Source organism: Pseudomonas moorei (assembly GCF_008801475.1).
Taxonomy (GTDB): Bacteria; Pseudomonadota; Gammaproteobacteria; order Pseudomonadales; family Pseudomonadaceae; genus Aquipseudomonas; species Aquipseudomonas moorei.
This window is the reverse complement of record NZ_VZPP01000012.1, coordinates 1-57671: the sequence shown is the minus strand read 5'-3', so window position 1 is coordinate 57671 and position 57671 is coordinate 1. Positions and strand designations below refer to the sequence as shown.

54 protein-coding genes are annotated in these 57671 nt (G+C 59.9%); 11 read left to right on the top strand and 43 right to left on the bottom strand.

Translation table 11 applies throughout. The annotated features are described in order from the left end of the window. Positions 1-56: 56 nt before the first annotated feature. Together tadA and F7R06_RS22575 are read right to left on the bottom strand one after the other, a co-directional pair. Entirely contained in the window at positions 57-554 is a 498-nt protein-coding gene (gene tadA, locus F7R06_RS22580) for a tRNA adenosine(34) deaminase TadA (protein ID WP_047538171.1), read from the bottom strand. Beyond that, positions 554-1930, bottom strand: a complete 1377-nt coding sequence (locus tag F7R06_RS22575) for a multicopper oxidase family protein (RefSeq protein WP_090316621.1) — start codon at positions 1928-1930, stop codon at positions 554-556. Before F7R06_RS22575 ends, tadA begins: the two co-directional genes overlap by 1 nt. A gap of 188 nt (positions 1931-2118) precedes the next feature. On the opposite strand from F7R06_RS22575, the gene F7R06_RS22570 reads away from it, so the two are divergent. Continuing rightward, positions 2119-5121: a membrane-targeted effector domain-containing toxin gene (locus F7R06_RS22570; RefSeq protein WP_090316618.1), complete on the top strand. Its 3003-nt coding sequence runs from the start codon at positions 2119-2121 to the stop codon at positions 5119-5121. A 121-nt stretch (positions 5122-5242) separates the two neighbouring features. Here F7R06_RS22570 and guaA read toward each other — a convergent pair whose 3' ends face one another. The 8 genes from guaA to F7R06_RS22530 all read right to left on the bottom strand — a co-directional run bounded on the left by guaA (position 5243) and on the right by F7R06_RS22530 (position 12701). Then, positions 5243-6820, bottom strand: coding sequence for a glutamine-hydrolyzing GMP synthase (gene guaA / locus F7R06_RS22565; RefSeq protein ID WP_090316616.1), 1578 nt, complete (start codon positions 6818-6820; stop codon positions 5243-5245). Positions 6821-6918: 98 nt separating this feature from the next. Further along, entirely contained in the window at positions 6919-8388 is a 1470-nt protein-coding gene (gene guaB, locus F7R06_RS22560) for an IMP dehydrogenase (protein WP_090316613.1), read from the bottom strand. A 242-nt stretch (positions 8389-8630) separates the two neighbouring features. Further along, positions 8631-9179: a sugar ABC transporter ATPase gene (locus F7R06_RS22555; RefSeq protein WP_090316610.1), complete on the bottom strand. Its 549-nt coding sequence runs from the start codon at positions 9177-9179 to the stop codon at positions 8631-8633. A gap of 179 nt (positions 9180-9358) precedes the next feature. After that, positions 9359-10540 (bottom strand): formate-dependent phosphoribosylglycinamide formyltransferase, encoded by a 1182-nt coding sequence (gene purT, locus F7R06_RS22550; RefSeq protein WP_090316608.1) that lies wholly within the window; start codon positions 10538-10540, stop codon positions 9359-9361. Between the two features lie 99 nt (positions 10541-10639). Further along, positions 10640-11107 (bottom strand): VUT family protein, encoded by a 468-nt coding sequence (locus F7R06_RS22545; protein WP_090316605.1) that lies wholly within the window; start codon positions 11105-11107, stop codon positions 10640-10642. A 202-nt stretch (positions 11108-11309) separates the two neighbouring features. After that, positions 11310-11525, bottom strand: a complete 216-nt coding sequence (locus F7R06_RS22540; RefSeq protein WP_090316602.1) for a DUF1289 domain-containing protein — start codon at positions 11523-11525, stop codon at positions 11310-11312. Beyond that, entirely contained in the window at positions 11522-12046 is a 525-nt protein-coding gene (locus F7R06_RS22535) for a gamma carbonic anhydrase family protein (RefSeq protein ID WP_047538150.1), read from the bottom strand. Before F7R06_RS22535 ends, F7R06_RS22540 begins: the two co-directional genes overlap by 4 nt. 55 nt (positions 12047-12101) lie before the next feature. Beyond that, a complete protein-coding gene (locus F7R06_RS22530; protein WP_090316600.1) occupies positions 12102-12701 on the bottom strand; it encodes a CoA pyrophosphatase in 600 nt (199 codons plus the stop codon). A gap of 147 nt (positions 12702-12848) precedes the next feature. Between F7R06_RS22530 and F7R06_RS22525 the strand changes: the two genes are divergently transcribed. Both F7R06_RS22525 and F7R06_RS22520 read left to right on the top strand, forming a co-directional pair. Then, positions 12849-13397 (top strand): NUDIX hydrolase, encoded by a 549-nt coding sequence (locus F7R06_RS22525; RefSeq protein WP_090316597.1) that lies wholly within the window; start codon positions 12849-12851, stop codon positions 13395-13397. 50 nt (positions 13398-13447) lie between these two features. Beyond that, positions 13448-13951, top strand: coding sequence for a L,D-transpeptidase family protein (locus F7R06_RS22520; RefSeq protein ID WP_090316595.1), 504 nt, complete (start codon positions 13448-13450; stop codon positions 13949-13951). Between the two features lie 116 nt (positions 13952-14067). Here the strand turns inward: F7R06_RS22520 and F7R06_RS22515 are convergent, their stop codons facing one another. Together F7R06_RS22515 and purL are read right to left on the bottom strand one after the other, a co-directional pair. Continuing rightward, positions 14068-14379: a YqfO family protein gene (locus tag F7R06_RS22515; RefSeq protein ID WP_090316590.1), complete on the bottom strand. Its 312-nt coding sequence runs from the start codon at positions 14377-14379 to the stop codon at positions 14068-14070. Between the two features lie 5 nt (positions 14380-14384). Then, positions 14385-18281, bottom strand: a complete 3897-nt coding sequence (purL, locus tag F7R06_RS22510) for a phosphoribosylformylglycinamidine synthase (RefSeq protein ID WP_090316587.1) — start codon at positions 18279-18281, stop codon at positions 14385-14387. A gap of 286 nt (positions 18282-18567) precedes the next feature. On the opposite strand from purL, the gene mltF reads away from it, so the two are divergent. Beyond that, complete coding sequence (gene mltF / locus F7R06_RS22505) at positions 18568-20028, top strand: membrane-bound lytic murein transglycosylase MltF (RefSeq protein WP_090316583.1); 1461 nt, start codon at positions 18568-18570, stop codon at positions 20026-20028. Between the two features lie 125 nt (positions 20029-20153). Here the strand turns inward: mltF and pdxJ are convergent, their stop codons facing one another. From pdxJ to lptF, 8 genes are all read right to left on the bottom strand, one after another. Continuing rightward, positions 20154-20900, bottom strand: coding sequence for a pyridoxine 5'-phosphate synthase (pdxJ, locus tag F7R06_RS22500; protein WP_090316581.1), 747 nt, complete (start codon positions 20898-20900; stop codon positions 20154-20156). A 51-nt stretch (positions 20901-20951) separates the two neighbouring features. Beyond that, positions 20952-21641: a DNA repair protein RecO gene (recO, locus tag F7R06_RS22495; protein ID WP_090316578.1), complete on the bottom strand. Its 690-nt coding sequence runs from the start codon at positions 21639-21641 to the stop codon at positions 20952-20954. Positions 21642-21772: 131 nt separating this feature from the next. Beyond that, complete coding sequence (gene era, locus F7R06_RS22490; RefSeq protein WP_090316575.1) at positions 21773-22675, bottom strand: GTPase Era; 903 nt, start codon at positions 22673-22675, stop codon at positions 21773-21775. Next, positions 22668-23357 carry a ribonuclease III gene (gene rnc, locus F7R06_RS22485; protein ID WP_008056598.1) on the bottom strand — a complete coding sequence of 230 codons (690 nt, stop codon included), beginning with the start codon at positions 23355-23357 and terminating at the stop codon, positions 22668-22670. Before rnc ends, era begins: the two co-directional genes overlap by 8 nt. A 184-nt stretch (positions 23358-23541) precedes the next feature. After that, positions 23542-24396, bottom strand: coding sequence for a signal peptidase I (gene lepB / locus F7R06_RS22480; RefSeq protein ID WP_090316568.1), 855 nt, complete (start codon positions 24394-24396; stop codon positions 23542-23544). A 5-nt stretch (positions 24397-24401) separates the two neighbouring features. Beyond that, entirely contained in the window at positions 24402-26201 is a 1800-nt protein-coding gene (gene lepA / locus F7R06_RS22475; protein ID WP_090316563.1) for a translation elongation factor 4, read from the bottom strand. A gap of 171 nt (positions 26202-26372) precedes the next feature. Further along, positions 26373-27434 (bottom strand): LPS export ABC transporter permease LptG, encoded by a 1062-nt coding sequence (lptG, locus tag F7R06_RS22470; protein ID WP_090316559.1) that lies wholly within the window; start codon positions 27432-27434, stop codon positions 26373-26375. After that, a complete protein-coding gene (gene lptF, locus F7R06_RS22465; protein ID WP_090316556.1) occupies positions 27427-28545 on the bottom strand; it encodes an LPS export ABC transporter permease LptF in 1119 nt (372 codons plus the stop codon). Before lptF ends, lptG begins: the two co-directional genes overlap by 8 nt. 397 nt (positions 28546-28942) lie before the next feature. On the opposite strand from lptF, the gene F7R06_RS22460 reads away from it, so the two are divergent. From F7R06_RS22460 to F7R06_RS22450, 3 genes are read left to right on the top strand one after another with little or no spacing between them, the layout of a single operon-like run. Further along, positions 28943-30433 carry a leucyl aminopeptidase gene (locus F7R06_RS22460; protein ID WP_090316551.1) on the top strand — a complete coding sequence of 497 codons (1491 nt, stop codon included), beginning with the start codon at positions 28943-28945 and terminating at the stop codon, positions 30431-30433. A 60-nt stretch (positions 30434-30493) separates the two neighbouring features. Then, a complete protein-coding gene (locus tag F7R06_RS22455; protein ID WP_090316547.1) occupies positions 30494-30922 on the top strand; it encodes a DNA polymerase III subunit chi in 429 nt (142 codons plus the stop codon). An 8-nt stretch (positions 30923-30930) separates the two neighbouring features. Next, on the top strand, positions 30931-31320 hold the full coding sequence (locus F7R06_RS22450; RefSeq protein ID WP_090316544.1) for a DNA polymerase III subunit chi: 390 nt from the start codon (positions 30931-30933) through the stop codon (positions 31318-31320). A gap of 31 nt (positions 31321-31351) precedes the next feature. On the opposite strand, the gene F7R06_RS22445 is transcribed toward F7R06_RS22450, so the two are convergent. Beyond that, positions 31352-32101, bottom strand: a complete 750-nt coding sequence (locus F7R06_RS22445; RefSeq protein WP_090316541.1) for a sulfite exporter TauE/SafE family protein — start codon at positions 32099-32101, stop codon at positions 31352-31354. Between the two features lie 198 nt (positions 32102-32299). Between F7R06_RS22445 and xseA the strand changes: the two genes are divergently transcribed. Both xseA and F7R06_RS22435 read left to right on the top strand, forming a co-directional pair. Continuing rightward, on the top strand, positions 32300-33679 hold the full coding sequence (gene xseA, locus F7R06_RS22440) for an exodeoxyribonuclease VII large subunit (RefSeq protein ID WP_090316538.1): 1380 nt from the start codon (positions 32300-32302) through the stop codon (positions 33677-33679). A gap of 3 nt (positions 33680-33682) precedes the next feature. Further along, entirely contained in the window at positions 33683-34504 is an 822-nt protein-coding gene (locus F7R06_RS22435) for a M23 family metallopeptidase (protein WP_090316536.1), read from the top strand. Positions 34505-34624: 120 nt separating this feature from the next. Here the strand turns inward: F7R06_RS22435 and F7R06_RS22430 are convergent, their stop codons facing one another. Further along, positions 34625-34981, bottom strand: a complete 357-nt coding sequence (locus F7R06_RS22430; RefSeq protein WP_090316533.1) for a hypothetical protein — start codon at positions 34979-34981, stop codon at positions 34625-34627. Between the two features lie 387 nt (positions 34982-35368). Between F7R06_RS22430 and leuA the strand changes: the two genes are divergently transcribed. Continuing rightward, positions 35369-37048 carry a 2-isopropylmalate synthase gene (leuA, locus tag F7R06_RS22425; RefSeq protein ID WP_047538113.1) on the top strand — a complete coding sequence of 560 codons (1680 nt, stop codon included), beginning with the start codon at positions 35369-35371 and terminating at the stop codon, positions 37046-37048. Positions 37049-37249: 201 nt separating this feature from the next. On the opposite strand, the gene F7R06_RS22420 is transcribed toward leuA, so the two are convergent. The 21 genes from F7R06_RS22420 to trmJ all read right to left on the bottom strand — a co-directional run bounded on the left by F7R06_RS22420 (position 37250) and on the right by trmJ (position 56352). Continuing rightward, a complete protein-coding gene (locus F7R06_RS22420) occupies positions 37250-38041 on the bottom strand; it encodes an amidohydrolase (RefSeq protein WP_090318327.1) in 792 nt (263 codons plus the stop codon). Next, on the bottom strand, positions 38029-39177 hold the full coding sequence (locus F7R06_RS22415) for a pyridoxal phosphate-dependent aminotransferase (protein WP_090316530.1): 1149 nt from the start codon (positions 39175-39177) through the stop codon (positions 38029-38031). The genes F7R06_RS22420 and F7R06_RS22415 overlap by 13 nt, the downstream gene beginning before the upstream one ends. Before the next feature lie 305 nt (positions 39178-39482). Next, on the bottom strand, positions 39483-40952 hold the full coding sequence (gene der / locus F7R06_RS22410) for a ribosome biogenesis GTPase Der (RefSeq protein ID WP_090316528.1): 1470 nt from the start codon (positions 40950-40952) through the stop codon (positions 39483-39485). A gap of 217 nt (positions 40953-41169) precedes the next feature. Next, a complete protein-coding gene (gene bamB, locus F7R06_RS22405) occupies positions 41170-42321 on the bottom strand; it encodes an outer membrane protein assembly factor BamB (RefSeq protein WP_090316526.1) in 1152 nt (383 codons plus the stop codon). Beyond that, positions 42314-42955 (bottom strand): YfgM family protein, encoded by a 642-nt coding sequence (locus tag F7R06_RS22400; protein WP_090316524.1) that lies wholly within the window; start codon positions 42953-42955, stop codon positions 42314-42316. Before F7R06_RS22400 ends, bamB begins: the two co-directional genes overlap by 8 nt. Positions 42956-42996: 41 nt before the next feature. Beyond that, on the bottom strand, positions 42997-44286 hold the full coding sequence (gene hisS, locus F7R06_RS22395) for a histidine--tRNA ligase (protein WP_090316521.1): 1290 nt from the start codon (positions 44284-44286) through the stop codon (positions 42997-42999). 38 nt (positions 44287-44324) lie between these two features. Beyond that, positions 44325-45434: a flavodoxin-dependent (E)-4-hydroxy-3-methylbut-2-enyl-diphosphate synthase gene (ispG, locus tag F7R06_RS22390; RefSeq protein WP_020795607.1), complete on the bottom strand. Its 1110-nt coding sequence runs from the start codon at positions 45432-45434 to the stop codon at positions 44325-44327. Positions 45435-45437: 3 nt separating this feature from the next. Continuing rightward, complete coding sequence (locus F7R06_RS22385; protein ID WP_090316518.1) at positions 45438-46460, bottom strand: RodZ domain-containing protein; 1023 nt, start codon at positions 46458-46460, stop codon at positions 45438-45440. Further along, entirely contained in the window at positions 46460-47218 is a 759-nt protein-coding gene (pilW, locus tag F7R06_RS22380) for a type IV pilus biogenesis/stability protein PilW (RefSeq protein WP_090316515.1), read from the bottom strand. The genes F7R06_RS22385 and pilW overlap by 1 nt, the downstream gene beginning before the upstream one ends. A gap of 12 nt (positions 47219-47230) precedes the next feature. Next, the gene (gene rlmN, locus F7R06_RS22375) at positions 47231-48379 is read right to left on the bottom strand and encodes a dual-specificity RNA methyltransferase RlmN (protein ID WP_047538092.1); all 1149 of its coding nucleotides are present in this window, start codon (positions 48377-48379) and stop codon (positions 47231-47233) included. A gap of 28 nt (positions 48380-48407) precedes the next feature. Further along, a complete protein-coding gene (ndk, locus tag F7R06_RS22370; protein ID WP_047538089.1) occupies positions 48408-48833 on the bottom strand; it encodes a nucleoside-diphosphate kinase in 426 nt (141 codons plus the stop codon). A 92-nt stretch (positions 48834-48925) separates the two neighbouring features. Then, the gene (gene iscX / locus F7R06_RS22365; RefSeq protein ID WP_017340315.1) at positions 48926-49126 is read right to left on the bottom strand and encodes a Fe-S cluster assembly protein IscX; all 201 of its coding nucleotides are present in this window, start codon (positions 49124-49126) and stop codon (positions 48926-48928) included. Positions 49127-49140: 14 nt separating this feature from the next. After that, on the bottom strand, positions 49141-49482 hold the full coding sequence (fdx, locus tag F7R06_RS22360) for an ISC system 2Fe-2S type ferredoxin (protein WP_090316512.1): 342 nt from the start codon (positions 49480-49482) through the stop codon (positions 49141-49143). Positions 49483-49484: 2 nt separating this feature from the next. Beyond that, on the bottom strand, positions 49485-51347 hold the full coding sequence (gene hscA, locus F7R06_RS22355; RefSeq protein ID WP_090316509.1) for a Fe-S protein assembly chaperone HscA: 1863 nt from the start codon (positions 51345-51347) through the stop codon (positions 49485-49487). 51 nt (positions 51348-51398) lie between these two features. Continuing rightward, positions 51399-51920, bottom strand: coding sequence for a co-chaperone HscB (hscB, locus tag F7R06_RS22350; protein WP_090316506.1), 522 nt, complete (start codon positions 51918-51920; stop codon positions 51399-51401). Positions 51921-51928: 8 nt separating this feature from the next. Beyond that, positions 51929-52252, bottom strand: a complete 324-nt coding sequence (gene iscA / locus F7R06_RS22345; RefSeq protein ID WP_003227904.1) for an iron-sulfur cluster assembly protein IscA — start codon at positions 52250-52252, stop codon at positions 51929-51931. 34 nt (positions 52253-52286) lie between these two features. Next, the gene (gene iscU / locus F7R06_RS22340) at positions 52287-52673 is read right to left on the bottom strand and encodes a Fe-S cluster assembly scaffold IscU (protein ID WP_028620148.1); all 387 of its coding nucleotides are present in this window, start codon (positions 52671-52673) and stop codon (positions 52287-52289) included. Positions 52674-52861: 188 nt separating this feature from the next. Then, positions 52862-54076: an IscS subfamily cysteine desulfurase gene (locus F7R06_RS22335; RefSeq protein ID WP_090316503.1), complete on the bottom strand. Its 1215-nt coding sequence runs from the start codon at positions 54074-54076 to the stop codon at positions 52862-52864. A gap of 50 nt (positions 54077-54126) precedes the next feature. Further along, positions 54127-54618 (bottom strand): Fe-S cluster assembly transcriptional regulator IscR, encoded by a 492-nt coding sequence (gene iscR / locus F7R06_RS22330; RefSeq protein WP_003227911.1) that lies wholly within the window; start codon positions 54616-54618, stop codon positions 54127-54129. Positions 54619-54802: 184 nt separating this feature from the next. Continuing rightward, positions 54803-55579, bottom strand: a complete 777-nt coding sequence (gene cysE / locus F7R06_RS22325) for a serine O-acetyltransferase (RefSeq protein ID WP_090316500.1) — start codon at positions 55577-55579, stop codon at positions 54803-54805. A gap of 2 nt (positions 55580-55581) precedes the next feature. Beyond that, complete coding sequence (gene trmJ, locus F7R06_RS22320) at positions 55582-56352, bottom strand: tRNA (cytosine(32)/uridine(32)-2'-O)-methyltransferase TrmJ (protein WP_090316497.1); 771 nt, start codon at positions 56350-56352, stop codon at positions 55582-55584. Positions 56353-56498: 146 nt separating this feature from the next. Here trmJ and suhB point away from each other — a divergent pair, with 146 nt between their 5' ends. Next, positions 56499-57317, top strand: a complete 819-nt coding sequence (gene suhB, locus F7R06_RS22315; RefSeq protein ID WP_007941397.1) for a type III secretion system regulator SuhB — start codon at positions 56499-56501, stop codon at positions 57315-57317. Positions 57318-57671: the final 354 nt, after the last annotated feature.

Here is a 57671-nt window from a genome sequence, read left to right as displayed (position 1 = left end):
CCGCGTTATCGTTGCCCACCATCGCGAGCAGGCTCGCTCCTACAGGGGGTCGGTGTTCAGTCTGAAGGTTTGGCGCGCCGCGCCTTGAAAAACTCGCTCAACACCGCACCACACTCCTCCGCCAGCACCCCACCCTCATACAACACCCGGTGATTCAAGAAGCCCTGGGTGAAGAACTGTCCCTGGCTCTGCACGATTCCGGCTTTGGGCTCCAGCGCGCCATACACCACCCGCGCAATCCGCGAGTGCACGATCAGCCCGGCGCACATGCTGCACGGCTCCAGGGTCACGTACAGCGTGCTGCCCGGCAGGCGATAGTTGCTCACGGCCTGGGCGGCGGCGCGGATGGCGACCATCTCGGCGTGGGCGCTCGGGTCGTTGCCACTGATCGGGCAGTTGAAGCCGCGCCCGATGATTTCGCCGTCCTGCACCAGCACCGCGCCCACGGGCACTTCGCCCAATGCGGCGCCCTGGGCGGCCAGGGCCAGGGCTTCACGCATGAAATCGCGGTCACGGCTACGGTCGATGATGGCGGCGGGACGTATCTGACGCATCAGGCCACCTCGATCGCGGCCATCAGGCCGGTTTCCATGTGGTCGATCACATGGCAATGGAACATCCACACGCCCGGGTTATCCGCCACCAGTGCCACTTGCGCGCGCTCGTTCTTGCCCAACAGGTAGGTGTCGGTGAAGTACGGAACGACCTTGTGCCGGTTCGAGGCGATGACTTTGAAGCTCATGCCGTGCAGGTGGATCGGGTGCTGGTATTGAGTCATGTTTTTCAATTCGAAGATGTAACTCTTGCCCTTCTCGAGCCTGGCGATCGGCCGGTCGGCGCAGGTCTTGTCGGTGATGTCCCAGGCCTTGCCGTTGATCTGCCACAGGCTCGGGGGCTTGCCATTATCGACGTTTACCGACACCGAACCCACCCACTCGAAATTGAAGTTGAGTTTCTCGGCATTGGCCAGGTCCGGTTCGGCCACCGGGTTGGCGGGCAGCGCGGGTGGCCATTCGGTCGGCGCATCGGTATTGGCCACGGAGCGCAAGGTCGCCAACCGTACAGGGCCGTTGCGCAGCGACAACTCTTCGCCGACCGGTGGCGCCTTGATCGCCAGGCAAATGCGCATGCCGGGGCCGAGCCAGTATTCCTTGCCGAGCGGGCGCGGCTCGACCGGGTTGCCATCCAGCGCATAGATCTGCGCTTCGACACCGGGGATGTTCAGACGATAGGTCAGGGTGTTGTCGAGGTTGAGCAGGCGCACGCGGGTGATCTGGCCGGCGGGCAAATCGATCACCGCTTGCGGGACACCGTTGATGGTCGAAAGACGCCCCGCCGTGCCGCCACGGGCCGCCTCGCGAGGAACGCTGAACGCGACGAAAGCACCCTCTTCATCGACGTGCCAGCTCTTGAGGCTCAAGGTTTTTTCATACTTGAAACCGGTCGGCTCGCGCTCTTCGATGATCAGCGGGCCAACCAGGCCACGGCCGAGTTCTTCGCTGCTGTTCACATGGGGGTGATACCAGTAGCTGCCGGCGTCCGGCACACGGAATTTGTAGTCGAAGTATTCGCCCGGCAGCACCGGTAGTTGCGAAACGTAGGGCACGCCGTCCATTTCCAGCGGCAGGCGGATGCCATGCCAGTGAATGGTGGTGGCGACCGGCAGGTGGTTGATGAAGCGCACCCGCAGCCATTCGCCCTGACGTACCCGCAGCTCGGTGCCCGGCGCCGACGGGCCGAACGCCCAGGCTTGGGTTGTGTGTCCCGGCACCAGCTCGACGTCCAGCGGTGCGGCGATCAGCTCGTAGTCGTGACCCGCCTCGGCGCCGACCCTCTTGCCCAGCCAGTAACGCGACGCGCCACCCGCCCCCACGCCAACCACTACAAGACCGGCCAGACCACCGAGTATTTGTCGACGGGTAAAGGACATGTACTCAACTACCTCACGTATCAGCTTCGGGCCCTGGGCCCGCAAAAGGCGAATACGATACACCTGCAATTGCGAAACAGTAAGGGTGACGTGTGGCCGCACATCCTCCGAGGGCATAACTATGTAGTGCACATGCCTTGGGTGAACGGGGCATCCTGCGCTCCCTTCTTCTCAAGGAAAGAGAGTGCATGAACCTCAACGAAACACGCCCGCTGCCCAATGCCGCCGATAAAGCGGCGCTCAAGGCCATTGCTACCCGGATAATCCGGACCTGCCCCGGCCTGCAGGACACGGCCCACGAGGTGGCCAGTGACCTGCTGAAAAAGTCCGGCATCACCGGTCTCGATCCGGATCAGGTCTACTTCCACCGTTTCGACGCCTCCCAAAGCAGTTCGAAGGCCTTTACCGGCTGGGAGCACGTCCACGCCACGCCGACGTCCTCCATGACCCTGACGCAGTTGGTCATCCACCGCTTTCGCACCAGCGACCAGGACAACGCCGACCTGCTGGACGTCTATGCGGGCTTCTATACCGCCGGCGCTAACGCCGGGACCTACAATGAAACCAACGAAGTGCGCCTGCATGGCAACGAGGTGCTCAAGGCATTCTGGAGCCTCGATTTCAGTTCGATGTACCGCCAGCGCCTGATCACCTTCTGGAACACTTGCGCCGAAGACTTCCGCACCCTGGCCAAATGCAATTTCCTGATCCAGGCCGTGAAGTCCAGGGACGCGCGCCAGCTGAGCGACGAAGACTTTCAATTCGTCACCCATGCCGTAATGGGGCCGATCACCTGGCCGGTGGATCTGACGCTGCTGCAGGCACGGCATCCTTGTGCCGACAATGTCAGGACCCTGGACGTCGACGGTCACGTCGCCACCAACATCCTTCGTTTTGTCGCGCCCAGCGGCCGCCAGATTGTCTACCTGCCCGGTGAAGCCGTCGCCTTCAAGATGCTGGAAACCGCGACGGACATGCATTACTGGATACTGCAGGAAATGAACGAGGAAGCCGCGCGCCAGACGTTCATGACCCACTTTCCCCTGGCCGATCGCCAGACCATCGCCGAGCACATCACCGATATCATGAACAGGCTGGTCAGCACCTGGGGCCAATACGACCATCATCTGATCAACAAACAAAACCGGATCATCAGCGGCGATGCCTTCAGTTGGCTGTGCCATTCGAGCAAGAACGCCATGTTCGCCGAAGCCGAACTCTCCCTGACATCCAATGGCGATCTGCGCAAGAAACTGTGGATCGGTTACCTCAGCGCCGGCTTGAAAGTATTCGGCCCCATGGCGGTGGTCGGTTGGCCGGTTGCCCTGCCGCTGGTCGGCGCCAGTATCGCCAGCATGGGGTTGAACATCGACCAGGCGGTTAACGGAAAAACCGCCGTGGAGCGCAAGGCCGGCATTCTTGGCGCCGTGCTGGGCAGCATCGATTTGCTGTTCAACCTCCTGCTCCTCAAAGGGCCGGGATCACTGGAGGAAATCGCTCCGGGCAACCTCGATGAGCTCAAAGAGGCACTGGTTACCGAGGACTTGAAGCCCGTGGGCTTGCCCACCGAACCGCCCGTTGAACTGGACTCTTCCTTGTCTGAAACGTCGCAGCCCATGGAAATTCCCAAGCACTGGCAAGCCAATGAACTGCTCGAAGGTCGAACACCGATGAGTGAGTCCGGGCAATACCAGGGCATTTATCAACTCGATTCCAACCCTTCCACCGCCATCATGCTGGATGACACCGCCTACTACGTGCGCTATGAAGCCGACCCCAACGGCAGCGGGACCTGGGCCATCATTGATCCGGAAAACCCGCACGCGTTTTCAGGATCGCTGCCTGTGCGTCTCAATGCCCAGGGCGAGTGGGAGCTGGCACCTCGATCCGGACTCAAGGGCGGCGGCAACCGGCATCCGGGATCGTCGCAATCGCCTGCGCCTGCGCCGGGGCCTGCTTCTGTCCAAGAGCCGGCACAGCCCATCCTGCGCAGCCCCTCCACGCAATACGATAACGTTAACCGGTACCGTTTCAGGCAACTGGCGCTGGGTGAACCTGAAACCCATATCAAAGTCGTCCGTCAGCCAGATGGAAGTTTTCGCGGACTGAGCACCTACGAGGAGTACATCGCAGCCCCTCGCGCCAAGCTTTCACAGGACGCGCGTCTGTTCTTCGCTCACGACGGTTTCGCCGCTTCGCTACCGCCGCGCCCTGAGCTGCCTGCCGTGACGCCAGCCACCACTGCCGAACAATTGATCACGAAGGTATTTGAAGCGGCCCCCGGCCTGGTCATCGGCGAAAGCCAGGACCGCATCGCCAGCATGCGGTTTCTGATTGAGAACATGCCGGTCCTGGCCCGACAGGACGTCAAGACGATCTATTTCCATCGCCTGCTCAACGATTTCAACCAAGCGGAACTCGATCAATTCTTCAAGACCGGGTCAATGCCAAGCGATCTGGAAGCGTATTTGCAAAAGCTGCAAAGCGATCCCTCCGGACGCTTCACCCCACTCGAAGTGGTCAAGGCGGCTCAACAAAACGGTATTCGAATTCAGGCAACCGACTGTCTGGCCAGTTACCGCTACCCCGGCGCACCGCTTCCCGACATGCATGAGCAAGCCATCAAGACCTACCTCACCCACACCGTGATGCAGACCGACAAAGCGCTCAATGGAGCGAGCAAATGGGTGGTGCTGACGGATCAGGAAAACATCAATACCTTTCGCGGTATGCCTGGCATCAGCGAAATGCAGGGCGGTATCGGATTGCGCATCGAAGAGGTGTTGCCGGAAGAAAGCCTGCTGATTGAACAGGATCGAGGCATCGAGGTGGGTCGTGGCTTTGCCACTCAACCCGAATCCACCGAGGGAAACTTTGACACCCTGCACGCCGACTTGAGCCTGCAGATGCCACTGCCGTTGCTCGAAAGGACGTCAGAGGAACTGAGTCGGATGCTATTCAGGCAAGGCATGTTCACGTTTGAGAAGTCGAACGGTAACTGGACACTGATTCATCGCAGCAGAGACCGCCAGGTGGTCCGAACGCTGGTCGAGCGCACGGTTGATGGCAACTACCTGATCAATCGCCCCGCATGGACCGAAGTGCATCAGGTGCCCTACGCCAACATCACAGAACTGTCCTGGGGCCTCAGCCGCATGGGCATGCACCTTGAAGGCCGGTTGCCGTTGTAACTCCTCGGCTGCTTCGCTGGAGGACTCTGCCACTGAAATGCAAGAAGCCCTCGATCTCGCGATCGGGGGCTTCCCTTTTGTCACTCTCGTTTTGAGCCTGGGTTTACCGGCTCAATCTCGATCATTCCCACTCAATGGTCGCTGGCGGCTTGCTCGACACGTCGTAGGTGACGCGGGAGATGCCTTCGATCTCATTGATGATGCGGCCGCTGACGGTTTCCAGCAGTTCGTAAGGCAGGTGTGCCCAACGCGCGGTCATGAAGTCGATGGTTTCCACGGCACGCAGGGCCACGACCCAGGCGTAACGACGGCCATCACCCACCACGCCAACCGATTTCACAGGCTGGAACACCACGAATGCCTGGCTGACCTTGTGGTACCAGTCGGCCTTGCGCAGTTCTTCGATGAAGATGTGGTCGGCGCGACGCAGCAGGTCGGCGTATTCCTTCTTCACTTCACCGAGGATCCGCACGCCCAGGCCCGGGCCCGGGAACGGGTGACGGTAGACCATGTCGTACGGCAGGCCCAGCTCCAGGCCCAGACGACGGACTTCGTCCTTGAACAGCTCGCGCAGGGGTTCAACCAGCTTGAGGTTCATTTCTTCCGGCAGGCCACCCACGTTGTGGTGCGACTTGATCACGTGAGCCTTGCCGCTCTTGGCGCCAGCCGATTCGATCACGTCCGGGTAGATGGTGCCCTGGGCCAGGTACTTGATGTTGTCCAGCTTGCAGGATTCGGCATCGAACACGTCGATGAAGGTGCGGCCGATGATCTTGCGCTTCTTCTCCGGGTCGGACTCGCCGGCCAGGTTGTTGAGGAACTGCTCCTCGGCGTTGGCGCGGATCACCTTGACGCCCATGTTCTCGGCGAACATGGCCATCACTTGCTCGCCTTCGTGCAGACGCAGCAGACCATTGTCGACGAACACGCAGGTCAGCTGGTCGCCAATGGCCTTGTGCAGCAGCGCGGCAACCACCGACGAATCCACACCGCCGGACAGGCCGAGCAGCACGTTGTCGGTGCCGACCTGGGCACGCACCTGGGCGATGGCGTCTTCAGCGATTTTCGACGGGGTCCACAGGGCTTCGCAGCCGCAGATGTCGAGGATGAAGCGCGACAGGATGCGACCGCCCTGCTTGGTGTGGGTCACTTCCGGGTGGAACTGCACGCCGTAGTAGGCACGCTCGTCGTTGAACATGCCGGCAATCGGGCAGCTCGGGGTGCTGGCCAGGATGTGGAAGTCTTCCGGCATCCTGGTGACCTTGTCACCGTGGCTCATCCACACGTCGAGGCCGAACAGGCCGTCGGCGTCGATGTGGTCTTCGATGCCGTCGAGCAGGCGGCTCTTGCCGACCACGTCTACGCGGGCATAACCGAACTCACGCAGCTCGGAACCTTCTACCTTGCCGCCCAGTTGCTCGGCCATGGTCTGCATGCCGTAGCAGATGCCGAAAACCGGCACGCCCAGATCAAACACAGCTTGCGGGCAGCGAGGGCTGTTGGCTTCGTGCACGGACTCGGGGCCACCGGCGAGGATGACGCCTTTCGGAGCGAATTCGCGAATCGCTTCCTCGTCCATGTCGAACGGATGCAGTTCGCAGTACACACCGATTTCGCGAACGCGACGGGCGATCAGCTGGGTGTACTGGGAACCGAAGTCGAGGATCAGGATGCGGTGAGCGTGAATATCGAGGGCCATGATTCAGTCTCGTCTAAGTCATTCAGAAACAGTCGTGATTCAGAAACAACTCGGGGCTGAATAAAACAGCCCCGGTCGTTAACTTTTTGCTAGAAGGCTCAACCTACGCGGTAGTTTGGCGCTTCTTTGGTGATCTGCACGTCGTGAACGTGGGACTCGGCCATGCCAGCGCCGGTGATCCGCACGAACTCAGGCCGGGTGCGCATTTCTTCGATATTGGCGCTACCGGTGTAGCCCATGGAAGAACGCAGGCCGCCCATCAGTTGATGGATGATGGCGCTCAGGGTGCCCTTGTACGGAACACGCCCTTCGATGCCTTCCGGAACCAGCTTCTCGGCGCCTGCCGAGGAGTCCTGGAAGTAACGGTCGGAGGAGCCTTGAGCCTGGGACATGGCGCCCAGCGAACCCATGCCGCGATAAGCCTTGTACGAACGACCCTGGAACAGTTCGATCTCGCCCGGCGCTTCTTCAGTACCGGCGAACATCGAACCCATCATCACGCAGGAGGCACCGGCCACGATGGCCTTGGACAGGTCACCGGAGAAACGGATGCCGCCGTCGGCGATCAACGGAACGCCAGTGCCCTCAAGGGCAGCGGCAACGTTGGCGATGGCACTGATTTGCGGGACGCCGACACCGGCGACGATACGGGTGGTGCAGATCGAGCCAGGACCGATACCGACCTTGACCGCGTCAGCGCCGGCCTCGGCCAGGGCCTTGGCAGCAGCGCCGGTGGCGATGTTGCCGCCGATGACCTGCACTTCAGGGAAGTTCTGCTTGACCCAGCGAACGCGGTCGATCACGCCTTTGGAGTGACCGTGGGCAGTGTCGACCACCACCACGTCAACACCGGCGCTGACCAGGGCCGCGACGCGATCACCGGTGTCTTTACCGGTGCCGACGGCGGCGCCAACGCGCAGACGACCTTGATCGTCCTTGCTGGCCAGTGGGTAAGCCTTGGCTTTTTCGATGTCGTTGACGGTCATCATGCCCTTGAGGGCGAATTTGTCGTCGACGATCAGAACGCGTTCGATGCGGTGCTTGTGCAGCAGCTCGCGGACGTCGTTCTTGTCGGCGCCTTCCTTGACCGTGACCAGACGCTCTTTAGGCGTCATCACATCACGGACGGTGGCTTCCAGACGGTTCTCGAAACGTACGTCACGGGAGGTGACAATGCCGACCAGGTCGCCATTGTGCAGCACCGGAACGCCGGAGATGTTGTTCATGCGGGTCAATTCGAACAGCTCGCGCACGGTAGCGTCGGCGTCGATGGTGATCGGGTCCTTGACCACACCGGCTTCGTAACGCTTGACCTTGCGCACTTCGGCAGCTTGCTGCTCGATGGTCATGTTCTTGTGGATGATGCCGATACCACCTTCCTGAGCCATGGCAATTGCCAGACGGGCTTCAGTGACGGTGTCCATGGCAGCGGAAACCAGTGGGATATTCAGCTCGATGCCACGGGTAAGGCGGGTCTTGAGACTGACTTCGTTAGGAAGCACCTCGGAATAACCAGGCACTAGGAGAATGTCGTCGAATGTCAGAGCTTCTTGGCTGATACGCAGCATCGCGGGGGCTCCCGAGCGGGAAAATGGAAGCGCGCCATTATAGTCAGACACCCCCTCGGGTTCAATGTAAAACTCTGTCTATTATTGGCATTACTGATATACGGGGATCACAGCGGTACGGATTGCTGTTTTTTTGTGGGAGCGAGCCTGCTCGCGATGGTCGTGAACGATGACGCATGCTTCTTTCTGCAAACCAACGTCGCCTTCAGGTTTTTCGCGAGCAAGCTCGCTCCTACCGTTATTCAGAGTTCGACTTTGACCCAACTGACCGGCTGATCGAGCCAATCGGCAAACTCGTCCAGAAAGCTCTGCTTGAATCCGGCCTCGGCCCAGTTGTTGAAGATGAAGCCCAGGTTGGAAAAGCCGCATTCCTGCAGGAACAGAAAGCCGTTGATGTCGTCTTCATGTCCGCATTCCGGACATGTGAAGTTGTCGGTACGCCCCGGCATCCAGTCCTCCAGGCTCTCGAACAAGGCTTCACCAATTTCCCTGCGACACTCGGCACAACCGGCCTCGCCAAGAAATCCCTTGGCCGGTGTATAGATGCAGCGCTTGGTGACGATCTCCAGACCGTTGATCTGTTCGCCAAACGGCAGGGCTTCGGGGTGCAGGACCACATCACGGGCGCCCTCGGCGATGGCGTGGGCCATGCGATTGCCGGTGCGACCGCAGGTGGTCAGTTCTTCCTTGACGATGTTCTTGCGCACCAGCCAACGCACGATCGCCCGGGCCCGGGGTTCGTGTACCGGCAAGGTGGAAATTTTCGGGACGATGATGCTTTGGGAATTCATGGGGTACAGGCCTGGAGCATTGATAAATGACCTGTAGGAGCGAGCCTGCTCGCGATGGACGTTAACGATAACGCGCGGAGTCTGGTTCCCTGCGGCGTTCTTGAGTCCATCGCGAGCGGGCTCGCTCCTACAGGTATTGTGGCGAGCCCATAGAAGGTATAGGCCCGCCAGCGAGGTTTTTACAGCTCGACGACCACCGCCTGCGACGCACGGGTCGCCTTGGCGCGAGCGGCTTCGATCGATTCATCGCGAGCCAATGCCACACCCATGCGGCGCTGGCCGTTGACTTCAGGCTTGCCGAACAGACGCAACGCAGTATCCGGCTCGCTCAATGCGGCGCCCAGGTTGGCGAAAGAGGTCTGGGTCGACTGCCCTTCCACCAGAATCACCGCCGAAGCCGAAGGCCCGAACTGACGGATCAATGGAATCGGCAGGCCCAGGATCGCCCGGGCGTGCAGGGCGAATTGCGACAGGTCCTGGGAAATCAGCGTGACCAGACCGGTGTCGTGCGGGCGCGGCGACACTTCGCTGAACCACACCTGATCGCCCTTGATGAACAGCTCCACGCCAAACAGACCACGGCCACCCAGGGCTTCGGTCACAGCCTTGGCCACGCGCTCCGATTCTGCCAGGGCAATCGGGCTCATGGCTTGAGGCTGCCAGGATTCCTGGTAGTCGCCCTTCTCCTGACGATGGCCGACCGGCGCACAGAACGTGGTGCCGCCGACATGACGCACGGTTAGCAGGGTGATTTCGTAGTCGAAATCGATGAAGCCTTCGATGATCACCCGGCCTTTACCGGCGCGGCCGCCTTCCTGGGCGTAATCCCAGGCCTTCTTAACGTCATCGACACTGCGCAGCAGGCTCTGGCCTTTGCCCGACGAACTCATGACCGGCTTCACCACGCACGGAAAACCGAGGTCCTCGACCGCCTTGCTGTAGTCCTCGAAGGTGTCGGCGAAGTGGTACGGCGAGGTCGGCAGGTCCAGCTCTTCGGCGGCCAGGCGACGGATACCTTCACGGTTCATGGTCAACTGGGCGGCGCGCGCGGTCGGGATCACGGTGAAGCCTTCGGACTCCAGCTCCACCAGGGTCGCGGTGGCAATGGCTTCGATTTCCGGCACGATGAAGTGCGGCTTCTCGGCTTCGATCACCGCACGCAGGGCGGCGCCATCGAGCATGTTGATCACGTGGCTGCGGTGGGCAACCTGCATGGCCGGTGCATTGGCATAACGATCCACGGCAATCACTTCAACGCCCAGGCGTTGCAGCTCGATCACCACTTCCTTGCCCAACTCGCCACAGCCACACATCAATACGCGGGTCGCAGTCGGCGACAATGGAGTTCCGATACGGGTCATCTCAGGTCCTCAAAGGAGCGGATCATCGAGGATACGGCGAAATACGCACGATCCATGGGGAGAAAGCGCGGCATTTTACATGAACCACAGGGTTTGGCTTCAGCTGACGACGGCCTGTTTGCGCAAGCGCCAGGCCATGATCAGCCACACCGCAGTCACACCGGCGAACTTCGAGCCCAGCGCGGTGAGGATCACGCCGGGGGTCAGTGCGTCGATCATGCCGAAGAAAATGAAGGTATCGAGGGGAATACTCAGGGCCGAACTTATCCACAGACGATCGTGCAGCGGACGCTTGGTGAGGCTGAACACCAGCCAGTCAATGCATTCGGAGACCGCGAACGCCGTGGCGCTGGCCAGGGCAATGGACGGATCGGAGGTGATATAGGACAGCACCAGCGCCGCCAGCATGGCTGCGATGGCCCCATGACCGAAGCGGGTTTGCACCATGTCGCGCAGGATGAACACCAGACCACCCCAGGCTGACCAGATGATGTCCAGGTGCGGCGCGGTGGAAAAGGCATAGTTGATCAGCACGACGCTGCTGATGTAGGCGATGAGGAAGAGCATGAGGGTACCTGTCAATTTGCGCACAGGGTACTTCATCTTCAATACACAGATAACCTGTGGCGAGGGAGCTTGCTCCCGCTGGAGCGCGCAGCGCTCCCAAACCAGAAGACGCAGTGTGTCAGATGAATGACATCGAACAGATCGGGTCTGCTGCGCAGCCCAGCGGGAGCAAGCTCCCTCGCCACAAAAAGTCCACTCTAATTCAGCGACCAGATTTGGTCGGCAACATCCAGATCAACCCACTGGCCTTGGCCCGCTCATGGCACAACCCCAGCACCGTGCGGCGTTCGTCGTTGGTCATACGGCTCCAGCGGGTAATTTCTTCGACCGTGCGCTGGCAGCCCGTGCAGATGTCATCGTCGTCCAGTGCGCAAATATTCACACAGGGCGATGATACGGGGCGTTCGGTGGTCGTCATTCTTCTTGCTCAACCAGATCGCGGGCGTAACGCTGAGCGTTATGCACGTAGTGAGCGGCGCTGGCTTCGAGCATTTTCTTCTGCGGTTCGGTCAGTTCGCGCACCACTTTGCCGGGCGAGCCCATCACCAGTGAACCGTCCGGAATTTCCTTGCCTTCGCCAATCAGCGAGTTGGCGCCGATGATGCAGTTCTTGCCGATTTTCGCGCCGTTGAGAATGACCGCATTGATGCCGATCAGGCTGTAGTCCCCTACGGTGCAGCCATGCAGCATGGCGTTATGGCCAATGGTCACGCCGGTGCCGATGGTCAGCGGGTAGCCCATGTCGGTGTGCATCACGGTGCCATCCTGGACGTTGCTGTTCTTGCCGATCAGGATCAACTCGTTGTCGCCCCGCAGCACGGCGTTGAACCAGACGTTGGCACCCTCTTCCAGCTTGACCTTGCCCACCAGCACGGCATTGGGAGCGACCCAGCTCTGTGGGTGGGTCTCGACACGGGCGTCGCCCAGGCGGTATTTCATCGTGTTGTCCTCAAGGCGCAGGCAGCGGCGTGTTCAGGCCATTGGAGTGATGGCTTCAGGTATTGATAAAGCTTTTGGGCGGTTGGTGCAGGCTGATTTTGGCGTCATAGAGCAGGTTGATCAACTCGACGATCATGATTGCCGTAAGGCCCCAGATCTTGTATTCGCCATAGCGATAACTCGGCACGTACCAGCTGCGGCCCTGATAATCGATGCGGTGGGTGTGTTCGCGCGGGTCCTTGCGGAAGAACTCCAGGGGCACGCTGAACACCGCGGCAATCTCGGCATCGTTGGCCTGGTATTCGACGAAATCGGGAATCACCCCGACATAAGGGGTGACCTTGATCCCGTGCAGGGAAATCAGCGGGCTGAGCGGGCCGATCACTTCAACCAATCCTGGCGGCAAACCAATCTCTTCTTCGGCTTCGCGCAGGGCGGTGAAAATCAGGTCGGGGTCTTCGGGGTCGCGGCGGCCGCCGGGAAAGGCGACTTCGCCACCGTGGGTCGAGAGGCCACTGGCACGCAGGGTCAGCAGCAGCTCCGGTTCGTCACTGCGGGTGATGGGCACCAGGACGGCGGCCTCGGGGAAACGTCGGTCGGTCTCCAACGTGCGCGGAGTGTGGTTACTTACCCGATGCAGTAGCTCGTCCAGCATGAGTGTTCTCGATCTGTGCCTTACCCTGCATCATGCACCAATCGCTTCGGCCGCCCAACCCCTCGTACAGCAGCGTGTCGCGAAACGACAACTTGCCGACGGACACCGCCGCACGCCAAGATAGGCGCAGCATTCAGGAACCCAAGCATGAAATTTTGCAGTCAATGCGGCAACCCGGTGACCCAGCGCATTCCCGAAGGCGATTCGCGCCTTCGTTTCGTCTGCGACCGCTGTCAGACCATTCATTACCAGAACCCCAATATCGTCGCCGGTTGCGTGGCGACCTGGGGCACCAAGGTGTTGCTGTGCCGACGCGCCATCGAGCCACGCCTGGGTTATTGGACCCTGCCCGCCGGCTTCATGGAGAACGGCGAGACCATCGAACAGGCGGCGATTCGCGAAACCGCCGAGGAAGCCTGTGCCCGGGTGCGCAACCTGAGCATCTATACCCTGATCGACGTGCCGCACATCAGCCAGGTGCATGTATTTTTCCGCGCCGAACTAGCGGACCTGAACTTCGCCGCCGGCCCCGAAAGCCTGGAAGTGCAATTATTCGACGAAGTCGACATTCCCTGGGATGAGCTGGCTTTCCGCACGGTGGGCCGTACCTTAGAATGCTTCTTCGCTGACCGGCGGACCGAGGTCTACCCCGTGCGGTCCGAATCGATCCCGCCGCTTGCTCAGCCTGCCAACTAAAAAACATCTATAAATGAATAATCGAGACACCTTTTTGGGGAATCGTTTCAATGCGCTGGTTGCTTGCCCTGTTTTGCTTGTCGTTCATCACGGTGTCCCAGGCTTCTGCCGTGGAAACGCTGAACGGCAAGGTCATCGAGAAAGTCCTGGTTCTCAAGTCCGCACATCAATTGCAATTGATCAATGACGGCAAGCCGGTCAAGACCTATCGCATTTCCCTGGGCAAAAACCCGAGGGGGCCGAAACTGATGGAGGGCGACAAACGTACGCCGGAGGGTTTCTACTGGATCGACTGGCGCAAGACCAGCAACAACTTCAATCTGGCGATGCACATTTCTTACCCGAACATCACTGACTCCGCCCGCGCGCGCCGCGAAGGTGTCGAGCCCGGCGGCATGATCATGATCCACGGCACCCCGGACACCGAAGACACCCCGGAAGACCTGTTCCACACCCTGGACTGGACCGATGGCTGCGTCGCCATGCGCAACATGGACATGCGTGAAGTCTGGAATCTGGTGCCGGATGGCACGATGATCGAGATTCGTCCGTAATCACCTAAGAGCCTGATAAAGCGCCATCGCTGGCTAGCCAGCGATGAGGCCCTTCCAGGCAATAAAAAACCCGCTGAAATCGCTTTCAGCGGGTTTTTCATTTCAGCGGCGAAGAATCAGAAATCCTCCAGCCGCCACACTTCATAAGCCGGTGTCTCGTAGGGGTGGCTGCCTTTCAAGGCAGCCACCACATCGCGGATCAACTCATCGGCCACGACCAGCTCGACTTTCCACTCCTCGACCCGTTCGACCTGCCCTGCCTCGCCAATGAACGGCTGACTGCCATCCAATGGACGAAACTGGCCTTGGCCCAACACCTGCCATGCGCAGTGATCGTAAGCACCGATCCGTCCGCCACCGGCGGCGAATACGGCACTTTTGACCACGTCGACATGGCTGTCGGGAACAAAAAAGCTGAGCTTGTACACGGCTCTTAGTTCACCCACACACGAGCGTTACGGAACATGCGCATCCAAGGGGCGTCTTCGTTCCAGTCATCCGAACGCCACGAGTTCTGCACGGCGCGGAACACACGCTCCGGGTGCGGCATCATGATGGTTACGCGACCGTCGCGGCTGGTCAAACCGGTGATCCCGCGCGGCGAGCCGTTCGGGTTGGCCGGGTAGTTTTCGGTGACCTTGCCGTGGTTGTCGACGAAACGCATCGCCACGCAACCGGACAGATCGGCTTCCAGCAACGCTTCTTCGCTGGCGAATTCGGCATGACCTTCGCCGTGAGCAATGGCGATCGGCATACGCGAACCGGCCATGCCTTGCAGGAAGATCGAGTTCGACTCCTGGATCTGCACCATCGCCACACGGGCTTCGAACTGCTCGGAACGGTTACGCACGAAGTGCGGCCAGAACTCGCTACCCGGAATCAGTTCGTGCAGGTTGGACATCATCTGGCAACCGTTGCACACACCGAGGGTGAAGCTGTCGTTACGCTCGAAGAAGCCCTGGAATGCATCGCGGGCACGGCTGTTGAACAGCGCCGACTTGGCCCAGCCTTCACCGGCACCCAGTACGTCGCCGTACGAGAAGCCACCGCAAGCGACCATGCCCTTGAACTCGTTCAGGTCGACACGGCCGGCCAGAATGTCGCTCATGTGCACGTCGATCGCGTTGAAACCGGCGCGGTCGAACGCCGCCGCCATTTCCACCTGGCCGTTGACGCCCTGCTCACGCAGCACGGCGACCTGTGGGCGGATGCCTTTCTTGATGTAAGGCGCGGCGATGTCCTGATTGACGTCGTAGCTGAGCTTGACGCTCAGGCCCGGATTGTCTTCTTCCAGCAGTACGTCGAACTCTTGATCGGCGCAGTCGGCGTTGTCACGCAGACGCTGGATTTGGTAGCTGGTCTCGGCCCACTGGCGTTGCAACAGACGACGCTGGCCTTCGAATACGGTGTCGCCGTTGAAGGTAATGCTGATCTCGCCGTTGTTGATCGGCTGGCCGATCACCGACACGCATTCGCCCAGGCCGGCAGCGCTGAACTGCGCGAGGATGTCCGGGGTGGCGTCCTGGCGAACCTGGATCACCGCACCCAACTCTTCGTTGAACAGGATGGCGGCGATATCGGCGGAAGTTTCCGCCAGACCGTCGAGATTCAGGCTCAGACCGCAGTGACCGGCGAAGGCCATTTCCACGGCGCTGGTCAGCAGACCACCGTCGGAACGGTCATGGTAGGCCAGCAGGTGACCGTCGGCGTTGAGGCCCTGGATCACGGCGAAGAACGCTTTCAGGTCTTCGGCGTCGTCGACGTCCGGAGCCTGCTTGCCGAGCTTGCCGTGAACCTGGGCGAGGATCGAGGCGCCCATGCGGTTCTGGCCGCGGCCCAGGTCGATCAGGATCAGGTCGGTGGTGCCCTTGTCCATGCGCAGTTGCGGGGTCAGGGTCTGACGGATGTCAGTCACTGGCGCGAAACCGGTCACGATCAGGGACATTGGCGAAGTGACCGCCTTGTCCACACCTTCATCGTTCCAGCGCGTGGCCATGGACATCGAGTCCTTGCCCACCGGAATGGTGATGCCCAGCTCAGGGCACAGTTCCATGCCGACCGCTTTGACGGTGTCGTACAGACGCGCGTCTTCGCCCGGGTGACCGGCAGCCGACATCCAGTTCGCCGACAGCTTGATGTCGGAGATCTTGGCGATGCGCGAGGCTGCGATGTTGGTCAGGGTTTCGCCGATGGCCATGCGGCCCGACGCCGGAGCGTCCAGCAGCGCCAGCGGAGTACGCTCGCCCATGGCCATGGCTTCACCGGTGTAGACGTCGAAGCTGGTGGCGGTGACGGCAACGTCGGCCACCGGAACCTGCCAGGGGCCAACCATCTGGTCACGGGCCACGAGGCCGGTGATGGTGCGGTCGCCGATGGTGATCAGGAAGCTTTTGCTCGCCACGGCCGGGTGATGCAGGACGCGCTCGACGCATTCGCCGATGTTCAGGGTCGACGGATCGAAATCGTCGCCCAGCTCGTTTTCACGCACCACCGAACGGTGCATGCGCGGGGCTTTGCCCAGCAATACTTCCAGCGGCATGTCCACCGGGCTGTTGCCGAAGTGGCTGTCGGTCACGGTCAGCTGCGGCTCGGCAGTGGCTTCGCCGACCACGGCGAACGGGCAACGCTCGCGTTCGCAGATCGCCTTGAAGCGCTCGAAGTCAGCCGGGCCGACGGCCAGTACGTAACGTTCCTGGGATTCGTTGGACCAGATTTCGTGCGGGGCCATGCCCGGCTCGTCGTTTGGAATGTTGCGCAGTTCGAAACGGCCACCACGGTCGCCGTCGTTGACCAGTTCCGGGAAGGCGTTGGACAGACCGCCCGCACCCACGTCGTGGATGAAGCTGATCGGGTTCTTGTCACCCAGTTGCCAGCAACGGTCGATGACTTCCTGGCAGCGACGCTCCATCTCAGGGTTTTCACGCTGTACGGAAGCGAAGTCCAGGTCGGCCGAGCTGGTGCCGGTGGCCATGGAGGAAGCCGCGCCGCCGCCCAGACCGATCAGCATCGCCGGGCCGCCGAGCACGATCAGCTTGGAGCCAACGACGATTTCGCCTTTCTTGACGTGTTCTTCACGGATGTTGCCCATGCCGCCAGCCAGCATGATCGGCTTGTGGTAGCCGCGAACTTCATCACCGTGCGGGGTGGTGATGGATTGTTCGAAGGTACGGAAGTAACCAGTCAGTGCAGGACGGCCGAATTCGTTGTTGAACGCCGCGCCGCCCAATGGGCCTTCGATCATGATGTCGAGCGCGGTAACGATGCGCTCAGGCTTGCCATATGGCACTTCCCATGGCTGTTCGAAGCCCGGGATCTGCAGGTTGGACACGGTGAATCCGGTCAGGCCAGCCTTCGGCTTGGCACCACGACCGGTTGCACCTTCGTCGCGGATCTCGCCACCGGAACCGGTGGACGCGCCCGGGAACGGGGCAATCGCGGTCGGGTGGTTGTGGGTCTCGACCTTCATCAGGATGTGCACCGGCTCCTGCACCGCGCCGTACTGGCGGGTTTCAGGGTCCGGGAAGAAACGCCCGGCCACGGAGCCGACGATCACCGAAGCGTTGTCCTTGTAAGCCGACAGAACGCCTTCGCTGTGCATCACGTAGGTGTTCTTGATCATGCCGAACAGGCTTTTTTCCTGGCTTTCACCGTCGATGTCCCAACTGGCGTTGAAGATCTTGTGACGGCAGTGCTCGGAGTTCGCCTGGGCAAACATCATCAGCTCGATGTCGTGCGGGTTGCGCTTCAAGCCGACGAAAGCGTTGACCAGGTAGTCGATTTCGTCTTCAGCCAGGGCCAGGCCCAGCTCGGTGTTGGCTTTTTCCAGCGCGGCGCGGCCGCCACCCAACACGTCGATCGCGGTCAGGGGCTTGGGTTCGGCGTGGCTGAACAGGCCGGCGGCCTGCTCGAGGTTGCCCAGGACGATCTGGGTCATGCGGTCGTGCAGCGCATCAGCAATGAGTTGCGCTTCAGCATCGCTGAACTGGCCGGCAACGTAGAACGCGATGCCGCGCTCCAGGCGCTGGATCTTGGTCAGGCCGCAATTGCGAGCGATGTCGCTGGCCTTGCTCGACCATGGCGAAATGGTGCCAAAACGCGGCAACACCAGAAACAGACGACCGGTCGGCTCCTGGACCGGAACGCTTGGACCGTACTTCAGAAGGCGCGCAAGCACCTGCTGTTCGTCGTCGGTCAGGACGCCGGTAACTTCGGCGAAGTGAGCGAATTCAGCATACAGGCCACTGACAGCCGGGACCTTCTGGCTCAGTTGCTCAAGGAGCTTGCTGTGGCGAAAGGCAGAAAGGGCAGGAGCGCCGCGCAGGATCAACATCTTCGGGACAGCCTCGGGAAGGGGTGTGCTTTGAGGCCGTGCATTCTAGCCTAAACAGCCCGCGACATCACCCGAAACGCTACGCACGGTTGCACCCGGGCGTCCGGGCGGGCGTCCGAGCGAAAAACCAGGGCCGACCGGAGCACTTTTCACCCGTTATTTTCACTGTCATAAAAAGTGCTTAAAGCCCATTCCTGCGGGCTCCAAGTGGGATTTTCGCTCTCTAGCAGACAAGCCCTTTGCTGTCGAGATATGGCGCTCGTTGTCCTTTGCGTATACTGCGCAAATGTTTTCCCCAATGGCTTTGCGTCCGCGGTTCGCCAAATGGCTGATCGCAACCGGACTCTTCCTGATGCTCAGTGGCTGTGTTGATAAACCCAACACACTGGAGCGCGTAAAGGAGGATGGTGTGCTGCGGGTGATCACCCGAAACAGCCCCGCCACTTACTTTCAGGATCGCAACGGTGAAACCGGCTTCGAATACGAGCTGGTGAAGCGCTTCGCCGACGATCTGGGGGTCGAGCTCAAGATCGAGACCGCCGACAACCTCGACGACCTGTTCAACGAGGTGGGCAAACCCAAAGGCCCGGTACTCGCGGCCGCAGGGCTGGTCAGCAGCGAAGCGCGCAAAAAGCAGGTACGGTTTTCCCACTCCTATCTGGAAGTGACCCCACAGATCATCTATCGCAATGGCCAGTCGCGCCCTACCGAAGCGAAAGATCTGGTGGGCAAGAAGATCATGGTGCTCAAGGGCAGCACCCACGCCGAACAACTGGCGCAGCTGAAAAAGCAATTTCCCGGCATTGAATACGAAGAGTCCGACGCCGTCGAAGTCGTCGATCTGTTGCGCATGGTCGATGAGGGGCAGATCGATCTGACCCTGGTGGACTCCAACGAAGTCGCGATGAACCAGGTGTACTTCACCAATATCCGGGTCGCCTTTGACCTGGGTGACGCCAGCAACCAGAGCTGGGCAGTGGCGGCTGGCGATGACAACAGCCTGCTCAACGAGATCAACGCCTACCTGGACAAGGTCAAGAAGAACGGCACCCTGCAACGCCTCAAAGACCGCTATTACGGGCATGTCGATGTGCTTGGCTATATGGGTGCCACCACCTTCGCCCAACACTTGCAGCAACGTCTGCCCAAGTACGAACAGCACTTCAAGGCCTATGCCAAGAAAGAGAAAGTCGACTGGCGCCTGCTGGCAGCCATCGGCTATCAGGAATCGCTGTGGCAACCGGCCGTCACCTCCAAAACCGGCGTGCGAGGCCTGATGATGCTGACCCAGAACACTGCGCAGGCCATGGGCGTGTCCAACCGCCTCGATCCCAAGCAGAGCATCATGGGCGGCGCCAAATACCTGGCTTACATGAAGGATCAGCTCGACGAGTCGATTCAGGAACCGGACCGCACCTGGTTTGCCCTGGCGGCCTATAACGTCGGCACTGGTCACCTGGATGACGCGCGCAAAATGGCGACCAAGGAAGGCCTGAACCCGGACAAGTGGCTGGACGTGAAGAAAATGCTGCCGCGCCTGTCCGAGAAGAAGTGGTACAGCAAAACCCGATACGGCTATGCCCGTGGCGGCGAGCCGGTGCATTTTGTGGCCAACATCCGTCGCTATTACGACATCCTGACCTGGGTCACGCAGCCGCAGCTTGAAGGCGATCAAGTGGCCGAGGGCAACTTGCACGTGCCGGGGATCGACAAGACCAAACCGGCTCCGGAACCGGCACCGCTTTAACAACCTTCACCAAACAATTGTGGGAGCGAGCCTGCTCGCGATGAGGCCCTTTCAGTCACTTCAATTGTGCCTGTCAGGCCACCATCGCGAGCAGGCTCGCTCCCACATTGGTATTGCGCTCGGTTTTAAGCCTTGGCAGCCGCCGCCAGAATCAGCGTTTTCATCTCCGAAACAGCCGACTTGAAGCCCACGAACAAGGCATGGGCCACCAGCGCGTGGCCGATGTTCAATTCGTTGATGCCCTTGATTGCAGCCACGGCTTCGACGTTGTGGTAATGCAGGCCATGGCCGGCGTTGACGATCAGGCCCTGGGCCAGACCAAACGCCACGCCGTCGGCTACACGCTTGAGTTCTTCAGCGACCTCGGTCGGTGTCTCGGCATCGGCGTAACGCCCGGTGTGCAGCTCGATGGCCGGCGCGCCCACACGACGAGAAGCCTCGATCTGGCGTTCGTCGGCATCGATGAACAGCGACACTTCAGAGCCGATCTTCGACAGACGCTCCACGGCTGCCCTGATCCGCGCTTCCTGCCCGGCCACGTCCAGCCCACCCTCGGTCGTCAGCTCTTGACGGGTTTCCGGTACCAGGCAAATGTGCGCCGGGCGAATACGCTCGGCGAAAGCCATCATTTCTTCGGTCACACCCATTTCGAAGTTCATGCGGGTTTGCAGCACGTCCTTGAGCAATAACACATCGCGCTCCTGGATGTGGCGACGGTCTTCACGCAGGTGCACGGTGATGCCGTCAGCCCCCGCCTCTTCCGCATCCAGCGCAGCCTTGACCGGGTCCGGATAGCGAGTCCCCCGGGCCTGACGCAGGGTGGCAACGTGGTCGATGTTTACGCCAAGAAGAATGCGGGTGCTGGTGGTCACAGAAGCGCTCCAGAAGAAGAGAAAGTTCGGTGCACAGCATACATGGGGAATTTACGGTTTTCGAAACAACTCGCGGGAAACCAGCGGTCGGCCACCCAGATGCACGGCCAGTGCCTGGCGCATCAGGCGTTTGGCTGCCGATAGGGCCCCCGGTGCTGACCAGTCGGCTTCGGCCATCGCCAGCAGCTCGGCGCCATTGAACAGCCCCGGTTGTAACAGGTAGACCCGCTCCAGCCCCGCATCCACTTGCAAACGGTAGAGTCCATCCGCCGCGATGACATTGCCGTGGATGTCAGTGGTCAAGGCGAAGCCGTAGCCCAGGTCGTCAAGCAGCCGCCATTCGAATGAGCGCAACAATGGCTCAAGCGGCCGGCCTTCGGCCAGGGCCAGCAATGTGGCGGCGTAATGATCGAACACGGCGGGATGCGGATCTTCGGCGGGCAGCAGGCGAATCAGTAACTCATTGAGATAAAGGCCGCTGAACAATGCCTCGCCATTGAGCCAGGTGGAAACGCCAGCGCTTTCCATGCGCCCCACGTTCTTGAGCTCGCCCCGCCCTCGAAATTCGACTTCCAGTGGCACGAATGGCCGCGCCAGGGTCCCGGCCTTGCCTCGTGCACTGCGCAAAACCGCCCGCAGCCGACCTTGCGGCGTGAGGAAGTCCACCAGCGCGCTGCTTTCGCGGTAGGCGCGGGAGTGGAGGACGTAGGCGGGTTGGCAGAGGGGTGGAGCTTGCGACATAAGCTTTTCGCCAGGTTGTAGGAGCGAGCTTGCTCGCGATGGTGGATAACGATAACGCTGGCTATCTGAATGAACGCGGCGCTTTCAGATCCATCGCGAGCAGGCTCGCTCCTACAGGGGGCTGCGCTGTATTACAGGTCGCCGTAACCCAGCGAGCGCAGGGCACGCTCGTCGTCGGACCAGCCGCCTTTCACCTTGACCCAAAGGTTAAGCATGATCTTGGAGTCGAACAGCAGTTCCATGTCCTTGCGCGCCTCAGTGCCGATACGCTTGATGCGTTCGCCCTTGTCGCCAATGATGATTTTCTTCTGGCCGTCACGCTCGACGAGGATCAACGCGTGAATGTGCAGGGTTTTGCCCTGCTGCTTGAACTCTTCGATTTCGACGGTGATCTGGTACGGCAGCTCAGCACCCATCTGGCGCATGATTTTTTCACGCACCAACTCAGCGGCAAGGAAGCGGCTGCTGCGGTCGGTGATCTGGTCTTCCGGGAAGAAGTGATCGTTTTCCGGCAGATGATCGGCAATCACCCGCTCCAGCGCATCGAGGTTGTGCCCGTGCTGGGCCGAGATCGGGATGATCTGTGCATTCGGCAACTGTTCCTGCAACCAGGACAGGTGCGGCATCAGCTCAGCCTTGTCTTCGATGCGGTCGGTCTTGTTCAACGCGACGATCAGCGGGCCGGTCACGTATTGCACGCGCTCGAGGACCATCTGGTCTTCTTCGGTCCACTTGGTGCGGTCAACCACGAAGATCACCACGTCGACGTCTTTCAACGCCGCCGACGCGGTCTTGTTCATGTAACGGTTCAGGGCTTTCTCGCCACCCTTGTGCATGCCAGGGGTGTCGACGTAGATCGCCTGCACATCACCCTCGGTCTTGATACCGAGCATATTGTGGCGGGTGGTTTGCGGCTTGCGCGAGGTAATCGCCAGCTTCTGACCGAGGATGTGGTTCAGCAACGTGGACTTGCCCACGTTCGGACGGCCGACGATGGCAACATAGCCACAGCGCGTTGCGGTTGTATCAGTCATTGCCATTCTCCACACCCAGGGCAATCAGTGCTGCGGCGGCCGCTACCTGTTCGGCAATACGACGACTCACACCCTGACCTCGGCTTTTTTCATTCAGTAAGGTGATTTCGCATTCGACGAAGAACGTCCGGCAATGCGGCTCACCCTGGATATCCACCACTTCGTAACGCGGCAGCTCGCAACCACGGGACTGCAGAAATTCCTGCAGGCGGGTTTTTGGATCTTTGTTAGTGTCGACCAGCGTCAGGCCTTCGAACTCACCGGCCAGCCAGGCCAGCACGCGCTCGCGCGCCACTTCCATGCCAGCGTCGAGGTAGATCGCACCAATCAGCGCTTCCAGGGCATCGGCCAGGATCGACTCGCGACGGAAACCGCCGCTCTTCAACTCGCCGGAGCCCAGGCGCAGGTATTCGCCCAGATCGAAACCACGGGCCAGTACGGCCAGGGTCTCACCTTTCACCAGACGGGCACGCAAACGCGACAACTGGCCTTCGCGGGCCAGCGGGAAGCGATCGAACAGCGCCTCGCCAGCCACGAAGTTGAGAATGGCATCGCCGAGGAACTCCAGGCGTTCGTTGTTGCGCCCGGCAAAGCTTCGGTGAGTCAGGGCCAGGACCATCAGTTCCTGATCCTTGAAGGTGTAGCCGAGCTGACGCTCGAGACGGCTTAAGGAGACGCTCACGGTTTACCCACGCTGAGTTCGTGGTTGGATTCCACCGCCATCGCCGGGGTTCGACGCAGGCTTGGGACAATTAACGCTGTGTTCAAAAATAACGTCCTGAATATCGTTGTTTTCATGCAGCCAGTGTCGATTGTGTCGACTCCAGAAATGCATTCGGCGCTGTGTTCAACAGCGCCGTGTTTGATTACTTGATCAGGCCAACCCGCGAGAAATTCGGCAGGTGACTGAGTTTCGGTTCCGGCCAGCTCATCCAGACTGCAAAGGCCTTGCCGACGATATTCTTGTCGGGAACCATGCCCAGCAGATCCTTGGGAATGTTCGGATCATCCCAGTAGCGACTGTCGTTCGAATTGTCGCGGTTGTCGCCCATCATGAAGTAGTGCCCGGCAGGCACGGTCCATGTACGGTCCGGCGTTGCGCGGTAACGACTCATTTCCTTGCGGATCAGGTGCTCGGCGGCGCCGAGTTTTTCCTTGTAGAGCTCGGCGCTGCCCAGGGTGCCCGGCTCGGAGCCGACCAGTTGCTCGGCAATCGACTGACCGTTGACGAACAGATGCTTGTCGGCGGTGTAACGAACCTGATCACCCGGCAGACCGACGACACGCTTGATGTAGTTGACGTTCGGATCGCTTGGATAGCGGAACACCATCACATCACCGCGCTGTGGCTCGCCGACTTCGATGACTTTCTTGTCGATGACCGGCAAGCGGATCCCGTAGGAAAACTTGCTCACCAGGATGAAGTCGCCGACGTCCAGGGTCGGTTTCATCGAGCCGGAAGGAATCTGGAACGGTTCCACCAGGAACGAACGCAGCACCAGCACGATGAACAACACCGGGAAGAACGACTTGCCGTATTCGACCAGCAGCGGCTCTTTGTTCAGTTTCTCGACCACCATCACATCAGGCTGGCTTACGCTGCCCTGATAGGAGGCAATGGCGGCACGCCGACGCGGCGCCAGGAACAGCAGATCGAGCAACGCCAACAAGCCGCAAACGAATACGGCGATGACCAGCAACAGCGGGAAATTTAGTGACATAGGACCTAACTATCCAACCTGAGCACTGCAAGGAAGGCTTCTTGTGGAATTTCCACGTTACCGACCTGCTTCATGCGTTTTTTACCGGCCTTTTGCTTTTCCAGCAGTTTTTTCTTACGGCTAACGTCACCGCCGTAGCATTTGGCCAATACGTTCTTCCTGAGTGCCTTGACGGTTGTCCGCGCCACAATCTGACCGCCAATGGCGGCCTGGATTGCCACGTCGAACATCTGCCGCGGAATCAGGTCTTTCATCTTCTCGGTCAACTGGCGACCTTTGTAGTGCGCATTGTCCTTGTGCACGATCAGCGCCAGGGCATCGACCTTGTCGCCGTTGATCAGCACATCCAGTTTCACCAGATTAGCCGATTGGTAACGATCGAAATGGTAATCCAGCGAAGCATAGCCGCGGCTGGTGGACTTCAGACGATCGAAGAAGTCCAGGACCACCTCGTTCATCGGCAAATCATAGGTCACCTGGACCTGGCTACCGAGGAACAGCATGTCGTGCTGAATGCCGCGTTTCTCGATGCACAGGGTAATGACGTTGCCCAGGTGCTCTTGCGGCACAAGAATATTGGCCCGCACGATCGGTTCACGCATGTCTTCGATCGACGACAGGTCCGGAAGTTTCGACGGGTTATCGACGTAGATCGTTTCACCGGTCTTGAGCAGCAGCTCGAAAATTACCGTTGGCGCCGTGGTGATCAGGTCCAGGTCGTACTCGCGCTCCAGGCGCTCCTGGATGATTTCCATGTGCAGCATGCCGAGGAAACCGCAACGGAAGCCGAAGCCCAGAGCATCGGAGCTTTCCGGCGTGTATTGCAACGACGAGTCGTTCAGGGTGAGCTTTTGCAGCGCCTCACGGAAGTCTTCGAAGTCGTCGGAGCTGACCGGGAACAGACCGGCGTACACCTGTGGCTGAATACGTTTGAAGCCTGGCAGCACGTCGACATCCGGCGTCGAGCTCAGGGTCAGGGTGTCGCCCACTGGCGCACCGTGAATGTCCTTGATGCCAGCAATGATGAAGCCCACTTCACCGGCTTTCAGGTCAACGGTCGCGGTGTGTTTAGGATTGAATACACCGACACTGTCCACCAGATGGATCTTGCCGGTGGACTTGACCAGAATCTTGTCGCCCTTCTTCACGCGGCCATGGCGAACGCGCACCAGGGACACAACGCCCAGGTAGTTGTCGAACCAGGAGTCGATGATCAACGCTTGCAGCGGATCTTCGATGTTGCCGGTTGGCGCCGGAATAGTGGTCACCAGGCGCTCAAGCACTTCATCGACGCCCAGACCGGTCTTGGCGCTGCACGTGACCGCGTCGGTGGCATCGATGCCGATGATTTTTTCGATTTCTTCTTTGACGCGGTCCGGATCGGCCTGTGGCAGGTCGATCTTGTTCAACACCGGCATCACTTCCAGGCCTTGCTCGATCGCCGTGTAGCAGTTGGCAACCGACTGTGCCTCAACACCCTGACCGGCATCGACCACCAGCAGCGCGCCTTCACAGGCCGCCAGCGAGCGGCTGACTTCGTAGGTGAAGTCAACGTGGCCGGGGGTGTCAATGAAGTTCAACTGATAGGTGATGCCATCACGGGCTTTGTAATACAGGGTAACGCTATGCGCCTTGATGGTGATGCCGCGTTCACGCTCAAGGTCCATGGAGTCGAGGACCTGGGCTTCCATTTCGCGCTCGGCCAGGCCGCCACACATCTGGATGAAACGGTCGGCCAGCGTCGACTTGCCATGGTCAATGTGGGCGATGATGGAGAAATTGCGGATATGACTCAAATCACTCACGGATCAACACTCAAAAAGGCTGCAGGCATAGCCCGCCGAAAAATAGCCGGGAATTGTACCTGATCCACGGCGCAAGCGTCACGTTTGCAGGTAAGACAGCCTGTACAAAAACGCCCCGGTCTTGCGACAGGGGCGTTTTTTATGACCAGTGAAGCCGGGAATGTCCCGCCCTCAACCGGCGCGACGCAACAACAACAGCCCGGCCAGGGCGCAGATACTGGCCGGTACCAGCACTGCAAACAACGGTGAGAAACCGAACACCAGGCTCGAAGGGCCCAGCAGGTCCTGAGCAATGCGGAAGGTGAAGCCCACCAGAACCCCGGTAAATACCCGCTGACCGAGGGTCACCGAGCGCAACGGGCCGAAAATGAAGGAAATCGCCATCAGCACCAGTGCGGCCGTGACCAGCGGCTGCAACACCTTGACCCAAAATGCCAGCCAGTAACGACCATTGTTCAAGCCCTGTTCCGCCAGGTAGTGGATATACCCCCACAGACCGCTGATCGACAGCGACTCGGGTGTCATCACCACGGTATTGAGCAATTGAGGACTCAATGCCACGTCCCAGCGCTCCTGGGGAGCATTCACCACTTCAGAACTCTTCTCGTGGAACAGCGTGGTGGTGACATCGGTCAGCTGCCAGTGCTCCTTGTCGAAGTCGGCGCGCTTGGCGAAGCTAGCGGACAGCATGTGCCTCTCGGCGTCAAAGCGATAACGGGTCACACCGTACAAAATGCCATTGGGCTGAACGGAGTTGATGTGGATGAACTCATCGCCCTGACGGTGCCACATGCCGTGCTTGGCGCTTTGCGCATCGCCGCTGCCCTGGGCCAGGGAGCGATTGGCCTGGGCGATGTTTTCGCAGGCGGGGGCGACGTACTCGCCGATCAGCACGCCGGCAATCATCAGCACCAGCATGGGCTTCATGACCGCCCAGACGATTCGCCCGATCGACACGCCGGCGGCGCGCATAATGGTCAATTCGCTGTTGCTGGCCAGGCTGCCGAGGCCGATCAGGCAACCGATCAGCGCCGCCATCGGCATCATGTCGTAGAGGCGGCGCGGTGCGGTCAGCAGCACATAACTCGCGACATCGGACAGGGTGTAGGTATCGCTGATCTCGCTCATTTCGTCGATGAACGCGAACAACGTCGCCAGCCCCAGGATGATCCCCAGTACCGCCAGGATCGCAATGAGCACGCTGCTACCAATGTAGCGATCGAGCTTAACCACGGGCCACCTCCAGCGCGCTGCGGCGACTCGCCATCTTCAAGCGCAGGGGTTCCCAGTAAAGCAGGCCCAGGCCGATGATCAGGAAGATGGCATGTACCCACCACAGGCCCAACGCCACCGGGATCTTGCCCTTGTCCAGGGCGCCGCGCGCGGCAATCAGCAGGGTCAGGTAAGCCATATAAAGAAGAATCGCCGGCAACAGTTTGAGGAAGCGACCCTGGCGCGGGTTGACTCGCGACAGCGGCACCGCCATCAGGGTCACGATAAAGACCAGCAATGGCAGGGACAGCCGCCATTCGAGTTCGGCGCGCAGGCGCAGGTCATCGCTGTTCATCAGGGCTCTGGTGCTCAGCGCATCACGGTCGGTGACTTCGTCGCTGACATCCGGTTTAGGCAGCAATACCCCGTACTCGTCGTACTTGATCGCCCGGTAGTCAGCCTGCCCCGGATTACCGTCGTAACGATAGCCATTGTCGAGGATCAGGTAGCGATTGCCATCAGGGTTGATTTCCTGGCGGCCCTTTTCGGCCACCAGGACCGAAATCCCGCGATCTTTCCCGTCGGATGAGGCGTTCTTTTGCGAGATGAATACGCCGCTCAGGTTGATACGATCATCGGACAATTGCTCGGTGTAAGTCACCCGGGTACCGTCGCGCAACGCCTGGAAGCGACCCGGCTCCAGGGTATCGAACTCGGTCAGGGCATCCTGTTTGTTGAGCAACAACTGAAACTGATTGGCCCCTTGCGGTGCCAGGCTCAGGCTCAGCCAGGCCACGACCACTGCCACCAGCGTGGCCGGGAAAAGGGTCATGACCAGCAAGCGCTGCTGGCTCATGCCGGTAGCCGAAAGCACGGTCATCTCACTTTCCAAATACAGCCGGCCATACGCCAGCAGAATCCCCAGGAACAGCCCCAATGGCAGGATCAGTTGCAGGAATCCCGGTAGACGAAAGCCCATGATCAGGAACAGTGAACCCGGATCCAGAAGGCCCGAAGCCGCCTGGGCGAGGTACTTGATGAAACGTCCGCTCATGATGATGACCAGCAGCACGGCGCTGACGGCGCTCAAGGTCAACAGGACTTCGCGGGATAGGTAACGGAAGACGATCAAACCAGACACTCCAGGATTGTCAGGCGAAGGCGGCCAAACAAGCAGACATATCAGGCAGCCCACAAGGCAGAGCCGCCGAAAAAGATGGCGCATTATCCTGTGATTGAGTGCACCTGTCACTGCGCAATGCGTGGGGCACCCGCAGGAGCGAGGTGCTCGCGAAGGGCGACCTCTATATCGCGCGAAGCCTGAAAGCCCGCGGCGGCCTCAAGTTCTTCGCGAGCAGGCACGCGCCTACAATCGTATGGCCGAGGGTTGTCAGGCGCCGGTAGCGAGGTTCAAACTGCGGCCTTCGTCGCCGGTCGGTACTGGCGCCTTTCTATTTAGATGCAGGCAAGCGACGCACACCTATTGTGGAGCGCGCTTGCAAGCTGACCATCAATTCAGGGACCCGGACATGGAACTGGTTGTAAAGAGCGTTAACCCGGAAACGTTGAAAACCGCCACGCTGGTGGTCGCCGTCGGTGAAGACCGTAAACTCGGTGCCGCCGCCAGGCAACTCGACGAACTCAGCGGTGGTGCGATCAGTGCCGTTCTCAAGCGTGGCGACCTGGCCGGCAAGGTGGGCCAAAGCCTCTTGCTGCACAGCCTGCCAAACCTGAAGGCCGAGCGCGTGCTGTTGGTCGGCGTGGGCAAAGATGAAGAACTGGGCGACCGCCCGTTCCGCAAGATCATCGCCGGCGTACTCAATACCCTCAAGGGCCTGGGCGGCAGCGATGCGGTCCTGGCCCTGGACGAAATCGTGGTCAAGGGCCGCGACAGCTACGGCAAGACCCGCCTGCTGGCCGAAACCCTCGTGGACGGCGAATATCAGTTCGATCAGTTCAAGAGCCAGAAAGCCGAACCGCGCGCCCTGAAGAAAGTCACCCTGCTGACCATAAAGGCCGCCCAGGCTGAAGTGCAACGCGCCGTGACCCACGCCACCGCCATTGCCAACGGCATGGCCTTCACTCGCGACTTGGGCAACTTGCCGCCAAACATCTGCCACCCGACGTTCCTTGGCGAGCAAGCGAAAAACCTCGGCAAAGAGTTCAAGGACCTGAAAGTCGAAGTCTTCGACGAGAAGAAGATCAAGGCACTGGGCATGGGCTCGTTCTATGCCGTTGGCCAGGGCAGCGCCCAGCCGCCGCGCCTGATCGTCATGCAGTACAACGGCGGCAAGAAGTCCGAGAAGCCCTACGCCCTGGTCGGCAAAGGCATCACCTTCGACACCGGCGGTATCAGCCTCAAGCCAGGCGCCGGCATGGACGAAATGAAATATGACATGGGCGGCTCTGCCAGCGTATTCGGCACCCTGCGAGCGGTGCTTGAGCTGAAATTGCCGATCAACCTGGTGTGCATCCTGGCCTGCGCCGAGAACATGCCGAGCGGCAACGCTTCGCGCCCGGGCGACATCGTCACCACCATGAGCGGCCAGACCGTGGAAATCCTCAACACTGACGCCGAAGGCCGTCTGGTGCTGTGCGACGCCCTGACCTACTCTGAGCGTTTCAAGCCACAAGCCGTCATCGATATCGCCACCCTGACCGGTGCCTGCGTGGTTGCCCTGGGCTCCCACACCTCGGGCCTGCTGGGCAACAACGATGAACTGATCGACCAACTGCTCAGCGCCGGCAAGGCAGCCGACGACCGCGCCTGGCAACTGCCGCTGTTCGATGAGTACCAGGAGCAACTCGATAGCCCGTTCGCCGACATCGCCAACATCGGCGGCCCGAAAGCCGGCACCATCACCGCAGCCTGCTTCCTGTCGCGCTTCACCAAAAACCTGAACTGGGCTCACCTGGACATCGCCGGCACCGCCTGGACCAGCGGCGGCAAGGACAAAGGCGCCACTGGCCGTCCGGTTCCCCTGCTGACCCAATACCTGCTGGACCGCGCCAAAGCCTGAAACCGATGAACCTGAGCGGCGTCGCTTTCGGGCGGCGCCGCTCTAGGCTCAGGAACCGCAATGACCAAAGTAGACTTCTACATCCTGCCCAGCGCCGATCCTTCGGCACGCCTGGATTTTGCCTGCAAGCTCACCGAAAAAGCCTGGCGCATGGGGCACCGCATTTACCTGCATTGCAGCGACGCCTCCCAGCGCGAGGATCTCGATGCACGCTTATGGGCATTCAAGGGCGAAAGTTTTGTGCCCCACGGCCCTGCCGAAAGCGAACCCGACAGCCTGATTGTCCTGGGTCTTGGCGACGACTGCGGCCAGCACCAGGATTTACTGGTCAATCTTGACCTGAAAGTGCCGGCCTTTGCCCAGCGCTTCGCCCGCGTGGCAGAAGTGGTGGTGGAAGACCCGGTGATTCGCCAGGCCGCACGCGAGAGTTTCCGTTTCTACCGCGAACAGGGCTATCCTCTGCAAGATCACCGTTTACAGCGACTCTGAGCATTCCGATGGACACTCCAAAACCGCTGCAAAAGTCCGTGCACCTGCTGGATGACCTTGAGTCGATCCGCCAACTGCTCGGCGATGACAACCTGCAACCACCACTGCTGACCGACACGGTCGATGAAGGTGAACAGGAACAGATTCCAATGCTGTTCGATACCGTCAGCGCCCCCGCGCCGATCATCGAACCGAAAGCCCCGGCGCCAGCCGCCGAACCGGCGCCGACCACCCGCAAGGGCGCCGACGCCCTGCTCTACCTCGACAACGAACTGCGCGCTGCCGCGCAATTGATCATGCAGGACGTGATCGACGACTTCGCGCCGCACATCGAAACCGAAATCAAGCGCCGCTTGAATGCGCGGATGGAGCGGTTGCTGAGCCAGTACAACGATTGATCCTGGTGAGTAGACAACCTGGTGGCTGGGGTCAGGTGCTGAGGTAGCGCCCGATCAGCGCGACCCCGCTCGCCAGCACCAACCAAGTCACCAGCCGCACGAAGGCCTCGCGAGACAGGCGCATCGTCAGCCGTCGACCGATCCATAGCCCCAGCGCCATCGCCGGCAACAAGCACAGCGCCAGTACCAACAAGGGCAGCTCGGCGTACACGCCCGCCACAATGAAGAGGCTCAACCGCACCACGGTGCTGCAACTGATCAGCGCGCTCTGCGTCGCCCGCGCCTCGTCCTTGGGCAGTCGACTGTTCAAATAAATCGCGTACAAAAAACCGCCACTGCCGAACAACGCACCGAACATCCCGCCCACCGTTCCCATCGGCAGCGCCCCCACGGCAGACAATTGCGTCGGACGGGCTTTGACCCAGAGGCTGTAGATGGCATAGGCGCTGATAAACAGCCCCATCAACAGCAGTAACAGATCGGATTTCAGGTTCAGCAAAAAAATCACGCCCAACGTGCAACCGACCGCCATGCACGGCAGCAAACGCAATAACTCCGGTTTCGCCACATCACGCCGCGAGGGCAACAGATTGCCGAATGCCGCGACAAAATCCAGCAGCACCAGCAAGGGCATGAACACAATCAGAATCGGCCCGGCCACCAGCGCGGTGCCGAACCCGGCGATGCCGAATACGATATAGGCCAGGGCGATCCCGCCCCCGATCACCAGCCATTCCATGACTCCGAACGGCCATTGGTTCAACAACTCAAGCACATTCATTCCCCCGGTCTTCCTTGATTGCCGCTGACGACTTTAACCTTGCGGGAGCGAGCTTGCTCGCGATGGCGTCTTAAAATTCACCGACGATGTCGCCTGCCGAACCGTTATCGCGAGCCAGCTCCCGCCCACAAAGGCATCAACAAGGGAATTGTGCGCACGCATGGAGATTGATCACCGAATGCCTTTAAACTGCGCCCCATGATTAAAGATCCCTTTGCAAGACTCGGCCTGGACCGTGAAGTCCTGACCGTCAGCCAGCTCAACGGCCGCGCGCGGGTGCTGCTCGAAGACGTGTTCAGCAACATCTGGGTCGAAGGCGAAATCTCCAACCTCGCCCGTCCGGCGTCCGGCCACGTGTATTTCACGCTCAAGGACAGCGGCGCCCAGGTGCGCTGCGCGCTGTTCCGGCAGAACGCTGCGCGGGTACGACAAGCGTTGAAGGACGGCCTGGCGGTGAAGGTACGCGGCAAGGTTTCGCTGTTTGAGGGGCGTGGTGATTACCAACTGATCCTCGACACCGTGGAACCGGCCGGCGACGGCGCCTTGCGGCTGGCCTTCGACGCGCTGAAGGAAAAGCTCAGCGCCGAAGGCCTGTTCAGTGCCGAACGCAAGGTACCGCTACCGGCCCATCCACAGCGGATCGGCATCATCAGTTCGCCCACCGGTGCGGTGATCCGCGACATCATCAGCGTGTTCCGCCGTCGCGCACCGCAGGTACAACTGACACTGATCCCCACAGCCGTTCAGGGCCGCGAAGCCACTGCGCAGATTGTGCGCGCGCTGAAACTGGCCGATGCCCGCGGCTTCGACGCCTTGATCCTGGCCCGTGGCGGCGGCTCGCTGGAAGACCTCTGGTGCTTCAACGAAGAAGCCGTGGCCCGCGCGGTGGATGCCTGCATAACGCCGATCGTCAGTGCCGTCGGCCATGAAACCGACGTGTCCATCAGTGACTTCGTCGCCGACGTGCGCGCCCCGACGCCATCTGCCGCCGCTGAATTGCTCGCGCCGGACTCCAGCGATCTGGTCCGTCGGGTCGAAAGCCTGCACCGACGGCTGGTGATGCGCATGCGCGACCGTTTGATGCGCGACCGTCTGCGCCTCGAAGGTATCTCCCGGCGCTTGCGTCACCCCGGCGAACGCCTGCGCCAGCAAGCGCAACGCCTGGATGATCTGGACATGCGCATGCGCCGCGCGTTCGAACGCAGTCTCAACACCCGTCGTGAACGGCTGATTCGTCTGGAAACCCGCCTGGCCGCGCAACATCCAGGCCGGCAACTGGCGATGTTGCGCCAGCGCCTCGACAGCCTCGCCGAGCGCCTGCCTCGTGCCATGCGCGAGGGCCTGAAAAACCGTCGCCTGCAGTTGCAAAGCCAAATGCAGACCCTGCATGTGGTCAGTCCCCTGGCGACGCTCGGTCGCGGCTACAGCATTTTGCTCGATGAGCGCGGCAACGCGATTCGCAACGCCGCTCAAACCCAAAACGGACAGCGTCTGAAAGCCAAATTGGGCGAAGGCGAACTGCAAGTACGGGTCGAAGACAATCACCTGACGCCTGTCACCCTTTCATTACTGGATTGACCCATGCCGCGCCTTTTAGCTTCGCTGCTGTTGCTGTGCCTGACCCTCAACGCCCATGCCGACAGCTACATCACCCGCCTGTTGAACAAACCGGTGCCAGGTGGCGTCGCGGTGGTGGATCTGGGCACTTCCGCGCAAGCACCGAAAGCCAGCTATCAGGGCAAACCGGTGCTGGTGGTCAAGGAACAGAACAATTGGCTGGCCATCGTCGGCGTGCCACTGACGACCAAGCCGGGCGCTCAGTCCATCAGCAGCGCTGGTCGTACGCTGAGCTTCACGGTGGGCCAGAAAAAATACCCTGAACAACGCATCACCTTGAAGAACACGCAGCAGGTCAATCCGGACCCGGAGAATCTCAAGCGCATCGAACGCGAGCTGGCTGAGCAGATCACCGCCTACCGCACGTTCAGCCCGAATACGCCCAGCAACCTGCTATTGGACAAGCCTGTCAACGGGCCGCTGTCGAGCAAGTTCGGGGTGCGCCGGTTCTTCAATGGTGAAGAACGCAATCCCCACGCTGGCCTGGACTTCGCGGTGCCGGCCGGTACCCCGATCAAAACCCCGGCCGATGGCAAAGTGATTCTGATCGGCAATTATTTCTTCAACGGCAACACGGTGTTTGTCGACCATGGCCAAGGCTTCATCAGCATGTTCTGCCACATGTCGAAAATCGATGTGAAGGTCGGTCAACCATTGGCTCGCGGTGACGTGGTCGGCAAGGTCGGTTCGACCGGGCGGGCGACCGGGCCACATATGCACTGGAACATCAGCCTGAACGATGCGCGCGTGGACCCGGCGATTTTCATCGGGGCGTTTCAGCCCTGAATTCGCAGTGAGGCGAGCGGCCTCTTCGCGGGCAAGCCCACTCCCACCCGATCCATTGCAGAAGCGGGCTTGTCCGCAAAGGCAGCATCACAGGCTCAACCCTGATCACTGAAAAACAACTTACTCCGCGTCCAGATCCTCAATCCCATGCACCTCCCGATCCGCCAGGCAGTGTTTGACCCACTCCTGCGTCTCCTGCGAAAAGCCGCTTAACTCTTGAGCCGTAATCAACTCCCGGGCACACAGCCCGAGCAAGTGCGAGCGGGCTTCATGACGTGAAAAACTGAAAACCCCAAAGGCCCAATACAGCTCTTTTTGACCAGCCTTGAGCAGCTCCTCGCTGGCCTCCATCCGCTCGTAAGGTGAAAGGCTTTTATCCAGCACGGTCTTTTCGACATCCGCCATGATCCGCACGCACATCCGCTCGCGGGCCATCGGACGCAGCACACAATAAAGCTTCCAATCGGACTCGTTCATCGCCGACTCCTGCTTGCCAGTCGAGGCTTAAAGCATAGCTGCGCCACCGGCCGCCCATGCTGAAAGCTTCGATTGCGCACCACTCAAACCCTGCGCAAGCAACTGAACATTCGAAGCCAATCAAAGCAATAAAATCTCGATAAATACATTGTCACGAGTATTCCTCTCAATTTTTTTCGACTGCTTGCCATCCTTTCCCCCCGCGGTTAGGGTTGAAGACATGAAAACCTCTCACACCCTCATTCAGCGTCGCCAGCACCGCAGCCTGTGCCTTGTCAGCGCACGACTGCCGGGCTGATCGCGATGCCTCGTCTCACGCGTTACCCCCAGAACATTTGATCCACCGGCAGGCCGCCTTTTTTCGGCCCACACAATAAGGATTTCCCGATGAGCATGCTCAAAGACCCGTCTTCGAAATACCGCGCGTTCCCGACCATCGACATCCCGGACCGCACCTGGCCGTCGAAAACCATCACGGCCGCGCCGATCTGGTGCAGTTCCGACCTGCGTGACGGCAACCAGTCGCTGATCGAACCGATGGACGCCGTCAAGAAGCTGCGCTTCTGGAAAACCCTGGTGCAGGTAGGCGTGAAAGAAATCGAAGCCTCGTTCCCGGCCGCTTCGCAAACCGACTTCGACTTCGTGCGCACCCTGATCGAAGGCAATCACATCCCAGACGACACCACCATCCAGGTGCTGACCCAGGGCCGTGAAGACCTGATCGAACGTACCTTCGAATCCCTGCGCGGGGCAAAGAAAGCCATCGTTCACCTGTACAACGCGACCTCCCCTTCCTTCCGCCGGATTGTCTTCAATCAGGACAAGGACGGAGTCAAGGCCATCGCCGTGAACGCCGCCAAACTGTTCGTCAAATACGCAGCCATGCAGCCGGACACCGAGTGGACCTTCGAGTACTCGCCAGAGACTTTCAGTGCCACCGAACTGGAGTTCGCCAAGGAAGTCTGCGACGCGGTGATCGAGGTATGGAACCCGACGCCCGAGCACAAGATGATTCTCAACCTGCCGGCCACCGTCGAATGCGCAACCCCGAACATCTATGCCGACCAGATCGAATGGTTCGGCCGTCACATCAACCGTCGTGACAGCGTGATCATCAGCCTGCACACCCACAACGACCGTGGCACTGGCGTTGCGGCCACTGAACTGGGCCTGATGGCCGGCGCCGACCGCGTCGAAGGCTGCCTGTTCGGCAACGGCGAGCGTACCGGTAACGTTGACCTGGTGACCGTCGCGCTGAACATGTACACCCAGGGCCTCGACCCTCAACTGGACTTCTCCGACATCGACGGCGTGCGCAAAGTCGTCGAAGAGTGCAACCAGATCCAGGTTCACCCACGTCACCCGTACGTCGGCGACCTGGTGCACACCGCGTTCTCCGGCTCCCACCAGGATGCCATCCGCAAGGGCTTCGCCCAGCAGAAACCGGACGCGCTGTGGGAAGTACCGTACTTGCCGATCGACCCTGCCGACATCGGCCGCAGCTACGAAGCGGTCATCCGCGTCAACAGCCAGTCGGGCAAGGGCGGTATCGCCTACTTGCTGGAACAGGAATACGGCATCAGCCTGCCGCGTCGCATGCAGATCGAGTTCAGCCAGGTCGTGCAGCGTGAGACCGATCGCCTGGGCCTGGAAATGACTGCCCAGCAAATCCACGCCCTGCTGCACAGCGAGTACTTGCAGGCCAACACCCCGTACGCGCTGGTCAGCCATCGCCTGCAGGAAGAAAACGGCCACAGCGCCGTCGAAGTGGAAGTCGCCAGCCAAGGTCAGGGCGAAACCAACCTGCATTGGCGCGGCAAGGGCAATGGCGCTCTGGAAGCGCTGGTGGCCGGTTTGCCAGTGCCGGTGGAAATCATGGACTACAACGAGCACGCCATCGGCGCAGGCACCAACGCCAAGGCTGCCGCCTACATTGAACTGCGAGTCAATGGTGAGCGCGCGGTGCATGGCGTCGGCATCGACGAAAACATCACCACCGCCAGCTTCAAGGCTCTGTTCAGCGCGCTGAACCGCTCCCTGAGCCAGCCTGAAGCGAAAGCCGCGTAAGCCTTCGCTGTCATGCAAAAAGGCCCCGGAGTGCGAACCTCGGGGCCTTTTTTTGCCTGCTGGTTTTGTGCTGTCTGAACCGGCCCTTTCGCGGGCAAGCCCGCTCACAGTTGACCGTTGTGAACTCAAATTTTGTTTACACCCACATACCCTGTGGGAGCGGGCTTGCCCGCGAAGAGGTCAGGTCAGGCGACGACGAACTCAGGTGAATTCGAAAGTATCCGCATCCAGATTCGCCGGAAACCGCGCGCGATACGCCGCCAGTTCCGCCGCATTGAGCAGCACCTTGAATACTCCGTCCGCCTCACCGGCACTGAGCAACGTCTCGCCCTGGAAATCCAGCACCTGACTGTCACCGGTATACGCAAAGCCTTTGCCGTCCGTCCCGATGCGGTTCACCGCCGCCACGTAACACAGGTTTTCGATCGCCCGCGCCGGCAACAAGCGGTTCCAGTGCTGGCGTCGAGCGCCCGGCCAGTTGGCGGTATACAGCAACAGGTCGGTGTCCTGGGCATCGCGACTCCAAACCGGGAAGCGCAGGTCGTAGCAGATCAACGGCCTCACGCGCCAGCCCTTGAGTTCGAACTGCACCTGACGCTCGCCCGGGGTGTAGTGATGATGCTCGCCGGCCATGCGGAACAGGTGGCGCTTGTCGTAGTGCCACAGCTCGCCGTCCGGCCGTGCCCATAACAGGCGATTGCGATGACTGCCATCGGCCGCCTGAATGATGACGCTACCAGTAATCACTGCCTCGAATTTCGCCGCCTGAACCCGCAGCCATTGGCTGGTGGGGCCGTTTTCCGGTTCCGCGAGGGTTTCGGACTCCATGGAGAAACCGGTGGTGAACATCTCCGGCAGAATGATCAGGTCTGCGCCGCGCGCCTGTTCCAGCAGCGACTCGAAATGCTCCAGGTTTGCCCGGCGGTCATGCCAGGCCAGGGACGTCTGGATCAGCGCGATGTTCAGATTCGGTAGCGCACTCAGATCACGCATAGTTTTTCCGCTGCTTCACGCAGGGTCTCCTCACGCTTGGCAAAGCACAGTCGCACCAGGCGCTGGCCTTCGGGTGGTGTCTGGTAGAACACCGAGATCGGAATACTTGCCACGCCATGTTCGCGAGTCATCCACAGGGCCATTTCGACGTCATTGAGGTCCGGACGGATTTGCGAGTAATCGACCAACTGGAAATAAGTGCCGGTCACCCGTTTGAAACTGAAACGCGATGGCGCGAGCAAATCGCAGAACAGATCACGCTTGGCCTGATAGAAATCCGGCAGTTCTTCGACGTGTTCCGGATGCTCGGCCATGTAATCGGCCAAGGCATATTGCAGTGGCGTAACACCGCAGAAACTGACGTATTGATGCACTTTGCGCAGCTCTGCCGTCAGGGCCGGCGGCGCGACGACGTAACCGGTTTTCCAGCCGGTGACGTGATAAGTCTTGCCGAAAGAGCTGACCACGAAGGCTCGCTGATACAGTTCTTCATGGGCCAGCACGCTGACGTGTGGTACGCCGTCGTACACCAGGTGTTCGTAGACCTCGTCGCTGACGATGTAGATGTCACGGTCGCGAATCAGCGCCGCCAACTGATCCAGCTCGGCGCGACTGATCAAGGCACCGCTGGGGTTGTGCGGGGAATTGAGGATGATCATTCGCGTGCGCGGACTCAACGCAGTGGCGAGCTTGTCGAAGTCGATGCTGAAATCGTCCAGGCCCAACGGTACGTGCACGCAACGACCACCCGCCAACTCAACCGAAGGCTCGTAACTGTCATACGCCGGATCGAACACGATGACTTCGTCACCATTGTGGATAACGGCCTGGATGGCGCTGAAAATCGCCTGGGTCGCGCCCGGGGTGACGGTCACTTCGTTGTCGGCATCGACGTTGACGCCATAGCTACGGGCGATCTTCGCCGCAATCTGCTGACGCAGAGCGGGCAGGCCGGTCATCGGCGAATACTGGTTGTGGCCATTGGCAATATGCCGGCCAACCGCGTCGCACAGGGCTTGCGGGGCATCGAAATCGGGAAATCCCTGAGACAGGTTTAGCGCGCCGGTCTGCGCGGCGAGCTGAGACATCTGGGTGAAGATAGTGATGCCGACATTCGGCAGCTTACTGGTGATCATCGGTGATTCCCTGCTCTACACCCGGCTCTAACGGCGGCGCGGGAGAGCCCGAGGATAGCCCAAACGGCAGGCACGAAAAAGGGCGCCATACAGGGCGCCCTTCGTCAATTGATCACCGCTGTACCTGTGGCGAGGGAGTTTGTCGGACCGCCGCACCGCCCCGTTCGGCTGCGAAGCAGTCGTAAAACCTGCACCGGGGTCTGACAGACCCCGGTGGATGGTTTCGGGCTGGCTGCGCCACCCAACGGGGGCAAGCCGCCTCACCACAACAAGCCCCCGACAAAAGAGAGTGCGAGGGCTTGGAATCAGCGTTTGTCGCGACGCTTCTTGTCGGCCTTCTTGTGGTGCGACATCAAGCGACGCTTCTTGTTGACCTGACGGTCGGTGAGCGAGTTCTTGTTGCCTTCGTACGGGTTCTCGCCGCCCTTGAACTCGATGCGGATCGGCGTACCGACCAACTTCAGCACACGACGGTAAGTGTTTTCCAGGTAACGGACGTAGGACTTCGGCACCTTTTCGATCTGGTTACCGTGAATCACGATGATCGGCGGGTTCGCGCCACCCAGGTGGGCATAACGCAGCTTGATCCGACGGTTATTGACCATTGGCGGCGCGTGCTCACCGACCGCGTCTTCCAGGATCTGGGTCAGGCGGTTGGTTGGCCAGCGGGTGACCGCAGACTTGAACGAGTTTTGTACCGACGCATAGAGATTACCTACGCCAGTGCCATGCAGCGCCGAGATGAAGTGAATGTCGGCGTAGTCAACGAAGAACAGGCGACGCTGCAACTCGACCTTCACGAAGTCGCGTTCGCTCGGGGTCATGCCGTCCCACTTGTTGATGGCGATGACCAGCGCACGACCCGACTCAATGGCGAAGCCCAGCAGGTTGAGGTCGTGATCGACCACGCCTTCGCGGGCGTCCATCACGAAGATCACCACGTTGGCGTCTTTGATCGCTTGCAGGGTTTTGACCACGGAGAACTTTTCGACTTCTTCGTGGATCTTGCCGCGCTTGCGCACACCGGCGGTGTCAATCAGCGTGTACTTCTCGTCGTTACGCTCGAACGGGATGTAGATACTGTCGCGAGTGGTGCCGGGTTGGTCATAGACGATAACCCGGTCTTCACCGAGCATGCGGTTGACCAGGGTCGACTTGCCGACGTTCGGACGGCCGATGATCGCGATCTTGATCCCGTCTTTTTCGCTCGGGCCAGGAATGCGCTTGGCTTCTTCGCCCTCGGCAACTTCCTCTTCCTCGCCTTCTTCCGGCTCTTCTTCGTCTTTCGGGAATTCGCTCAGGGCGATTTCCAGCATCTGGGTGATGCCACGGCCATGAGCACCGGCGATTGGAATCGCGTGCCCCATGCCCAACGGAGCGAATTCGGCGCGGGCCATATCAGGGTCGATGTTGTCGACCTTGTTGGCGACCACGTAGGAACGCTTGTTACGTTTGCGCAAATGCTCGGCGATCATCTGGTCGGCGGCGGTGAAACCGGCCTTGGCATCTACCAGGAACAGCACAACATCCGCTTCTTCAATGGCCAGCAGCGACTGCTCGGCCATTTTTTCGTCCATACCATGCTCGTCACCGGAGATACCGCCGGTGTCGACCAGAATGTAGGAACGCCCTTGCCACTTGGCCTCACCGTATTGGCGATCACGGGTCAGACCGGACAGGTCGCCGACAATGGCGTCGCGAGTCCTGGTCAGGCGGTTGAACAAGGTGGACTTGCCGACGTTCGGTCGGCCCACCAGGGCGATTACGGGAACCATGCGGCTCTCCACTTCGTTATTTCAGAAAATACAAAAGCCGCTGCGAGGCAGCGGCTGGTGCTCGGGGCTATCACTGTAGGAGCGAGCTTGATCGCGAAAAACGCAAAAACACTGCGTTTATTCAGACCGCAAACGTAATCGTTGGCGCCCTTCGCGAGCGAGCTCGCTCCTGCAAGTGAAGCAGCCTGGGGGGTTAACCCCAAGCATAGTCAAACCTTTACTTGATGGTCAGGGCTTCCAGTTTGCCGCTGTTGCCATACACATAAATCGTGTCACCCACCACCAGCGGACGGGCACGCAGGCCGTCGCTGTCGATACGCTCGCGGCCGACGAATCGACCATCAACCTGACTCAGCAGGTGCAGATAACCTTCCAAGTCACCCACTGCAACGTAGCTGGAAAACACTTCAGGAGCCGACAGCTGACGACGAGCCAGCGAATCGTTGCTCCACAAAGCCGTGGTGGAACGCTCGTCGACGCCTTCGACAGTGCCCGAAGACAGACTCACGTAGAGACTCCCGAAGCCCTGCGCGACACCCGCATAGCTGGAAGCATCACGCTGCCACAGCTGGCGACCGCTTTGCAGGTCAAGCGCGGCAACGCGCCCCTGGTAGCTCGCGACGTAAATCGTCTCGCCGGACAACAGCAGGCCGCCGTCGATATCGACCACACGCTCCAGCTCCGAACGACCTTGCGGGATCGCTACACGCTGTTCCCACACCGGCACGCCGTTGGAAATGTCGAGAGCGACCACTTTACCGGTCGACAGGCCAGCCACCGCGAGGTGGTTGGTCACGATCGGCGCACTGGTACCGCGCAGTGTCAGAACCGCTGGCGTGCTGTCATACAACCAGCGCTGAGTGCCGGTAGCGGCATCCAGACCGATCAGACGGTCGTCCTGGGTCTGAACCACCACCACATCGCCGTTGTTGGCCGGTGGTGCCAGAACTTCGCTGGACACGCGAGCACGCCACTTCACTTCACCGTTGCTGGTGTCCAGGGCAACGATTTCACCCTTGAGCGTACCCAACGTCAGCAGACCGTAACCCACGCCAACGGCGCCGGAAACAGGCAGTTCGAGTTTTTTCTTCCACTTGACGTCGCCGTTGCTGCGATCCAGTGCCATCACCACACCAGTCACGTCGGCAGCATAAATGGTATCGCCGTCGATCGCTGGAACCAGCATGTTGTAGGTTTCGCCCTGACCGTCACCGATCGAACGACTCCACTGCTTTTTCAGAACCACTTCTTCCTTGAAGTCGGTCAACTCGGCCGGTGGCAATTCTTTTTTGCTGTTGCTGCTGCAACCCGCGGCCAACAGGGCCAGAGCCAGCAATGCTGCATGTTTCCAACGAATCACGTCACGCATCCCCTTTGGCCAGGTCGTCCAGCTTCATTTGTAGGCCACCCACCGCCGCTTCATCCGACAGTGCAGCCTTGGCCTTTTGATAGGCCTTATACGCTTCATCGGTACGACCCAACTGCACCAGCAGGTCGCCCTTGAGCTCTTCACGAGTGGCCAGGAATGCCTTGTCGGCATCGCCTTCAAGCAGTTTCAAGGCTTCATCGGCCTTGTTCTGCGCGGCCAGCACCTGAGCCAGGCGCTGACGGGCGATTTCGCCCAGTGCCGGATTGGCCGGCTTGGCTACAATGCCTTTCAGCTCGCTGGCTGCGTCATCCAGCTTGCCACTGTCGACGGCGACTTTCGCCACGAACAGGTTGCCGTATTGCGCATAGGCGCTACCGCCGAACTCACTATTGAGTTTGGCAGCCAGGTCCGAAACACGGCCCGCATCAGGCTTGCCGTCAGGCGTCAGCGTGGTTTCCAGCAATTGCTGATAGAGCATCGAGGCGCCTTGCGACTGGTTGCTCTGATACTTGTGAAAGGCTTGCCAGCCGAACACGATGACCAGCGCCAACAGGCCGCCAGTCACCAGGGGCTTGCCGTTACGTGACCACCAGTCCTTCAAATCCGCCAGCTGTTCGTCTTCGGTACTCGACACCCCAATACTCCTTAATCGCTAAATCGGCTGTTTAGACAGCTTCAACCCTGCACGACGCAGGTGGCCAGGTGTGCAGCAAGCGCATCCCAGGCAATGCTTTGTTGTTCGCCCTGGCCACGCAGGGGTTTGAAACCTACCACTTGCTGGGCCATCTCGTCGTCACCGAGGATCAGTGCATACAGCGCACCGCTCTTGTCGGCTTTCTTGAACTGGCTTTTGAAGCTGCCGGCGCCGGCATTCACTTGCAGGCGCAGGTTGGGTAGCTGATCTCGAACGCGTTCGCTCAACGCCAGAGCGGCCAGCTCGGCGGCTTCACCGAAGGCGCAGAGGTAGACGTCGACCTGACGGGAGATCTCTTCCGGGATCTGCTCCAGGGTTTCCAGCAACAGCACCAGGCGTTCGATGCCCATCGCAAAGCCAACGCCCGCCGTCGGCTTGCCGCCCATCTGCTCGACCAGGCCGTCGTAACGACCACCCGCACACACAGTGCCCTGGGCGCCGAGTTTGTCGGTGACCCATTCGAAAACGGTCTTGCTGTAGTAATCCAGCCCGCGAACCAGCTTCGGGTTGATCACGTAAGGAATGCCAGCGGCGTCCAGGCGAGCCTTCAGGCCCTCGAAGTGCACGCGGGACTCTTCGTCGAGGTAGTCGGCCATTTTCGGCGCGTTGACCAGGATCGCTTGAGTGTCGGCGTTCTTGGTATCCAGAACCCGCAGCGGGTTGGTCTTGAGGCGGCGCTGGCTGTCTTCGTCCAGCTTGTCCAGGTGAGCGGACAGGAACTCGACCAGTGCCTCGCGATAACGACCACGGGATTCGCTGGTGCCCAGGCTGTTGAGTTCGAGCTTGACCGCATCGCGGATCCCCAGCTCGCCCCACAGGCGCCAGGTCAGCACGATCAGCTCGGCATCGATGTCCGGACCATCAAGGTTGAACACCTCGACGCCGATCTGGTGGAACTGACGATAACGGCCCTTCTGTGGACGCTCGTGGCGGAACATCGGACCGATGTACCAGAGTTTCTGTACCTGGCCACCGCCGGTGATGCCGTGCTCGAGCACGGCACGCACACAGGCTGCCGTGCCTTCCGGACGCAGCGTCAGGGAGTCGCCGTTACGGTCGTCGAAGGTGTACATCTCTTTTTCGACGATGTCGGTCACTTCACCGATGGAGCGCTTGAACAGCTCGGTGAACTCAACGATCGGCATGCGGATCTGCTTGTAGCCGTAGTTATCCAGCAGACGCGAAACGGTGCCCTCGAAATGACGCCACAGAGGGGTCTGTTCGGGCAGGATGTCGTTCATGCCACGAATGGCTTGCAGAGACTTGCTCACATTAAATCCTTAAATTCCGTTCGGCTCTTTGGTCGGGCTCAGCCGCGCGCGATGACGGCAGCGTCAGCTTCGACCTTTTCGGCCGCTTTCTCGCGGATCAAGCGTTCGAGCTCATCCACGAGATTGTCATTCGTCAGTTTCTGCGACGGCTTGCCGTCGATGTAAATCAGGTTTGGCGTGCCGCCGGTCAAGCCGATATGGGCTTCCTTGGCTTCACCGGGTCCGTTGACCACGCAACCGATGACCGCGACATCCAGCGGCACCAGCAGGTCTTCAAGGCGCCCTTCCAGTTCGTTCATGGTTTTGACCACATCGAAGTTCTGCCGCGAGCAGCTCGGGCAGGCGATGAAGTTGATGCCACGGGAACGCAAATGCAGGGATTTGAGAATGTCGTAGCCGACTTTCACTTCCTCGACCGGATCAGCCGCCAACGAGATGCGAATAGTATCGCCAATCCCCTCGGCGAGCAGCATACCGAGGCCCACAGCAGATTTCACCGTGCCGGAACGCAAACCACCCGCTTCGGTGATCCCCAGGTGCAACGGCTGGACGATTTCCTTGGCCAGCAGGCGGTAGGCTTCGACGGCCATGAACACGTCGGAGGCTTTGACGCTGACCTTGAAGTCCTGGAAATTCAGGCGCTCGAGGTGTTCGACGTGGCGCAAGGCCGACTCAACCAGTGCGGCAGGTGTCGGCTCGCCGTATTTTTTCTGCAGGTCTTTTTCCAGGGAGCCAGCGTTTACGCCGATGCGAATCGGAATGCCGCGATCACGGGCGGCATCGACCACGGCACGAACGCGATCTTCGCGCCCGATATTGCCCGGGTTGATCCGCAGGCAGTCAACGCCAAGCTCGGCGACGCGCAATGCGATGCGGTAGTCGAAATGGATATCGGCAACCAACGGCACCTTGACCAGTTGCTTGATTTTGCCGAAGGCCTCGGCGGCGTCCATGTCCGGCACCGACACCCGCACGATATCGACACCGGCTGCTTCCAGACGATTGATCTGTGCAACGGTGGCCGCGACGTCATTGGTGTCGCTATTGGTCATGCTCTGCACAGCGATTGGCGCATCACCGCCAACCGGTACGTTACCGACCCAGATCTTGCGTGATTCGCGACGTTTGATTGGAGATTCGCCGTGCATGACTTATTGACCCAACTTCAGGCGAGCAGTCTCGCCACTGGTGAAAGGAGCCACATCAACTGGCTGGCCGTTGTAGCTCACCTGAGCGCCACGGGCGTAGCCCAGGCGCACGGCGAACGGCGGCTTGCCGCTGACGGAAACGCTATCGCCTTTACGCTTGAGGCCGCTCAACAGCACCTTGCCGGTGCCATCGGTCACTTGCGTCCAGCAATCGGCCGTGAATTGCAGTTGAACCTGGCCCTGGCCGGCGACTGGAGCCGTCGTTGCTGGTGCAGGGGCGCTTGGGGCAACCGGCGCGGTCACGACCGGAGCAGGAGCGGCCGGTGCCGGCGTCGCAGGAGCAGCAACAACCGGAGCAGCGCTGTGCGCCGGGGCTGTTGGCGCAGGTGCGGCTGGTGCAGGTGCAGGTGCAGGTGCAGCCGCTTGAGCTTCGGCCGGCGCTGGCGCCGATGCATCGGCTGGCGGCAATGCAAGAGTGGTTGCGCCTTCAGTCTGGCCTTGTGCGACCGCCTGGTCTTCCGGCTCGTCCAGCGGATGAATCTGGGTGGTACCGTCAGCGCCTTCGACTTCTACGTGTTCAGGGCTCAAGCTGGTCAAGTCCTTGGTACGTAGCGAGGTCTGATCCTGCCACCAGACAAAACCGCCACCAATCACTGCGATCAGCAACAGCAGACTGACAATTCGCAAGATGGTGTGGGAAACACGGACCGGCTCTTCGATGCGCCCCAGGCTGTGAACGTTACTGCCCTTGGAGTCAGTGCCGGTGGATTGGTCGAACTGCTGGACCAGAACGGCCTGATCCATGCCCAGCAATTTGGCATAGGCGCGAATATAACCGCGGGCAAAGGTATGCCCTGGCAGCTTGTCGAAAGCGCCGGCTTCCAGATTACTCAGGGAATTGACGGTGAGGTTGAGCTTGAGGGCCACTTCGGCCAGCGACCAGCCATTGCTTTCGCGGGCCTGGCGCAGGGTCTCACCGGGGTTAACGCGATTCGCTGCTACAACTTCGGGATGCGCCGCTTTCATCATTGCTCCGACAGGTATTGCTGATATTCCGGTGTACCGGGATAGAGTCGTTTTAATTGCAGGCCCGCACTGGCGGCCTTGTCGCGATCTTCAAACACTTTTGCCAGTCGAACGCCGAGCAATAGACTACGTGCATTTTGTTCGGCGAGCAGGCTAAAACGATCGTAATAGTCACGCGCGGGCACATAATGCCTGTCTTCGTAAGACAACTCAGCCATTTCCAGCAATGCGCGAGGCTGCTGGTGGTTCAAGCGCAGGGCTTTCTCCAGTTGTTGCTGGGCCAAATCACGCTGGCCGAGCATCGAAGCCGTCATCCCAAGGTTCTCGAACACTCGCGAACGCTCAGGATACAGGGTATCGGCCGCGGCTTGCTCGAAGCGCTCGTAGGCTTGCTTGTAACGCTTCTGCTCGAATAGAAAACTGCCGTAGTTATTGAGGATTCGCGCATCGGCGGGACGGGAGGACAGCGCCTTGCGAAAATGCTGGTCGGCCAGTTCCGGTTCCATTTCAGCCTGAAATACCAGACCCAGCGCCGCGTTGGCATCGGGGTCCGCCTCATCCAGCTCCAGTGCTTTCTTCAACGGCACTTTCGCACGTTCAGTCATGCCCTGCTGCAGATACCCGATCCCGAGCTGCACGTAAGCCTCACGCGCCTCGTCGCGGCCCTTGCTGGTCTTCATCGGGTTGTAATCGCCGGAAAGAACACAGCCAGCACACAGGCTGGCCAACAGCAAAAGCAGCGCAAAGCGCAGGGACATAGAGATCCTCTCTTAGTTGTTGTTCGCGGCGTTCTGCGCCATATCGTTGTCGGCGCTCAACTCGCGCACGGCGATATAACGTTCGCTGCGACGGGTGCGATCCAGCACCTGCCCTACCAATTGACCACAGGCCGCGTCGATGTCCTCACCACGAGTGGTGCGCACAGTGACGTTGAAACCGGCGTGATGAAGCTGATCCTGGAACCGACGAATGGCGTTGTTACTCGGCCGCTCGTACCCGGAATGCGGGAACGGGTTGAACGGGATCAGGTTGATCTTGCACGGAATGTTTTTCAGCAACTCGATCATCTCGACCGCGTGCTCAACCTTGTCGTTAACGTCCTTGAGCAAGGTGTACTCGATGGTCAGCACGCGTTTTTCGCCCAGGGACGACATGTAGCGCTGGCACGACTCGAGCAGCATCTTAAGCGGATACTTCTTGTTGATCGGCACCAATTGGTTACGCAATGCGTCATTCGGTGCGTGCAGGGACAACGCCAGGGAGACGTCGATGTGCTTGGACAGCTCATCGATCATCGGCACCACGCCCGAAGTGGACAGGGTCACGCGGCGCTTGGAAATGCCATAGCCCAGGTCATCCATCATCAGATGCATGGCGGCAATGACGTTGTCGAAGTTCAGCAGCGGCTCACCCATGCCCATCATCACCACGTTGGTGATGGCACGGTCGACGGTCGCCGGGACGCTGCCAAAGGATTTGTTGGCAATCCACACCTGACCGATCACTTCGGCGGCGGTGAGGTTGCTGTTGAAGCCTTGCTTGCCGGTGGAGCAGAAACTGCAATCCAGGGCACAGCCTGCCTGGGACGAAACGCACAATGTGCCGCGCTTGCCCTGGGGAATGTACACGGTCTCGACGCAGCTGCCGGACGCCACGCGTACGACCCACTTACGGGTACCGTCGCTGGAGATGTCCTCGCTGACCACTTCCGGACCGCGAACTTCAGCAACAGCCTTGAGCTTCTCGCGCAAGGCCTTGCTGACATTCGTCATGGCGTCGAAATCATCGACGCCAAAGTGGTGAATCCATTTCATTACCTGACCGGCACGGAAACGCTTCTCCCCGATTGAGTCGAAGAATTTTTCCATTTCCTGTTGAGTCAGACCCAGCAGGTTGGTTTTAACAGTCGATGTAGTCATGGATTCACCTTCACTCTTAAGCCAATGCTTAGCGAGTGGTTACTTCAGTAGCTGCGAAGAAGTATGCGATTTCGCGAGCAGCAGCGGCTTCGGAGTCCGAACCGTGTACGGCGTTGGCGTCGATGGATTCAGCGAAGTCAGCACGGATGGTGCCGGCAGCGGCTTCTTTAGGGTTGGTAGCGCCCATCAGCTCACGGTTGCGAGCGATAGCGTTTTCACCTTCCAGAACCTGAACAACAACTGGACCGGAGGTCATGAAAGCAACCAGGTCACCGAAGAAACCGCGCTCGCTGTGCTCAGCGTAGAAGCCTTCAGCTTCGGCTTTCGACAGTTGCTTCATTTTCGAAGCTACAACGCGCAGGCCGGCTTCTTCAAAACGGGAAACGATCTTGCCGATCACGTTTTTAGCAACGGCGTCAGGCTTGATGATGGAGAAAGTACGTTGAACAGCCATGGTGTAACTCCAGAAACGGTAATTTGCGAAAAATTAAACCCGCGAATTATACGCGGGTTCTTGGGTATTGCCTAACTGCGTACGGCGCAGACTCAATCTGCTTCTTCGATCCAGGCGGCCTGAATGGCTTCAAGCACCTTCTCGCCACCGCGGGTCGGATCATCACTGAACTCCGGCAATGCCAGCACCCATTTGTGCAGATCGACGAAGTTCACGTAACGCGGATCCACTTCCGGCTTGGATTCAGCCAGCTGGATCGCGATTTCCAGCACATCAACCCATTTCAGACTCATTTCATTTCCTTGAATCAGTGCGGCGCTTCGGCCGCATGGTTGAGCGAGTATTTCGGAATTTCGATGGTCAGGTCTTCAGTCCCGACTCGGGCCTGACAGGCCAGACGCGATTGAGCTTCCAGCCCCCAGGCCTTGTCAAGGTAGTCCTCTTCCAGCTCATCGGCCTCTTCCAGAGAGTCGAAGCCTTCACGAATCAGGCAATGACAAGTGGTGCAGGCGCAGACGCCACCGCAGGCGCTTTCCATCTCGATATGGTGTTCGTGAGCCAGTTCAAGGATGGAAATACCCGGCTCAGCCTCCACAACCATGCCTTCCGGACAAAACTTTTCGTGTGGCAGAAAAATGACCTGCGGCATCGTTATTCCTCAATCTCATTCAGGTTGCGCCCCGCCAGCGCGGCTTTCACCGTCGAGTCCAGGCGGCGGGCAGCAAAGGCATCGGTCACTTGCGACAGACGCTTGGTCTGCTGCTCGATGGCATAGCCATCGGTACCTTTCATCAGTTCGGTCAATTCCTGCACCTGCGCATCGATGACCACGCGCTCTTCGGCATCGAGCAGACGGTCGCCATCAGCCTCCAGAGCCGCCTGCACCGCTTCGATCAGACGCTGCGCGTCGACCTGCTGCTCGCGCAGGACGCGGGCGACCTTGTCGTCGTTGGCGTGCTGGAACGAATCCTTGAGCATCTTGGCGATTTCGCCGTCGGTCAGCCCGTAGGAAGGCTTGACCTGGATGCTGGCCTCAACGCCCGAACCGAGCTCGCGGGCGGAAACACTCAGCAGACCGTCGGCATCGACCTGGAACGTCACGCGAATTTTCGCGGCACCGGCCACCATTGCCGGGATACCACGTAATTCGAAGCGCGCCAGGGAGCGGCAGTCACTGATCAGCTCCCGCTCACCCTGCAACACGTGGATCGCCATGGCCGACTGGCCGTCTTTATAGGTGGTGAAGTCCTGGGCGCGAGCGACGGGAATGGTGGTGTTGCGCGGAATTACCTTCTCCATCAGGCCGCCCATGGTTTCCAGCCCCAGGGACAACGGAATCACGTCGAGCAGCAGCAATTCATCGCCGTCACGCTTGTTGCCGGCCAGGGTATCGGCCTGGATCGCGGCACCGATGGCCACCACTTGATCCGGATCGATTTCAGTCAACGGCTGGCGACCGAAAGCCTCCGCGACCGCTTCGCGAACACGAGGCACGCGAGTCGAACCGCCAACCATCACCACGGCGTGCACTTCTTCCAGCTCGACGCCGGAATCACGAACGGCACGACGGCAGGCTTTGAGGCTGCGGGCAACCATTGGCTCGATCAGCGCATTAAAGGCTTCACGAGTCAGCTCAGCGTTCCAGTCACCATAAGCGACCTCAACGGACGAGGCATTGGTCAACGCTTCCTTGGCCGCACAAGCGGTTTGCAGCAAATTGCGTTGCGCGCCCGGATCAAGATCGGCAGACAAACCGGCGCTCTCGATGATCCAGCCAGCGATCGCGTGATCGAAGTCATCGCCGCCCAGGGCACTGTCGCCGCCGGTCGCCAGGACTTCGAACACACCGCCGGTCAGGCGCAGAATCGAAATATCGAAGGTGCCGCCGCCCAGGTCATAAATTGCAACCAGGCCTTCAGCATGCTGGTCCAGACCGTAGGCAACCGCCGCAGCCGTCGGCTCGTTAAGCAAACGCAGCACGTTCAGACCGGCCAGCTTGGCCGCATCCTTGGTCGCCTGACGCTGAGCATCGTCGAAATACGCAGGAACGGTAATCACCGCACCGACCAGCTCGCCACCCAGTGTCGCTTCGGCACGCTGACGCAGGACCTTGAGGATATCGGCGGAAACTTCGACCGGGCTTTTCGGGCCCTGGATCGTATCGATGAACGGCATGTGCGATTCGCCGCCGACGAAGCGGTACGGCAGTTGATCGCCCAATTGCTTGACGTCGGACAGTCCACGACCCATCAAGCGCTTGACCGACAGCACGGTGTTCAAAGGATCGGTGGCGGCAGCCAGCTTGGCCGACTCGCCAACTTCGACGCGATCGGCGTGATAGCGCACGGCGGAAGGCAGGATGACCCGCCCTTCTGCGTCAGCCAGGGGCTCGGAAAGACCACTGCGCAATGCAGCGACCAGCGAATTGGTAGTGCCCAAGTCGATCCCCACAGCCAGACGACGCTGGTGCGGTTGAGGACTTTGGCCGGGTTCGGCGATCTGCAGTAGGGCCATCGTAATCAGGACTTATCTGTATATCAGGCGTGCGACCGGAGCGGCACTGGGTTAATCGTCGAGGCGCTCTTCTAACTGGCGCACTTCGTAGGTGAGCTTGTCGAGGAACTGCATGCGCCGCATCAGGCGTTCCGCCTGTTCACGTCGCGCAGCATCGTTCCAGCAAGCTGCGAAGCTTTGGTTCAGCTCATCCTGGGCAGCCTTCAGGCGGCGCTTGAAGGCGGCGACGCCATTCAGGTCTGCACTGTCCTGCAGGTCTTCGAGCTCTTCACGCAACGCCATCTGCTGCAGAAGAAACTCCGGATCATGCACCGTGACCTCCAGCGGCAACTCGCCACCATTCAAGGCGAGCAAGTATCGCGCGCGCTTGGGTGGGCTCTTGAGCGTCTGGTAGGCCTCGTTGAGGCTCGCGGATTGCTCTAGCGCCAGCCGCTGCTCACGCTCGGAAGCGTCGGCAAAGCGGTCCGGATGAACGCCGCGCGCCAACTCACGATAGCGCGAAGCCAGCTGATCGAGATCCAGATCGAAACTCGGTTGCAGCTCGAATAATGCGAAATGACAAGGAGTACCCACGAGCAGCCTCAGATGTTGAAGCTTTCGCCGCAGCCACATTCACCGCGCACGTTGGGATTGTTGAACTTGAAGCCTTCGTTCAACCCTTCCTTGACGAAATCGAGCTCGGTGCCGTCCAGGTAAGCCAGGCTTTTCGGGTCGATGATCACTTTCTCGCCGTGACTTTCGAACACCTGATCCTCTGCCACCACCTCGTCGACAAACTCCAGCACGTAGGCAAGGCCGGAACAGCCTGTAGTGCGAACACCCAGACGAATCCCCTCACCTTTGCCGCGCCCATCGAGGGAGCGTCGCACGTGTCGAGCAGCCGCTTCTGTCATGCTGATAGCCATCGGTGACTCCTTACTCGTCGCCAAATCTTGAAAGTCAGATCAAGCCTTTCTTCTGCTTGTAGTCGCGAACGGCCGCCTTGATGGCGTCTTCAGCGAGCACGGAGCAGTGAATTTTCACTGGCGGCAGGGCCAGTTCTTCAGCCAGCTGAGTGTTCTTGATGGTCTCCGCCTCGTCCAGGGTCTTGCCCTTCATCCACTCGGTGGCGAGGGAGCTGGAAGCGATCGCCGAACCGCAACCGTAGGTCTTGAACTTGGCATCTTCGATGATGCCGGCTTCGTTGACCTTGATCTGCAGGCGCATCACGTCGCCGCACGCCGGAGCGCCGACCATGCCGGTGCCGACATCAGGATCTTCCGCGTCCATCTTGCCGACGTTGCGCGGGTTTTCGTAGTGGTCGATGACCTTTTCGCTGTAAGCCATGATTCAATCCTCACTCATCAGAGAGTCGCTCTTCAGACCCTGTAAAAACTACTGCGCTCGGTAATCCTGCGTCAAAAACAGGCTCGGACTGCTCATTTACAACCAGTAAACTCCGCGTCCTCGCCTGTTTTTTCCTTGTCTTCCCTTCGCTCGCTACGTTTTTACAGCGTCTGCTAACGGCGATTTAATTAGTGTGCCGCCCACTCGATTTTCGAAATGTCGACACCGTCTTTGTACATGTCCCACAGCGGCGACAGAGCGCGCAGCTTGGTAACGGCCTCGCAGACTTTCTGCGCGGCGTAATCGATTTCTTCTTCAGTGGTGAAACGGCCGAAGGTGAAACGGATCGAGCTGTGAGCCAGTTCGTCGTTGCGGCCCAGGGCGCGCAGCACGTACGAAGGCTCAAGGGATGCCGAGGTGCAAGCCGAACCGGACGAAACCGCCAGATCCTTGAGCGCCATGATCAGCGACTCGCCTTCAACGTAGTTGAAGCTCAGGTTCAGGTTGTGCGGAACGCGGGCGGTCAGGCTGCCGTTGACGTACAGCTCTTCCAGATGCTCGACCTGCTTGTAGAAACGGTCGCTCAAGGCCTTGATGCGCACGTTCTCGGCAGCCATGTCTTCCTTGGCCACACGGAAAGCTTCGCCCATGCCGACGATCTGGTGGGTCGCCAGGGTACCGGAACGCATGCCGCGCTCGTGACCGCCGCCGTGCATGGTCGCTTCGATGCGAACACGCGGCTTGCGGCTCACGTACAGTGCGCCGATGCCTTTAGGGCCGTAGGTTTTGTGAGCGGAGAACGACATCAGGTCAACTTTCAGCTTCTGCAGGTCGATCTCGACCTTGCCGGTGGACTGAGCGGCGTCGACGTGGAACAGGATGCCCTTGGAACGGGTCAGCTCGCCGATGGCGGCGATGTCGTTGATGGTGCCGATTTCGTTGTTCACGTGCATGACCGAAACCAGGATGGTGTCGTCACGCAGCTCGGCTTCGATCATCTCTGGAGTAACCAGACCGTCGGTGCGAGGCTCGATGTAGGTCACTTCGAAACCTTCACGCTCCAGTTGGCGCATGGTGTCGAGGACAGCCTTGTGCTCAATCTTGGTGGTGATCAGGTGCTTGCCCTTGGTGGCATAGAAATGCGCCGCACCCTTGATTGCCAGGTTGTCGGATTCGGTGGCACCGGAGGTCCAGACGATTTCGCGCGGGTCGGCGTTGACCAGGTCGGCCACCTGACGACGAGCGTTTTCGACGGACTCTTCAGCTTTCCAGCCAAACACGTGGGAACGGGACGCCGGGTTACCGAAGTTTCCGTCGACCAGCAGGCATTCACTCATTTTTTGCGCGACACGCGGATCAACCGGGGTAGTCGCAGAGTAATCAAGGTAAATCGGCAATTTCATGGACTATCTCCTAAATCAGGCTGGCTGGCGTGCCGCTAGCTCTCTGGCTGTCATTCGACGGCGGACGCTTCAATCTTGTCCAGGCGTGGCGCCTTGCTGTTGCAACGGCGTTGATCCTGGCGCTGGGCTACTTCTTGCACTTCACGGCGAGTGACAAGGTCAGCCAAGCTGATACCGCTCAGAAATTCGTGAATCTGCAGGCTCAGGTCGCACCACAAGTGGTGAGTCAGACAGGTATCGCCCGAATGGCAATCACCCTGCCCCTGGCATTTGGTGGCATCGACCGATTCGTTCACCGCATCGATCACCTGGGCAACCTGGATCCCTTGCATGTCGCGCGACAGCTGGTAGCCGCCGCCTGGACCACGGACGCTGGAAACCAGATTGCTGCGGCGCAATTTGGCAAAAAGCTGTTCGAGGTAGGACAGGGAGATGCCTTGGCGCTCGGAGATATCGGCCAGGGACACGGGCCCGTGCTGCGCGTGCAACGCCAGGTCAAGCATGGCGGTCACGGCGTATCGGCCTTTTGTAGTCAGTCGCATGGACAATTACCACGGAGTTCGGAATGGGGCGAGTATGCAATTCCCGAGTATTTAAGTCAACTATAAGACCTAGTACTTTAGTCAGGTTTACCCGCAAAAGAGCGCGCGCATCATATCAGGGTCTGCGGCCTAATGGCACACCGCTCAGCGCTGTGCCATTGCCTATCTGCGACCTGTACCGGAATCAGCCGACCTGACTCTGATCCTTGTCCTTTACACAGGCGAAGTCTTCTTCACGCAGCTCAGGCAGATCTTTCGCACAGTAATTGCTGCCCAGATCCTTCAGCGCCCCGCACATACCCTCCAACCGCCCATCAACGGCTTGCAGATGGTCGAGCAATTGATTGATGGCGCGGGCCACCGGATCCGGCATGTCTTCAGTCACGCCATAGGCATCGAAACCGATCTTCTCGGCCATCGCCTTGCGCTTGGCGTCTTGCTCTTCGTCGGACTTGACGATGATCCGCCCCGGAATACCCACCACCGTGGCGCCCGGCGGAACCGCTTTAGTCACCACGGCGTTGGAGCCGACCTTGGCGCCCGCCCCCACAGTGAACGGGCCAAGCACCTTGGCGCCGGCACCGACAACGACACCATCACCCAGCGTCGGGTGACGCTTGCCTTTGTTCCAGCTGGTGCCCCCCAGGGTCACGCCCTGATAAATGGTCACGTCATCGCCGATTTCAGCCGTTTCACCGATCACGATGCCCATGCCATGGTCAATGAAGAAACGACGCCCCACCTTGGCACCCGGGTGAATCTCGATTCCCGTCAACCAGCGACCGAAGTTCGACACCAGCCGCGCCAGCCATTTCAGATCCGCACGCCACAACACCGAAGACAGGCGATGGATCCAAATAGCGTGCATGCCCGGGTAGCAGGTCAGGACCTCAAATGCGTTACGCGCTGCCGGATCACGATGGAAAACACTCTGGATATCTTCACGCAAACGCTCGAACATCATTATTCCTTCCGTTTCAGAAGCTCGCCACGGGCCGCTTTTTGGGTCTCCGTGAGGATGCCACGCAAAATATTCATTTCCGCCCGGCTGACCGAGCTGCGTCCGTACAAGCGGCGCAGGCGCGCCATCAAGTGCCGTGGCTTTTCCGGATCGAGAAACTCGATGGCCACCAGGGTTTGCTCCAGGTGTTCATAGAATCGTTCCAGCTCATCCATGGTCGCCAGCTCAGCGCTTTTGACCGATGCCACTTCTTCCTTCTCGACCTTGGTCGGCTGACCTTGCGCAGCCAGCCAGGACATGCGCACTTCATAACTCAATACCTGCACCGCCGCCCCAAGGTTCAGCGAGCTGAACTCAGGGTCTGATGGGATGTGCACGTGATAATGACATCGCTGCAACTCTTCGTTGGTCAGGCCGGAATCTTCACGACCGAACACCAGCGCGATCTCGGCGCCTTGCGCGGCTTCCTCGACCACTTTCGCACCACATTCGCGAGGATCGAGCAGCGGCCAGGGAATACGACGATCACGGGCGCTGGTGCCCAGCACCAGATTGCAGCCGACCAGAGCCTCTTCCAAAGTGGCGACGACTTGCGCTTTTTCAAGGATGTCACCGGCACCCGAGGCACGGGCGTCGGCCTCGTGATGAGGGAACAGCCGTGGCTCAACCAGCACCAGCCGCGACAGCCCCATGTTCTTCATGGCACGCGCAGTCCCGCCGATATTGCCCGGATGACTGGTATTGACCAGCACGACACGAATGTTTTGCAGCAAGGGAGGCGCTCTCGAACACTGAATTAAGGAGCGGAATCTTACAGCTGAACCTACCGTTAAGCCATGAAAGCGAACGTCGTCCTTCACCTGTAGAAAGTTTCTGATAGAATGCCCGGCTTTCTTTAACAACCTTAGGTGACACATCCATGCAGCCCATGCTGAATATCGCGCTGCGCGCCGCCCGCAGCGCCAGTGAATTGATCTTCCGCTCCATCGAGCGCCTGGATACCATCAAGGTCGACGAAAAAGACGCCAAGGATTACGTATCCGAGGTGGACCGCGCCGCCGAACAGAAAATCATCGACGCACTGCGCAAGGCTTACCCGAATCACTCGATCATGGGTGAAGAAACCGGCCTGCACGCCGGCACCGGCATCGAAGGTGAAGAGTACCTGTGGATCATCGACCCACTGGACGGTACCACCAACTTCCTGCGCGGCATTCCTCACTTCGCCGTCAGCATCGCCTGCAAATACCGCGGTCGCCTGGAACACGCCGTTGTTCTGGACCCGGTTCGCCAGGAAGAATTCACCGCCAGCCGTGGTCGCGGCGCCCAACTGAACGGTCGTCGCCTGCGCGTCAGCGGCCGCACCAGCCTGGACGGCGCCCTGCTGGGTACCGGCTTCCCGTTCCGTGACGACCAGATGGACAACCTCGACAACTACCTGGGCATGTTCCGCGCCCTGGTAGGCCAGACTGCCGGCATCCGCCGCGCTGGTTCCGCGAGCCTGGACCTGGCCTACGTGGCTGCCGGCCGTTTCGACGCGTTCTGGGAGTCGGGCCTGTCCGAGTGGGACATGGCCGCAGGCGCCCTGCTGATTCAGGAAGCAGGCGGCCTGGTGAGCGACTTCACCGGCGGTCACGACTTCCTTGAAAAAGGCCACGTCGTTGCCGGCAACACCAAATGCTTCAAGGCAGTCCTGACGGCGATCCAGCCGCACCTGCCGGCCTCGCTGAAGCGCTAAGCGTCCAGCGACAGAAAAGCACCTTTCGGGGTGCTTTTTTTATGCCTGGAATTGGCCCTCAAAAACACCACCCCCCCTGTAGGAGCGAGCTTGCTCGCGATGGGTCGCCAACGATTACGCGGGCGCTCAGTATTAACGCGGCGTCTTTGAGTTCTTCGCGAGCAAGCTCGCTCCTACAAAGGATGCGTGACAACCCAAGAATCGCGGGCACAAAAAAGCACCCTGTACAGACTGTGTGAAAACCTAGCAATCTGCGCAGCGCTCAAAGAAAATGCTCCGTATCGAAAGATACGGAGCATTTTTCGTTATGGCCTACATCCAGGGAGAGCCCCGCAGCCAGACCAGCCTGTTCCC

Excerpts from the sequence above, each read along its gene's own strand:
- tadA (WP_047538171.1), bottom strand. The coding sequence starts at position 554 with ATGCGTCAGATACGTCCCGCCGCCATCATCGACCGTAGCCGTGACCGC.
- F7R06_RS22575 (WP_090316621.1), bottom strand. The coding sequence starts at position 1,930 with ATGTCCTTTACCCGTCGACAAATACTCGGTGGTCTGGCCGGTCTTGTA.
- F7R06_RS22570 (WP_090316618.1), top strand. The coding sequence starts at position 2,119 with ATGAACCTCAACGAAACACGCCCGCTGCCCAATGCCGCCGATAAAGCG.
- guaA (WP_090316616.1), bottom strand. The coding sequence starts at position 6,820 with ATGGCCCTCGATATTCACGCTCACCGCATCCTGATCCTCGACTTCGGT.
- guaB (WP_090316613.1), bottom strand. The coding sequence starts at position 8,388 with ATGCTGCGTATCAGCCAAGAAGCTCTGACATTCGACGACATTCTCCTA.
- F7R06_RS22555 (WP_090316610.1), bottom strand. The coding sequence starts at position 9,179 with ATGAATTCCCAAAGCATCATCGTCCCGAAAATTTCCACCTTGCCGGTA.
- purT (WP_090316608.1), bottom strand. The coding sequence starts at position 10,540 with ATGACCCGTATCGGAACTCCATTGTCGCCGACTGCGACCCGCGTATTG.
- F7R06_RS22545 (WP_090316605.1), bottom strand. The coding sequence starts at position 11,107 with ATGCTCTTCCTCATCGCCTACATCAGCAGCGTCGTGCTGATCAACTAT.
- F7R06_RS22540 (WP_090316602.1), bottom strand. The coding sequence starts at position 11,525 with ATGACGACCACCGAACGCCCCGTATCATCGCCCTGTGTGAATATTTGC.
- F7R06_RS22535 (WP_047538150.1), bottom strand. The coding sequence starts at position 12,046 with ATGAAATACCGCCTGGGCGACGCCCGTGTCGAGACCCACCCACAGAGC.
- F7R06_RS22530 (WP_090316600.1), bottom strand. The coding sequence starts at position 12,701 with ATGCTGGACGAGCTACTGCATCGGGTAAGTAACCACACTCCGCGCACG.
- F7R06_RS22525 (WP_090316597.1), top strand. The coding sequence starts at position 12,849 with ATGAAATTTTGCAGTCAATGCGGCAACCCGGTGACCCAGCGCATTCCC.
- F7R06_RS22520 (WP_090316595.1), top strand. The coding sequence starts at position 13,448 with ATGCGCTGGTTGCTTGCCCTGTTTTGCTTGTCGTTCATCACGGTGTCC.
- purL (WP_090316587.1), bottom strand. The coding sequence starts at position 18,281 with ATGTTGATCCTGCGCGGCGCTCCTGCCCTTTCTGCCTTTCGCCACAGC.
- mltF (WP_090316583.1), top strand. The coding sequence starts at position 18,568 with ATGTTTTCCCCAATGGCTTTGCGTCCGCGGTTCGCCAAATGGCTGATC.
- recO (WP_090316578.1), bottom strand. The coding sequence starts at position 21,641 with ATGTCGCAAGCTCCACCCCTCTGCCAACCCGCCTACGTCCTCCACTCC.
- era (WP_090316575.1), bottom strand. The coding sequence starts at position 22,675 with ATGACTGATACAACCGCAACGCGCTGTGGCTATGTTGCCATCGTCGGC.
- lepB (WP_090316568.1), bottom strand. The coding sequence starts at position 24,396 with ATGTCACTAAATTTCCCGCTGTTGCTGGTCATCGCCGTATTCGTTTGC.
- F7R06_RS22460 (WP_090316551.1), top strand. The coding sequence starts at position 28,943 with ATGGAACTGGTTGTAAAGAGCGTTAACCCGGAAACGTTGAAAACCGCC.
- F7R06_RS22455 (WP_090316547.1), top strand. The coding sequence starts at position 30,494 with ATGACCAAAGTAGACTTCTACATCCTGCCCAGCGCCGATCCTTCGGCA.
- F7R06_RS22450 (WP_090316544.1), top strand. The coding sequence starts at position 30,931 with ATGGACACTCCAAAACCGCTGCAAAAGTCCGTGCACCTGCTGGATGAC.
- F7R06_RS22445 (WP_090316541.1), bottom strand. The coding sequence starts at position 32,101 with ATGAATGTGCTTGAGTTGTTGAACCAATGGCCGTTCGGAGTCATGGAA.
- xseA (WP_090316538.1), top strand. The coding sequence starts at position 32,300 with ATGATTAAAGATCCCTTTGCAAGACTCGGCCTGGACCGTGAAGTCCTG.
- F7R06_RS22435 (WP_090316536.1), top strand. The coding sequence starts at position 33,683 with ATGCCGCGCCTTTTAGCTTCGCTGCTGTTGCTGTGCCTGACCCTCAAC.
- F7R06_RS22430 (WP_090316533.1), bottom strand. The coding sequence starts at position 34,981 with ATGAACGAGTCCGATTGGAAGCTTTATTGTGTGCTGCGTCCGATGGCC.
- leuA (WP_047538113.1), top strand. The coding sequence starts at position 35,369 with ATGAGCATGCTCAAAGACCCGTCTTCGAAATACCGCGCGTTCCCGACC.
- F7R06_RS22420 (WP_090318327.1), bottom strand. The coding sequence starts at position 38,041 with ATGCGTGATCTGAGTGCGCTACCGAATCTGAACATCGCGCTGATCCAG.
- F7R06_RS22415 (WP_090316530.1), bottom strand. The coding sequence starts at position 39,177 with ATGATCACCAGTAAGCTGCCGAATGTCGGCATCACTATCTTCACCCAG.
- der (WP_090316528.1), bottom strand. The coding sequence starts at position 40,952 with ATGGTTCCCGTAATCGCCCTGGTGGGCCGACCGAACGTCGGCAAGTCC.
- bamB (WP_090316526.1), bottom strand. The coding sequence starts at position 42,321 with ATGCGTGACGTGATTCGTTGGAAACATGCAGCATTGCTGGCTCTGGCC.
- ispG (WP_020795607.1), bottom strand. The coding sequence starts at position 45,434 with ATGCACGGCGAATCTCCAATCAAACGTCGCGAATCACGCAAGATCTGG.
- F7R06_RS22385 (WP_090316518.1), bottom strand. The coding sequence starts at position 46,460 with ATGAAAGCGGCGCATCCCGAAGTTGTAGCAGCGAATCGCGTTAACCCC.
- pilW (WP_090316515.1), bottom strand. The coding sequence starts at position 47,218 with ATGTCCCTGCGCTTTGCGCTGCTTTTGCTGTTGGCCAGCCTGTGTGCT.
- rlmN (WP_047538092.1), bottom strand. The coding sequence starts at position 48,379 with ATGACTACATCGACTGTTAAAACCAACCTGCTGGGTCTGACTCAACAG.
- ndk (WP_047538089.1), bottom strand. The coding sequence starts at position 48,833 with ATGGCTGTTCAACGTACTTTCTCCATCATCAAGCCTGACGCCGTTGCT.
- iscX (WP_017340315.1), bottom strand. The coding sequence starts at position 49,126 with ATGAGTCTGAAATGGGTTGATGTGCTGGAAATCGCGATCCAGCTGGCT.
- fdx (WP_090316512.1), bottom strand. The coding sequence starts at position 49,482 with ATGCCGCAGGTCATTTTTCTGCCACACGAAAAGTTTTGTCCGGAAGGC.
- hscA (WP_090316509.1), bottom strand. The coding sequence starts at position 51,347 with ATGGCCCTACTGCAGATCGCCGAACCCGGCCAAAGTCCTCAACCGCAC.
- iscA (WP_003227904.1), bottom strand. The coding sequence starts at position 52,252 with ATGGCTATCAGCATGACAGAAGCGGCTGCTCGACACGTGCGACGCTCC.
- iscU (WP_028620148.1), bottom strand. The coding sequence starts at position 52,673 with ATGGCTTACAGCGAAAAGGTCATCGACCACTACGAAAACCCGCGCAAC.
- F7R06_RS22335 (WP_090316503.1), bottom strand. The coding sequence starts at position 54,076 with ATGAAATTGCCGATTTACCTTGATTACTCTGCGACTACCCCGGTTGAT.
- iscR (WP_003227911.1), bottom strand. The coding sequence starts at position 54,618 with ATGCGACTGACTACAAAAGGCCGATACGCCGTGACCGCCATGCTTGAC.
- cysE (WP_090316500.1), bottom strand. The coding sequence starts at position 55,579 with ATGTTCGAGCGTTTGCGTGAAGATATCCAGAGTGTTTTCCATCGTGAT.
- suhB (WP_007941397.1), top strand. The coding sequence starts at position 56,499 with ATGCAGCCCATGCTGAATATCGCGCTGCGCGCCGCCCGCAGCGCCAGT.